67 protein-coding genes, 7 tRNA genes and 2 pseudogenes (1 of these 76 running past the window's edge) are annotated in these 56492 nt (G+C 39.0%); 17 read left to right on the top strand and 59 right to left on the bottom strand.

Going from position 1 to position 56492, the window contains the following annotated elements:
• A protein-coding gene (locus N5O98_RS00625; RefSeq protein WP_004300259.1) for an NAD-dependent epimerase/dehydratase family protein crosses the window boundary here: on the bottom strand, positions 1-620 show its 5' portion. 172 nt of this gene lie to the left of the window's left edge; 620 of the gene's 792 nt are visible here — the first part of the coding sequence; its start codon is at positions 618-620; the stop codon falls past the left edge of the window.
• A 101-nt stretch (positions 621-721) separates the two neighbouring features.
• Here N5O98_RS00625 and N5O98_RS00620 point away from each other — a divergent pair, with 101 nt between their 5' ends.
• Complete coding sequence (locus N5O98_RS00620; RefSeq protein WP_004300254.1) at positions 722-1843, top strand: AbiH family protein; 1122 nt, start codon at positions 722-724, stop codon at positions 1841-1843.
• A 30-nt stretch (positions 1844-1873) separates the two neighbouring features.
• On the opposite strand, the gene N5O98_RS00615 is transcribed toward N5O98_RS00620, so the two are convergent.
• Positions 1874-2416: an ASCH domain-containing protein gene (locus N5O98_RS00615; RefSeq protein WP_004300253.1), complete on the bottom strand. Its 543-nt coding sequence runs from the start codon at positions 2414-2416 to the stop codon at positions 1874-1876.
• A 138-nt stretch (positions 2417-2554) separates the two neighbouring features.
• On the opposite strand from N5O98_RS00615, the gene N5O98_RS00610 reads away from it, so the two are divergent.
• A complete protein-coding gene (locus N5O98_RS00610) occupies positions 2555-2752 on the top strand; it encodes a hypothetical protein (RefSeq protein WP_004300249.1) in 198 nt (65 codons plus the stop codon).
• Positions 2753-2819: 67 nt separating this feature from the next.
• Here N5O98_RS00610 and N5O98_RS00605 read toward each other — a convergent pair whose 3' ends face one another.
• The 7 genes and pseudogenes from N5O98_RS00605 to N5O98_RS00575 form a co-directional block, all read right to left on the bottom strand.
• Complete coding sequence (locus N5O98_RS00605) at positions 2820-3734, bottom strand: hypothetical protein (protein WP_004300248.1); 915 nt, start codon at positions 3732-3734, stop codon at positions 2820-2822.
• Positions 3735-3747: 13 nt separating this feature from the next.
• A complete protein-coding gene (locus tag N5O98_RS00600; RefSeq protein WP_118313729.1) occupies positions 3748-4704 on the bottom strand; it encodes a tyrosine-type recombinase/integrase in 957 nt (318 codons plus the stop codon).
• 18 nt (positions 4705-4722) lie between these two features.
• Positions 4723-5379, bottom strand: a pseudogene (locus tag N5O98_RS00595) (N-6 DNA methylase); the annotation flags it as partial.
• Positions 5376-5969: a hypothetical protein gene (locus N5O98_RS00590; protein ID WP_004300242.1), complete on the bottom strand. Its 594-nt coding sequence runs from the start codon at positions 5967-5969 to the stop codon at positions 5376-5378. The gene N5O98_RS00590 and the pseudogene N5O98_RS00595, both read right to left, overlap by 4 nt.
• Positions 5962-6519, bottom strand: coding sequence for an N-6 DNA methylase (locus N5O98_RS00585; protein WP_004300240.1), 558 nt, complete (start codon positions 6517-6519; stop codon positions 5962-5964). Before N5O98_RS00585 ends, N5O98_RS00590 begins: the two co-directional genes overlap by 8 nt.
• 20 nt (positions 6520-6539) lie before the next feature.
• Complete coding sequence (locus tag N5O98_RS00580; RefSeq protein ID WP_052587992.1) at positions 6540-6788, bottom strand: hypothetical protein; 249 nt, start codon at positions 6786-6788, stop codon at positions 6540-6542.
• A gap of 2 nt (positions 6789-6790) precedes the next feature.
• Positions 6791-7039, bottom strand: a complete 249-nt coding sequence (locus N5O98_RS00575; RefSeq protein ID WP_052587991.1) for a hypothetical protein — start codon at positions 7037-7039, stop codon at positions 6791-6793.
• Between the two features lie 125 nt (positions 7040-7164).
• On the opposite strand from N5O98_RS00575, the gene N5O98_RS00570 reads away from it, so the two are divergent.
• Positions 7165-7443 carry a hypothetical protein gene (locus tag N5O98_RS00570; protein ID WP_118313728.1) on the top strand — a complete coding sequence of 93 codons (279 nt, stop codon included), beginning with the start codon at positions 7165-7167 and terminating at the stop codon, positions 7441-7443.
• A 77-nt stretch (positions 7444-7520) separates the two neighbouring features.
• Here N5O98_RS00570 and N5O98_RS00565 read toward each other — a convergent pair whose 3' ends face one another.
• The 35 genes from N5O98_RS00565 to N5O98_RS00400 form a co-directional block, all read right to left on the bottom strand.
• Complete coding sequence (locus N5O98_RS00565; RefSeq protein ID WP_004300229.1) at positions 7521-8129, bottom strand: hypothetical protein; 609 nt, start codon at positions 8127-8129, stop codon at positions 7521-7523.
• An 11-nt stretch (positions 8130-8140) separates the two neighbouring features.
• Entirely contained in the window at positions 8141-8647 is a 507-nt protein-coding gene (locus N5O98_RS00560) for a hypothetical protein (protein WP_118313727.1), read from the bottom strand.
• A gap of 23 nt (positions 8648-8670) precedes the next feature.
• On the bottom strand, positions 8671-8916 hold the full coding sequence (locus N5O98_RS00555) for a hypothetical protein (protein ID WP_004300227.1): 246 nt from the start codon (positions 8914-8916) through the stop codon (positions 8671-8673).
• A gap of 88 nt (positions 8917-9004) precedes the next feature.
• Positions 9005-9727, bottom strand: coding sequence for a phosphoadenosine phosphosulfate reductase domain-containing protein (locus N5O98_RS00550; RefSeq protein WP_004300226.1), 723 nt, complete (start codon positions 9725-9727; stop codon positions 9005-9007).
• Positions 9728-9748: 21 nt separating this feature from the next.
• Complete coding sequence (locus N5O98_RS27545) at positions 9749-10075, bottom strand: hypothetical protein (protein WP_008775932.1); 327 nt, start codon at positions 10073-10075, stop codon at positions 9749-9751.
• Positions 10072-10536, bottom strand: coding sequence for a hypothetical protein (locus N5O98_RS00545; protein ID WP_004300224.1), 465 nt, complete (start codon positions 10534-10536; stop codon positions 10072-10074). The genes N5O98_RS27545 and N5O98_RS00545 overlap by 4 nt, the downstream gene beginning before the upstream one ends.
• 28 nt (positions 10537-10564) lie before the next feature.
• Positions 10565-11212, bottom strand: a complete 648-nt coding sequence (locus tag N5O98_RS00540; protein WP_004300223.1) for a DUF3560 domain-containing protein — start codon at positions 11210-11212, stop codon at positions 10565-10567.
• Between the two features lie 48 nt (positions 11213-11260).
• A complete protein-coding gene (locus N5O98_RS00535; protein ID WP_004300222.1) occupies positions 11261-11836 on the bottom strand; it encodes a hypothetical protein in 576 nt (191 codons plus the stop codon).
• A 111-nt stretch (positions 11837-11947) separates the two neighbouring features.
• A complete protein-coding gene (locus N5O98_RS00530; RefSeq protein ID WP_004300221.1) occupies positions 11948-12700 on the bottom strand; it encodes a hypothetical protein in 753 nt (250 codons plus the stop codon).
• The gene (locus tag N5O98_RS00525; protein WP_004300220.1) at positions 12669-13325 is read right to left on the bottom strand and encodes a ParB N-terminal domain-containing protein; all 657 of its coding nucleotides are present in this window, start codon (positions 13323-13325) and stop codon (positions 12669-12671) included. Before N5O98_RS00525 ends, N5O98_RS00530 begins: the two co-directional genes overlap by 32 nt.
• Before the next feature lie 60 nt (positions 13326-13385).
• Positions 13386-13679 (bottom strand): hypothetical protein, encoded by a 294-nt coding sequence (locus tag N5O98_RS00520; protein WP_004318818.1) that lies wholly within the window; start codon positions 13677-13679, stop codon positions 13386-13388.
• A 110-nt stretch (positions 13680-13789) separates the two neighbouring features.
• Positions 13790-14227 (bottom strand): hypothetical protein, encoded by a 438-nt coding sequence (locus N5O98_RS00515; RefSeq protein ID WP_117610700.1) that lies wholly within the window; start codon positions 14225-14227, stop codon positions 13790-13792.
• Positions 14224-14985: an HNH endonuclease signature motif containing protein gene (locus tag N5O98_RS00510; RefSeq protein WP_117610725.1), complete on the bottom strand. Its 762-nt coding sequence runs from the start codon at positions 14983-14985 to the stop codon at positions 14224-14226. Before N5O98_RS00510 ends, N5O98_RS00515 begins: the two co-directional genes overlap by 4 nt.
• Positions 14986-15012: 27 nt before the next feature.
• A complete protein-coding gene (locus N5O98_RS00505; protein ID WP_117610701.1) occupies positions 15013-16731 on the bottom strand; it encodes a ParB/RepB/Spo0J family partition protein in 1719 nt (572 codons plus the stop codon).
• 101 nt (positions 16732-16832) lie between these two features.
• Positions 16833-17021, bottom strand: coding sequence for a hypothetical protein (locus N5O98_RS00500; RefSeq protein WP_117610702.1), 189 nt, complete (start codon positions 17019-17021; stop codon positions 16833-16835).
• Between the two features lie 5 nt (positions 17022-17026).
• Positions 17027-17770 (bottom strand): AAA family ATPase, encoded by a 744-nt coding sequence (locus N5O98_RS00495; protein WP_117610703.1) that lies wholly within the window; start codon positions 17768-17770, stop codon positions 17027-17029.
• A complete protein-coding gene (locus N5O98_RS00490) occupies positions 17679-18542 on the bottom strand; it encodes a hypothetical protein (RefSeq protein ID WP_117610704.1) in 864 nt (287 codons plus the stop codon). The genes N5O98_RS00495 and N5O98_RS00490 overlap by 92 nt, the downstream gene beginning before the upstream one ends.
• Positions 18539-18988: a VRR-NUC domain-containing protein gene (locus N5O98_RS00485; RefSeq protein WP_117610705.1), complete on the bottom strand. Its 450-nt coding sequence runs from the start codon at positions 18986-18988 to the stop codon at positions 18539-18541. The genes N5O98_RS00490 and N5O98_RS00485 overlap by 4 nt, the downstream gene beginning before the upstream one ends.
• A gap of 177 nt (positions 18989-19165) precedes the next feature.
• A complete protein-coding gene (locus N5O98_RS00480) occupies positions 19166-20902 on the bottom strand; it encodes a DEAD/DEAH box helicase (RefSeq protein WP_118313725.1) in 1737 nt (578 codons plus the stop codon).
• A complete protein-coding gene (locus N5O98_RS00475) occupies positions 20899-21507 on the bottom strand; it encodes a hypothetical protein (protein WP_004311529.1) in 609 nt (202 codons plus the stop codon). Before N5O98_RS00475 ends, N5O98_RS00480 begins: the two co-directional genes overlap by 4 nt.
• Positions 21508-21531: 24 nt before the next feature.
• Positions 21532-21951, bottom strand: coding sequence for a hypothetical protein (locus N5O98_RS00470; RefSeq protein ID WP_004311528.1), 420 nt, complete (start codon positions 21949-21951; stop codon positions 21532-21534).
• Between the two features lie 2 nt (positions 21952-21953).
• Entirely contained in the window at positions 21954-22427 is a 474-nt protein-coding gene (locus tag N5O98_RS00465; protein WP_008775943.1) for a single-stranded DNA-binding protein, read from the bottom strand.
• A complete protein-coding gene (locus N5O98_RS00460; protein WP_032851137.1) occupies positions 22424-23332 on the bottom strand; it encodes a hypothetical protein in 909 nt (302 codons plus the stop codon). The genes N5O98_RS00465 and N5O98_RS00460 overlap by 4 nt, the downstream gene beginning before the upstream one ends.
• Positions 23329-23925 carry an ERF family protein gene (locus tag N5O98_RS00455; protein ID WP_009039406.1) on the bottom strand — a complete coding sequence of 199 codons (597 nt, stop codon included), beginning with the start codon at positions 23923-23925 and terminating at the stop codon, positions 23329-23331. Before N5O98_RS00455 ends, N5O98_RS00460 begins: the two co-directional genes overlap by 4 nt.
• A gap of 229 nt (positions 23926-24154) precedes the next feature.
• Positions 24155-24237, bottom strand: a tRNA-OTHER gene (locus N5O98_RS00450).
• 100 nt (positions 24238-24337) lie between these two features.
• Positions 24338-24404 (bottom strand) — tRNA-OTHER (locus N5O98_RS00445).
• 231 nt (positions 24405-24635) lie between these two features.
• Positions 24636-24733 (bottom strand) — tRNA-OTHER (locus tag N5O98_RS00440).
• Between the two features lie 92 nt (positions 24734-24825).
• Positions 24826-24896: transfer RNA gene (locus tag N5O98_RS00435), tRNA-OTHER, on the bottom strand.
• Positions 24897-24952: 56 nt separating this feature from the next.
• Positions 24953-25144 (bottom strand): hypothetical protein, encoded by a 192-nt coding sequence (locus N5O98_RS00430; RefSeq protein ID WP_117610711.1) that lies wholly within the window; start codon positions 25142-25144, stop codon positions 24953-24955.
• Entirely contained in the window at positions 25141-25395 is a 255-nt protein-coding gene (locus tag N5O98_RS00425) for a hypothetical protein (RefSeq protein WP_118299476.1), read from the bottom strand. Before N5O98_RS00425 ends, N5O98_RS00430 begins: the two co-directional genes overlap by 4 nt.
• Positions 25396-25412: 17 nt before the next feature.
• Entirely contained in the window at positions 25413-25619 is a 207-nt protein-coding gene (locus N5O98_RS00420; protein WP_073348407.1) for a hypothetical protein, read from the bottom strand.
• Between the two features lie 115 nt (positions 25620-25734).
• Positions 25735-25932: a hypothetical protein gene (locus tag N5O98_RS00415; RefSeq protein ID WP_118313724.1), complete on the bottom strand. Its 198-nt coding sequence runs from the start codon at positions 25930-25932 to the stop codon at positions 25735-25737.
• Between the two features lie 572 nt (positions 25933-26504).
• Positions 26505-26575: transfer RNA gene (locus N5O98_RS00410), tRNA-OTHER, on the bottom strand.
• A 274-nt stretch (positions 26576-26849) separates the two neighbouring features.
• Positions 26850-27086 carry a hypothetical protein gene (locus N5O98_RS00405; protein ID WP_004300198.1) on the bottom strand — a complete coding sequence of 79 codons (237 nt, stop codon included), beginning with the start codon at positions 27084-27086 and terminating at the stop codon, positions 26850-26852.
• 15 nt (positions 27087-27101) lie between these two features.
• Entirely contained in the window at positions 27102-27410 is a 309-nt protein-coding gene (locus N5O98_RS00400) for a hypothetical protein (RefSeq protein ID WP_024987878.1), read from the bottom strand.
• A 166-nt stretch (positions 27411-27576) separates the two neighbouring features.
• Here N5O98_RS00400 and N5O98_RS00395 point away from each other — a divergent pair, with 166 nt between their 5' ends.
• The 3 genes from N5O98_RS00395 to N5O98_RS00385 are packed head-to-tail and all read left to right on the top strand — an operon-like array spanning position 27577 to position 28855.
• Entirely contained in the window at positions 27577-27969 is a 393-nt protein-coding gene (locus N5O98_RS00395) for a helix-turn-helix domain-containing protein (RefSeq protein ID WP_229102182.1), read from the top strand.
• 12 nt (positions 27970-27981) lie between these two features.
• Positions 27982-28368, top strand: coding sequence for a hypothetical protein (locus tag N5O98_RS00390; RefSeq protein ID WP_004318836.1), 387 nt, complete (start codon positions 27982-27984; stop codon positions 28366-28368).
• 19 nt (positions 28369-28387) lie between these two features.
• Positions 28388-28855, top strand: a complete 468-nt coding sequence (locus N5O98_RS00385) for a hypothetical protein (RefSeq protein WP_004318837.1) — start codon at positions 28388-28390, stop codon at positions 28853-28855.
• On the opposite strand, the gene N5O98_RS00380 is transcribed toward N5O98_RS00385, so the two are convergent.
• On the bottom strand, positions 28852-29190 hold the full coding sequence (locus N5O98_RS00380) for a hypothetical protein (protein WP_004300192.1): 339 nt from the start codon (positions 29188-29190) through the stop codon (positions 28852-28854). The genes N5O98_RS00385 and N5O98_RS00380 overlap by 4 nt on opposite strands.
• Before the next feature lie 317 nt (positions 29191-29507).
• Here N5O98_RS00380 and N5O98_RS00375 point away from each other — a divergent pair, with 317 nt between their 5' ends.
• Positions 29508-29720, top strand: a complete 213-nt coding sequence (locus N5O98_RS00375; protein ID WP_004310918.1) for a hypothetical protein — start codon at positions 29508-29510, stop codon at positions 29718-29720.
• 22 nt (positions 29721-29742) lie between these two features.
• On the opposite strand, the gene N5O98_RS00370 is transcribed toward N5O98_RS00375, so the two are convergent.
• From N5O98_RS00370 to gnd, 4 genes are read right to left on the bottom strand one after another with little or no spacing between them, the layout of a single operon-like run.
• A complete protein-coding gene (locus tag N5O98_RS00370; protein ID WP_004326923.1) occupies positions 29743-30693 on the bottom strand; it encodes a Dyp-type peroxidase in 951 nt (316 codons plus the stop codon).
• A gap of 46 nt (positions 30694-30739) precedes the next feature.
• Positions 30740-31471: a 6-phosphogluconolactonase gene (gene pgl, locus N5O98_RS00365; RefSeq protein ID WP_004326922.1), complete on the bottom strand. Its 732-nt coding sequence runs from the start codon at positions 31469-31471 to the stop codon at positions 30740-30742.
• Positions 31468-32964 (bottom strand): glucose-6-phosphate dehydrogenase, encoded by a 1497-nt coding sequence (gene zwf, locus N5O98_RS00360; protein ID WP_004310726.1) that lies wholly within the window; start codon positions 32962-32964, stop codon positions 31468-31470. Before zwf ends, pgl begins: the two co-directional genes overlap by 4 nt.
• A 34-nt stretch (positions 32965-32998) precedes the next feature.
• Positions 32999-34474 carry a decarboxylating NADP(+)-dependent phosphogluconate dehydrogenase gene (gene gnd / locus N5O98_RS00355; RefSeq protein ID WP_032846467.1) on the bottom strand — a complete coding sequence of 492 codons (1476 nt, stop codon included), beginning with the start codon at positions 34472-34474 and terminating at the stop codon, positions 32999-33001.
• 109 nt (positions 34475-34583) lie between these two features.
• Here gnd and N5O98_RS00350 point away from each other — a divergent pair, with 109 nt between their 5' ends.
• The 5 genes from N5O98_RS00350 to N5O98_RS00330 all read left to right on the top strand — a co-directional run bounded on the left by N5O98_RS00350 (position 34584) and on the right by N5O98_RS00330 (position 41407).
• Positions 34584-35753, top strand: coding sequence for a dicarboxylate/amino acid:cation symporter (locus N5O98_RS00350; RefSeq protein ID WP_004297835.1), 1170 nt, complete (start codon positions 34584-34586; stop codon positions 35751-35753).
• Between the two features lie 93 nt (positions 35754-35846).
• Positions 35847-36917 carry a GDP-mannose 4,6-dehydratase gene (gene gmd, locus N5O98_RS00345; RefSeq protein WP_022199336.1) on the top strand — a complete coding sequence of 357 codons (1071 nt, stop codon included), beginning with the start codon at positions 35847-35849 and terminating at the stop codon, positions 36915-36917.
• A gap of 100 nt (positions 36918-37017) precedes the next feature.
• Positions 37018-38088: a GDP-L-fucose synthase family protein gene (locus tag N5O98_RS00340; protein WP_022199335.1), complete on the top strand. Its 1071-nt coding sequence runs from the start codon at positions 37018-37020 to the stop codon at positions 38086-38088.
• 462 nt (positions 38089-38550) lie between these two features.
• A complete protein-coding gene (locus N5O98_RS00335) occupies positions 38551-40209 on the top strand; it encodes an AMP-binding protein (RefSeq protein ID WP_118160974.1) in 1659 nt (552 codons plus the stop codon).
• A 49-nt stretch (positions 40210-40258) separates the two neighbouring features.
• Positions 40259-41407, top strand: a complete 1149-nt coding sequence (locus N5O98_RS00330; protein WP_004310732.1) for an LA_2272 family surface repeat-containing protein — start codon at positions 40259-40261, stop codon at positions 41405-41407.
• Positions 41408-41626: 219 nt separating this feature from the next.
• Here the strand turns inward: N5O98_RS00330 and N5O98_RS00325 are convergent, their stop codons facing one another.
• The 3 genes from N5O98_RS00325 to N5O98_RS00315 form a co-directional block, all read right to left on the bottom strand.
• Entirely contained in the window at positions 41627-43621 is a 1995-nt protein-coding gene (locus N5O98_RS00325; protein WP_004297844.1) for a fructose-bisphosphatase class III, read from the bottom strand.
• A 199-nt stretch (positions 43622-43820) separates the two neighbouring features.
• A complete protein-coding gene (locus N5O98_RS00320) occupies positions 43821-45485 on the bottom strand; it encodes a putative transporter (RefSeq protein WP_004310734.1) in 1665 nt (554 codons plus the stop codon).
• Positions 45486-45821: 336 nt separating this feature from the next.
• A complete protein-coding gene (locus tag N5O98_RS00315) occupies positions 45822-46268 on the bottom strand; it encodes a hypothetical protein (protein WP_004310735.1) in 447 nt (148 codons plus the stop codon).
• Positions 46269-46482: 214 nt separating this feature from the next.
• Between N5O98_RS00315 and N5O98_RS00310 the strand changes: the two genes are divergently transcribed.
• From N5O98_RS00310 to N5O98_RS00290, 5 genes are all read left to right on the top strand, one after another.
• The gene (locus N5O98_RS00310; RefSeq protein WP_032856079.1) at positions 46483-48057 is read left to right on the top strand and encodes an AAA family ATPase; all 1575 of its coding nucleotides are present in this window, start codon (positions 46483-46485) and stop codon (positions 48055-48057) included.
• Positions 48032-49459 (top strand): VWA domain-containing protein, encoded by a 1428-nt coding sequence (locus tag N5O98_RS00305; RefSeq protein ID WP_182423442.1) that lies wholly within the window; start codon positions 48032-48034, stop codon positions 49457-49459. Before N5O98_RS00310 ends, N5O98_RS00305 begins: the two co-directional genes overlap by 26 nt.
• Positions 49460-49887: 428 nt before the next feature.
• Positions 49888-49974: transfer RNA gene (locus N5O98_RS00300), tRNA-Ser, on the top strand.
• Positions 49975-50039: 65 nt separating this feature from the next.
• A tRNA-Glu gene (locus tag N5O98_RS00295) sits at positions 50040-50111 on the top strand.
• 202 nt (positions 50112-50313) lie between these two features.
• Positions 50314-51513 (top strand): tyrosine-type recombinase/integrase, encoded by a 1200-nt coding sequence (locus N5O98_RS00290; protein WP_165450468.1) that lies wholly within the window; start codon positions 50314-50316, stop codon positions 51511-51513.
• Positions 51514-51567: 54 nt separating this feature from the next.
• Here the strand turns inward: N5O98_RS00290 and N5O98_RS00285 are convergent, their stop codons facing one another.
• From N5O98_RS00285 to N5O98_RS00255, 7 genes and pseudogenes are all read right to left on the bottom strand, one after another.
• Complete coding sequence (locus N5O98_RS00285) at positions 51568-52176, bottom strand: hypothetical protein (RefSeq protein ID WP_149921525.1); 609 nt, start codon at positions 52174-52176, stop codon at positions 51568-51570.
• A gap of 344 nt (positions 52177-52520) precedes the next feature.
• A complete protein-coding gene (locus N5O98_RS00280) occupies positions 52521-53357 on the bottom strand; it encodes a hypothetical protein (RefSeq protein ID WP_151922164.1) in 837 nt (278 codons plus the stop codon).
• A gap of 206 nt (positions 53358-53563) precedes the next feature.
• The gene (locus N5O98_RS00275) at positions 53564-53920 is read right to left on the bottom strand and encodes a hypothetical protein (protein WP_269495392.1); all 357 of its coding nucleotides are present in this window, start codon (positions 53918-53920) and stop codon (positions 53564-53566) included.
• Between the two features lie 29 nt (positions 53921-53949).
• Complete coding sequence (locus N5O98_RS00270; RefSeq protein ID WP_195365769.1) at positions 53950-54444, bottom strand: N-acetylmuramoyl-L-alanine amidase; 495 nt, start codon at positions 54442-54444, stop codon at positions 53950-53952.
• A complete protein-coding gene (locus N5O98_RS00265) occupies positions 54437-54847 on the bottom strand; it encodes a hypothetical protein (protein WP_032856082.1) in 411 nt (136 codons plus the stop codon). Before N5O98_RS00265 ends, N5O98_RS00270 begins: the two co-directional genes overlap by 8 nt.
• A 39-nt stretch (positions 54848-54886) precedes the next feature.
• Positions 54887-55144 (bottom strand): hypothetical protein, encoded by a 258-nt coding sequence (locus tag N5O98_RS00260; RefSeq protein WP_004310744.1) that lies wholly within the window; start codon positions 55142-55144, stop codon positions 54887-54889.
• Positions 55145-55165: 21 nt separating this feature from the next.
• Positions 55166-56492: pseudogene (locus tag N5O98_RS00255) on the bottom strand (hypothetical protein); the annotation flags it as partial.

Here is a 56492-nt window from a genome sequence, read left to right as displayed (position 1 = left end):
ACTAAAGAAGCAAAATACATAGTAGTCACAGGTTGAACGTTACAAATATTGATAAGTTGCCGGTTACAACCCACCGAATAGATAAGCCCCTCAATGACATCATCTATGTAAGTGAAGCACCGGATATTCTGACCACAGTTGTATAATGACACGTTTTCCTTTTCCATCAGGAACCAGAGAAGAGTTCTTTTTCGCGGATTAGGTCCATATACATTATGCAGCCGGCACCCGGTCGCAGCCTTACAATAGATAGATGCATACTGTTCATCAAAGTACTTACTTATACCATAGAGACTTGTTGTGTTCTCCGGGTTCGCGGTCGATGAACTGGCATATACTAATTTTACATGGTATTGGTTACATGCATCGGCTATGCACATAAAGGTATCAATATTATCTTTCCGGATCTGTTCCAGATTTCCATTGAATACACTTGTTTGTGCTGCCAGGTGAAATACACAGTCGATATCACCGTACTTTAGAAGTTCACATACTTTTGAAGCTTCAGTACCGTTCTTTCGATCGATACCTATCACTTCAACATTTCTTTTCGCTAATTCTTGGCAGAGGGCTTTACCTATGAAGCCTTCACTGCCAGTTACAATCATTTTTCTCATCATCACAAAAAAATAAAGGTGTATCGGATAACCAATACACCAAAGGTTCAACAATTATATAAATTTCAGTTCTTATTATCATAATCTTTCCTTACTTTTGCAGTATGAATAAAGATAGAAAAAGAGTTCTGATAATAGGTAACGGATTTGACCTTTGTTTAGGCAGAAAGACTTCATACAAGGACTTTTGCCAATCTGAATTTTGTCCCAAAGACTACCCATCTCCTTTAATCAAACATTTAAATGACAAATGGAACGATAATTTAGATGCGGTCAAGTGGTATGATTTGGAGAATGAACTAAGTTATTATTATACTAAAATTAAGAATAATAATGGGCATCCATTCGATTTATATAATAGCACAGAAAGAAAAATATTAGAAATGATACATGCCTATCATGGTATTTCTGAATATAATGATTTAATACAAACAAATGCTGAGACTGTTAATAGACTATTAAAGATAGGCGTATTATCCAAACCTGGACTTTCTTACATAATCTGTTTATCACATGAAGATGTGCTAAATTCTCCAATTGAACGAGATAAAAAAGCCGTACAGTTGATTAAAGTTGGGTTAATGCAATACCTAATAAAAATTCAAAAAGAAGCTATTAATGAAAACTCCATAGCTGCTACAGTAGCAAGAACATTTATCAAAAGCAATGTAAATGATGAAATTGTCATATACTCTTTTAATTATACAAGTTTTGGAGCAATAGCTCCCAACTCTAGTTTTGCTATGGAATTTAATGATGCAGTTAAGTATGTACATGGCTTATGTTTAGACGGGAATATCATTTTAGGAACAAGAGATGAAAACATAGACAAAAACTATGATTTTATACAGAAATCATTTGATTCCCAATATAATCCCCCAGCTATGGTATATGATTTAATGGATGCTGATGATATTACAATATTTGGGCATTCATTAGGCATAAATGACAGCCAATATTTTAAAGCCTTTTTTGAAAGACAATCTTCATCCACTAATCCCCAAAAGAAGAATATTACAATATTCACTAAAGACGCAAAATCGGAAATTGAGATAAAACGCTCACTACAAGAAATGACAAATTGGAATTTGACATCTTTATATGGATTGAATAATCTCCAAATAATTAAAACAGATGAATGTGTCAATAATCCAACCTTATTAAGAAAATACATCAAAATGTATGTTGACAATGAAGAAGATATTGACAGTATAATTCATATCTAACTATTATGTTACTATTATTCTGTACTATTGTTATTTACTCCATTTACTACCACAGTATACACATCGGTCATACTCTCCATAGCTAACGACTTGATTCCTTTCATTTACGACCAAATTACACAAGCAAATATCGTCCTCTGAATTGATATTGGGATACTCCCAAAATGACAATTTCCCTTTAGCCGGTATCGGCTCTGGAAATAATATAGGATTAGCTAGTACCCAGTTATAAATAGGATTTTCATAATAGCCTTTACTATCATCTGTTTTCTCTGCCCATTTAGAAGGATGATTGATAGAGCATCCAATTATTTCTACACTTCCAATGATAGCAGAATTGACAATGCCCTCTGCACATATTATTTTTCGTTGAAACTCAATAGGCAGACTATCCCATTGAGCTTTTGTAAATACACTATTGGGATTTCTCATTTCTACAGGTTTCCCACTTGCATGGATTAACACTCTATGCCCTATGTATTTCCATGGACACGCCCAAGTACGGTTCTCAATATCCTTGATACCATGCACTATTAAAGAAGCCCATGGTTGTTTTATTGTTATTGCTTTCATTGATAATTTTAAAGTTTGAGTTTTCTATATAATTATTATCTTTGCAGTTGTTAGTAATAACTAACTGAGAAATTCTGACCATAACATAGTTTGTTAGGTAGAATCTATCTAGTATTAACCTATAAATAATGTATATTTATGAACAATAAGTATTATTTATTTATCGCTGCTTGTAAGGGAGCTGCTTTACTTGGAGAGTTTATCTACCTACATGGAAGAGGAGAATTCTCTGGTGCTCGCGGTGCGTACAATTACTGTAAACGCACAGGAGATAAAGCAGGTGAGTTAGCTATATATAATTGTGTAGTTAACCGTAAAGGGCAGAAGGTTTACTGACCTATGGACCGGGAAAATTTTCCCGGTCCTTTTTATTCTTAATATTATCATAACTTTCGTATTGTTATTAATCAAAATATCCACTACATTTAAACCCTTTTCGAGGGATAAAATCTTTAAATTCACAGCTTCTAAACACCCACTTCTTATCAGCCCATCCGGCTAAATCCTTTTGCCATTGAGGAATAATTTGACGAGGATTATTTAAGTCCCTGTAAGGCTGGCAATGCGGCAAGAACCGACTGCCTTTATTCTTCCAATGATTGACACGCTCAAACGATTCTTTAAAGTCACTAAGCAGGATACAATAAAAGAAGTATTCGCCTTTGTAACCGTACTTATCAATCAAAGCCGTAGCACGCTCACATTCTGCTATTTGTCCCGGTGTATCACAACCGAATCTTATGCGCTTCATCCACTTTACTTTTGCAAGCAACCGGGCTATATCATCCGTAACCAACCGGGCATCTAATCCTTGATTGAAGTCTACACGTACTCCCATGGAGATAATCTTTTCAATCTGCTGCAAACCGTAGTTGGATGCAAGTATGTTGTTATCCATGAGAATCACATTTTTTCGCCCAGCAGATACTTCCGCAATATCCATGTAAGGAGTGATGTTTCCTTCTTTGGCAGGTACAACACACCATTTACAACGATTAGGACAGCCCCTTGTCAAAAAGCCATAAGCCAAATTTTTATCAACATTATACAGATCGTAATCAGGAATCATTCTATCAATTTCCGGTAGAAGAACCTTTTTTATGTCATACCCTGTACCGCCTTTCTCAACTTGATCGGCATTGATGTAATAGCCGTAATCCGGCGTAAAGCTAAATACTTTTGCAATGTAAACCTTATCATAAGAACAAAGGGGATTATACCATTCTACATTATCACCTCTTGCCTTGTGATAGCTACTTATCTTCATCAAAGCTAGATTAGGATAATTGCTATCGACTGCTAGTATTCCGATATTCATCACTTATTTGGGGCTATTTAAAAATTCTCCTTAATCCTGAATTAACAGCATCGGTTTTAGCTTCCTCTGATGGATGAACATAAATATTCAAAGTGGTACCTACATCTGAATGACCAAGAATAGTAGATACAGTTTTGACATCAATTTTATTCTCTATAAGAGTCGTGGCAAAAGTGTGCCTTAATCCATGATACTTGATACAGTGGTCTAGTTTTACCTTTTCAAGAATAAATTTCTCATAATAATTCCGCAAGGTCCGAGGTTCTGTATATTGCTCACCACAAGTACACACATAATAATCGGGATTACACACAGCAGAAAACTTCTTCACCAAAGGGAAAATGTTTTTTAAGATAGGAATATACCTATCAGAATTTGAAGTTTTCGGGGGCCCAATCTCAATATGGGTTTTTGCTTTATTAAATGTACCATCCTCGCCTGGCATATATATGCGTTCTAAGGTTTTACAAATATGAATAGTCTTTTTATCTAAATCTATATCCTTCCATTGTAAGGCACATACTTCCCCTATACGCATACCGGAACATATCGTTAGCAAAATTCCAAGATTACGTGGAGATGGATTCGCTAACACATAATCGACGATTTTCTTATATTCAGCAGGAGAATAACGTTCCAGCTTTTGAGCAGCTATCTTATTTTTACTTGGCCATACCATCTTCCATGTAATGTTATGTACCTCAAGGTCTAACTCTTCGTCAGCAAACCGAATTAGCATTTTTAGAACTATCAGAATATCATTGCAGTACTTCACAGATAACCCCGAATTATCCATAAGATCGTTCATGAATGGCACAATAACCTTTTTGCTCAATTCCCCAACTTCCATACATCCTAACATTGGAGAAAGCTTTTTCACGTATATCTGCTGGTACGATGCCAGTGAACTAGTCTTGACTTGCCTTTTCTTTACAGAAATCCAAGCCTTATACACATCATCCAATTTCATATCTTATAAATTTGTTATTTAAATCAGTTTCAATTCTCGCAAATAAACATCAATCTCCTTATCCAATTCGGCACGTTTGGCTTCCAGCTCTTTTATTTCATCCATAACAGCCTTAATGTCAATAGGTTCTTCTTCCTCAAATACATCTATGTATCTCGGTATGTTAAGATTAAAATCATTAGCCATAACCTCTTGCAATGTGGCACAATGACTGTATTTCTTAATTTCCTTACGCTCTTGGAACGTCTGTACAATCTTGTCTATTTGTTCATCACTCAAAGAGTTCTTGTTTTTAAGCTTTTCAAAATCTTTGCTTGCATCAATAAAAAGGATGTTCTCATCTTCTTTACGACATTTCTTTATTACCAAGATACAAGTAGGAATACTAGTACCATAGAATATATTGGCCGGTAGCCCAATGACAGCATCAATGCAGTTTTTATCTTCAATAAGAAACCTGCGAATAACACCTTCGGCAGCACCACGAAATAAAACTCCATGAGGAAGAACTATAGCCGCAATCCCTGTTACATCCAGTTTATGGACTATATCCAAGACAAAAGCATAATCAGCTTTAGATTTAGGGGCTAATTTCCCAACTTCACTAAATCGTTCATCATCCATAAAAGAGACATCTGCACTCCATTTGGCGGAAAAGGGCGGATTTGCTATTACTGTTTCCATTTTGATTTATTTTTTTGATAATACACTTTCATATACTCACGTATTTCACTTTTGTGAGCTAATTGATATTTTCTATTTTTCTCTAATATCTTTTCCTTATTAACCTTATATCTACGCTTGTAACTAGCCCTCTCCAATTCTCTATAATGTTCAATATTGGCATTTCGCAATTCTTTCCTACGGGCAAGTAATTTGTCTCTGTTACGAATCCGATATGCCTTATTATTCTTCAGTATTTTTTCCCGATTTTCAATATAATAACATGAATTACAAATTTTCGTACTTAAATAGAATTTGCTTTCAGGTACATACTCCCCACATTTATTACATAATAAAATATTTTCAGGAGTATTTCTAATTGCTAAATCAGCTTCCCCAAAACGGTTGTTTCTTTTTATAAAGGAAACCTCATCGTAAATCAGACGATCAACCAAATCCCGCCAATTTTCAATAGAAAAACGTTCGTCAGCTATAACGGAATGAGAGATATCCATGTAATTAATATCAATGCCAGGAAACAAGAAATTGATTCTTTTCCTAGTGTATTGGTACAGATTCTTTATAAAATTATCGTCAATCATAACTAATCTTTTCTATAATGGAAAAATCGAATGGAATATCTTTCACGTTCAGCAAGCGATATTCACTTTTTATTGATTTTACAAGTACATCACCATGATACACAGTTGCATTAATACCACGTATCGATAAATTAAGCAAGAGTAACGGAATAGACCTATCAGACAACTCCCAGCATTCAACGGGGTGTTCAGACGGTTTGAAATCAGTTCCTAAAGTTTTAACTCTATGCCACCAGTTAGAAATAATAAGGGAACCATTCCCGGCAGTAGGTTCGTAAATCACCCCTTTGGAAACCCCTGTCAATCTTGATAGTAGTATTCCTACTACATTAGGAGTAAAATCCTGCTTGTTTTGGTTTCTTTGAGCCAATTCACCCTCATATATATCTTGAAACCAATCTCTTGAAAGATCATGAGTATTGAGTTGTAATAACTCTCGATATATATGATGCAATCTTTCGTCATTATCAAAGATTATTTTAAAAATCGCATTAGGAAGTGATAATATATCCTCTATTTGAAACAACTTCTTTAATTCTACTTCACTCATATTTACTCTGTATTTGAATATTAATCTCTTGCTTCAGCCATTCTTCGGCCTTTAGCCGTTGCCGAATAGATATTCGGCTTACCACCGCTGAAACATTTAGTTTTTATCCATTCATATCTTTCAGCTTCCCGGAGATAGAATAATATTCCGTATTCAGATGTATTTTTCAACCAATCTAATTTCTTGATTTGCTCAAATGTCATAGGACCGCCATATACAAGCAATGATGTTAACATCTGAGCTCTTTCTTTCAATGAATATTCACTCATAATCAATACGGGTTTATGCAATTCTCCATAGCGTTCCGCCACTCATCCTCCGTTATCGGGATCATGTCATCATAAAGGTTGAACCCTATGATGTAGCACCCGCTCTTATAGTTGTTCTCGATACATTCATAATGGAAAGTCCGGGATTTCTTGTCAAACATGCTTTTAGGAGTCAGCCGGAACACCTTCCTTCCATGTCTGTACCACCTGTGGGGTACCTTCTTGCTGAAATGCTTTACAAAAACGCTCATTTCTTTTTATGATTTTAATTAATATTTATCCATTTACATATCATTTACATACTGTAAATCAATCATCTCATTGTTTTATAAATAACTATTGCCTATCTTTGTTGTCTAATTTTAAAAATAAAAATATGTTAGTAATTAAATCTACAAAAGAAGGCTATGAGCTTAATCAAGGGATTTCACTGAGATTGTTTGAGCCATCCGGAAACACTGTTGTAAAAGTAGTATGTGAAACTCCTTATTACGGGGAACCGAACCATTTAGAAAACGCTATTTGTAATCACATAAATAGCTTAATGCCTGATGGCTATACAGTAAAAACCAATCATGTGACTCTTGAATCAAGTACTGGAAGTGATATGAAAGGCAAATATGTCGAATCTCTAATGTTTCAGATTTATATCTAATCTCAGTAAAGTCCTGACTACCTATTCAGGACTTTTTCATTTATCGCTTTACTCATTTCTATCTTCGGTATTGAGAGTTAATACTTCTTCCCGTGCATCTTTTCACGAAGTTCGTTATACTTCATTTTCTGCTCGATGTGCCAAAGCAGGTCTATATCTAAGTGCTTGGCAAGCCCGAAGATTGATAGTATCATATCATTCACGGTTGTAGGAAAATCAAATATTCCGTCATACCTAACAGGAAGTGTAGAGATGGAATAGATTGATTCGGTGAAAGTTTCGTCTTTACAAGCTTCTGCCATATCTTCAATACAGTCATCAATATCTCCGTTGGCAAGTTCAAGGCTTATTCCTCGAAGTCCTGCAAGCTCAAGCAAGCGGATTACAGCATCGACTAACTCTTCCTCAATTGAGCCTTTTATAGTTTCATTGTATGCGACTTCGTAACCACGCTCTTTGGGAATGTCAGAATCCAATCCTTGACAAATGCGGCTGTTAGCAATCTTCTTATTATACCGATCAACATTAGCACGCCTTCCTTTTCTATCTGCTTCCACAGCTTCCATCAATTCAGAAATCACAAGGCAAAGAAAATGATTGTTACTTAGCTCTTGATCGTGAAACCCATGTTCACAAGCTGTTTTATATGCTTTGTCTCTTAATTCATTTAAATTCATTTTACTCATCCTTGTAATGCTTAAATATATCTATCCAATTCCTTTTCTAATAATTCTCCATCTATTTCAGGAAACAGCTTCAGAACTAAATCCAATGATTTGCAATAATTGTTATTGTATTCTTCAGTATCCATTAATCGAAGTACCATAGAACAAAAGATACTTTTTGTGTCTTTTAATTCGCCTTTCATCAACAATTTTGATAGTTCGATAATTTGACCAGTAGGATTATGAAAACTTCCGTTTATATATTGAAAAATTAGTCTTCCTTCAAATTGGCATATTTCACAATCTAGTTCACAATCAATGTACTCTATCTTACCATTTATGAATTCACAATAAACACATTCACTATTAGAAGCAAATAAAACTGCAAAATCATAGATATCATCACTATTACCTACAATTATTGAAGTAGATTCAAGAGTTTCCGAAACACCATTATTCCACTTTGCATCTTCAATAAGTTCCCTCACATATTCTTGAACTCTTGTAATGTTCTGCTCTATTAAATCTTTTTTACTCATAATTTCAATTCAATTAAGTTCGATTATTTTTTTGCAATATTCTCCCAAAAAGCAACGCCTTCAGGAGTACCATTAAAAGGGAATGAGATAGCTAGAAATCGATGAAAACAGCAATCAACATCTAACAAATTGTTCACCCGCTCTTCATTTGTCATTGAGAAGTCAGGACACTCAATATTAAATGTATCATTTGCTCTTTCTGTGTTATATTTCCATTGATTGAAAATACCTAGTCTTTCTAATTTTTCTATTTTTTCATTCCTCTTCATGTTGATTGACTTTTAATGCTTTACGTCTATAAAGGTAATCGTTATTGACAAGTTTAGCAAACAGAAACTTCGCCATTTTAACGCCATTTTAATCAGTTTTTTTCTTCAACAATTCACGTCTAAATCTTTCCTCTAAATCAAAAATGGTTTCTCCACTATTACGACGATAGGGCCTATCGGTATTTAACTGAAGTTCTTTCAGCTTTTTCCAATACCATGGAAGGTACAAATACATATTCTTCAACTCCTTCAAGTTCTTATTTCCACAACACCAGCAACTCACACGATCAAGTAGCTCATATAGCCTTACTCCATCCTCATGCCAAACAAAGCCTTTTGTGTAACAATACTGGAGTGCATCTGCTTCAGTAATGCCCCAATCACGAAGTGGTAAAACCCGATTTGGTCGTTTTTCCTTTTCAAAACGATGGGTCTCATCGGCAGCAATACCGACATAATCAATTCCGTCTTTTGTGTGAGCTTTCAATGCACGAAGTTTTTCACTCGTTCCCCACCGGCATGTTCCCCCACACCAACTATATCCTTTTTTATGGATAATATTGGTCCCTCTTTTCTTAACCGGCCTTTCAAACATTGTCCAAAGAAAAGGTTGCTCCGGATGCAGTTCTGTATATTTAATGCCAAGTTTTTTAAGAATTGGAAGAACAGCATCACGAGTGTTATAGATTGCCTGAAATTCCATACCTGTATCATAGAAAACGACTTCATCCAACTGATATCCTTTATCTATTAGCATGAAAAGCATTGCCAAGGAATCCTTTCCAAAGCTAACTGAAGCATAATATTTCATACAAAAAATTTAATGGACAAGTCACTTTTTCTTCTTTGCCCTCTGATTATTAATCTGTGACATACACATACGGCACCAGGAAGTCAACAAATGATATTCCTTACCTTTTCTCACCACTATACGATTGTAGAACCGGTTCAAGTAGAAGTAATTTCCGCAATGGGTACATCTTTTCATTTCACGTCCTGAATCATCTATAATCCGATTACGCGGCTTACGACGAATTAGAGTACAACTTTTACACTTCTCATCAGTTTCGCGGTGCCGCCGGCAATGTGATAAGGATTTTGCTCCACATTTAGCAAACACCTTACAATCTCTACGAGGTATTGATTGACACACATTCATGGCTTCCTCGCATTCAAGAATTTATTTACTACACGAGAAAGTACATCCTCATTCTCCGGCATCAGCCATTCTTTTGCAACGTTCCAAGCAATACTCATAGCAGGATTGAAGTTATCCTTCCTGACTGTGTGATGAGACAAACGTCCTTCAGTGGGCTTCAAACCCTTATCATGTAAGATACACAGTCCATTCTCGAAAAAAGCACAATACTCCTTACCAGCAACGGGCTGAATCATCGGAATAGCAATATTAATAACCCCTAAGAATATACCAGCAGCCCAGTTCGTCAGCGCTAACCTGTCGGCATAACCTGCATCAATAATTCGTTCAATATCATCAGGAGTACCTAAACATGGCGTATGACATTGTTGTTTACAAACACTGCATGAGCATTGTACAGGTACACGACCTGAAGCCCTCATTACCCTTTGTAATGAGGTTTCTTTTGATAATTCTCTCATAGTAAATTATTTGAGATACTACAGATTATTAAACATCGCCCCACAGCTTTACTGCAAGGTCATAATTTTTTTTAGCCTCTTTTACTGCTTTATTGGCATAAGCCATAGCGTATGTATGCTCGCGTCGGTACTTACCGGACTTCAATCCTTCGTGATATTCTTTTGCTTGTTCCAACTTATGTTCGTAGAAATCTATACTTTCCGGCATGGACAAGTTTATCGTATTAGCCCTTTTTTCCCAATACTTCGCAACTCTTTCATGTTCGGCAGCCTTATCGCTAAACTCAACGCTTTTCCCCATGTTATTCCAGGCATCATCTATCATTTTGCGATGTCCTCGTTCGCTGTGGTGTCCAACTTTGATAGGCTCACCCAAAGAAAGGAAATCACGATGCTTATTTGATTTCTGAAAATACTCATTACTTTTTTGTACTGCCGATGACGCCCATTCATGCCTGCGTTCCGCTCTTTGCTTAGCCCATTCTTGAACATTAAAGCCGTCAGCTCTAACGATGGAATAATAGTAAAACCCATCTTTTTCGAAGATTAGGTTAAATACTATACTTTCGTTCTCCTTACCATACTTGGTGGTAACTTCAATAGTTTCACCTTTTTCGTGCTTCTCATCACACTTTGCCAAAAATACATTTGGCGCAAATTTGTAATACGTGTTCATTTTTTTAATTAAATTGGTTTGACTTATATGAAAAATGAGAAACCACAGCTACTTAGCCGTGGTTTCATCATTAAATAACTTTGGTTGACTGGGTTGAACCAAATCATCGAATAAACCAGGAACACGAGGTTGTAACGCCTTGTATTCTTCCTGAAAGAATTCTTCTTTGGTTCTCCCATGTTTTTTACCCTTTCGTGTATGTACATCGAAAGTGTAATCTGGAATAGGAATAGGGTAACGCCTGACATCATTTATCCACTTTTCTATATCAATATCCTTTCTATCATAGATGAAGTTTTGCAAATGATCCGCATCACGATTCTTTCTACATTCACAAAGGAGAATAACAGCTTTACTGACAAATATCCTCCCTTTGGGTTCAGTAGCAGTCTTGTTTACCAGCTCATGCCCCTGCCACAATGCTTCTATCTCTTTAGTAATGATTCCATAGCAATCTTCAGCACTAATGGTAAACAGACGCTTCCACACATAGTCGCGGTACCCACTCGCCCAAAGTTCCAATGCAAAAAAGCCGGCTACCCCGGTGTCGGCTCGCCTAATGGCTTTCTGCATTGCAGAACTCACCTCAAAGAAATCATATCCGCAAACTGTTCTTATAATCATAATTCTAATTTAATGGTTTGACTTTTAGTTTATTACGTCAGTAAAGTTAGCTAAAAAAGGCGAATATGACAAACAGAATGGACGCCATTTAAACGCCTTTTTTACAGACTATTAGAATTTGAATTTGCATGATATATTATATTGAACGAGCTGCTTTGTTTTGTCTTTCCCATTAGTGGTTGCACTCTTTAGCAAAATACTATCACCAAAATTCTTTTTGATAAAGAGGATAGATTTACGTTCCTCTTCCTGATTCCTTATAGAAGCAAGCCCACCAGCGTTTACAAAAGTGTTCTTTTGCTCAAAATTATACCGCAAATCGGTTAAAACCTTACGTTCTTTGTACTTCATGTAACAAGAAATCCAAAAATCTTCCTTCAAACGTATTTCCTCATTCCACCAAGTGTTTTTGTTATAGATTACTCCATAACTGCAACCGGTTATCATTTTCGAAAGAGAAAGAAAAGCGGATTCATCATACATTACCGGCGATATCCGAGCGGTGAAGCCAAACAGATGTACATCCATCATACTGGCCATCTCAAATAATGACTGAATGATATTAGTTATCTTATCTTTATCCTTTATCCGGCTAGGTTCTCCTTTTTCCACATAAATAGGTTTGCAGGCATGGACATCATCATCAAGCATGAAAAGTTCTCCAAAATGCTTTGCCATCCAATTACGTTTCGGGATGAGGCCCATAACGTCGTCAGGATGAGTTACAATTTCACATTCCGGGTTAAATTGCTGATATAAGTCAGCTTGACTTTCAGCAACGCAAATGATAGGATCGTTCACCAACTTTTTAGCGAACACCCGGTCATGGCGTTTATGACTTGGTATTACTATTTTGCAGGGCATGGCGAACGTCTTTTATATCAATTACATTGGATTTACTTATTTTCCCGGTTTTGTACGACTTCATGTGCTGCATGTCCAGCCTCTCACGAAGCCAGTTGCTATCTACCTCATTACTTGAGGTGATGATAAACAACTCATGTTTTTCGTCATACTTTGGAATGAGAGGATAAATGGCTGTATCATCCGTGATGGCATCGAAGCGCTCTTTAAATTCATCCTCTTTCTTCTCCGGGGCAAATTCGATGCCCCAGTCTTGGAGTTCCGCCTTATTCCACTCGTTTTCCATAACGTCCAAATCATTCTCACCAAAATTGACATTATCTTTAGTGGCATATTCCCTCAACTTCTTAACGGGGGTATCAGGTGCCAGAATTTTACAAGGCAGTTCTTTATAACCTAACTCCTTGCAAGCTCGCAAACGTAAATTACCACAAACAACAATATATCTGCCATCATTGTAGGGAAAAACTATAAGTTCTCGAAGCTCAAGCATCTCTGGCGAATCCTGAATGCTTTTCTTCATCGCTTCAAAGCGGTAATCACGAAAAAAACGTGGATTTTTCGGCAATCCCGTGAGCTGCCCCTTATTAAAATCAAGTAGGCAGACTTGAATAATCTCTGTCATAACTAACTATATTAAAATCAACAACACAAAATCAACAACACAAACAGTCAGTAACAACACCTAATCATTTTTTCTATCATCGAACTCTATCTTATCTTTGATAAGCTGTTCAATGTCCTCACAACCAAATCTTTTTAAATAGGCAACAAGGTAAATTATCATCTCGGCTGCCAATTCTTCATCTTCCGAATATTTAGGAAGATTATCACTCCTATATTTAGAAGCAATATCGAATTTTCTCCAAACGGCTTCAATTCTTATGCTAAACGCTTTTCTTGAGCTATGCTCATTCATCTTAAAGCGCTTCCTCATGATATTCAAGCATCTCTGGGCAAACCTATTCAATGTTATCATATCGATCGGGTTAAATTGTTAGACTATGAATAATCTCACACGATTCTATTAGGTTGGTCTCTGATGCGAAACCAATGAACATATTCTTTATCTATCAGCATACTAATTATTTATTTTGAGGGGTCTGTTGTATCTAAATATTTCCTGTACTCTAATTCTGTCTTAGCAAGATTGATTACGGTATTAACCCCTTGGAAAACTTGTTTTGCTTGGCTCACTTTACTAGGATCTTCTTTCACATCCTTTATTTGTTGAAGAACCAAATTTCTCAAATCTTGTAAAATGGTAGGGTTCACTGTAGACACCTTATTCAACCGTTCATTTGCCAACACGACAACTGTATTTGTTATTGGTCGGAAACGGTTCAACTTGGAAGCCAAATCAAACATACTAAACACTAACACTTTGCCATTATTCAAGTATATCTCAACTTCGGTACCATCATCACCGGTACCGTCACAGTAATTGAGAATTACTACTTCTTCATTCTGATAAAGGAACGGTTTATTAACCATTTCTTTCAATCTATCTATTGCTCCATCAATCATGATTCATTTTTTGTTGCTTTATTAATCTGTCTACTCAAAGCTCCTTTTAGCTTGATGAGATACTGAACATCTTCCGGGTACCGGGCATACATTGAATTTTGGGTTTTCATTTGTTCAGAACGACTAATCATGTATAAGTTATCTATACAAATATTCTGCTTATTTCCATCTTTGAACTGAATATTGTACCCAGGAGGTATTTCACCATTATGCTCAATCCATACAAGCCGGTGTTTAAGCTCAAAGACATTCGGTTCAGCAGTTTTCACTTCAATGTAACCATCACGGGTTATACGTTCATATCCAACTTCTTTATGGTTCTTTGGGATACATCCCTTTTTGAAACGTGTAGCTTTCGTTTTTTCAATTTGAGCATCAGACATGTATTCCGTTTGCTTGCGTCCTTTATTCATTGGTTGGTGCCCTTTGGGGAAGAAACCCTTTGAGGAATGTTCAAATAAGAACTTTGCAGATTTTCTCAATTTTAGTTTGAAAGCCATACCAGCAACCGCACTTTCAGTTGAACCAAGCATCGAAGCTATTTCAAGATTGGTATGATCGGGATAAAGAGCTATTAGCTTTTGTCTTTTAACCGGACTCCAAACCCTCACGTCTGGCGAACGTTTTAATTTACGTATTAAGGCTTTTGCCTTCACAGCCTCAGGTGTTTTGTCCAGGCGACCAGCAAGCTCTTTTAAATTAGCAGTTGGATACTCGCTATCAAGTATAGCGAGTTGCTCATTAGTCCAAGTTCTCATAAGCATATCAAGAAAGAGAGGAAACCGTTAGGCTTCCTCTATATTATCGTTATTTAGCTCTTTCAGTCTTTCTTTGAGCTTCTTTTCTTTCTTATCATATGAATCCGCAAGTTTCTTAGAGAGCGCTTTGAAATCATCCGGATATTGTTCTGCAAAAAGGATTTTCTGACACTTTTGCAAATAGGAGTAGAAATTCACATTATTCGATGATAAGCATTCAGCAATAAAGGCTCTATACCATTGGTGTCGGTCAGCTTGGTTGTTCTTGACATAATTTACAAAATCACTCTCACCATTCCATTTTTTTAAATTCAGTTTTTCAAGATAAGTACTGCTACAACCGCTAAGAACCAGCACATCAAAAACAAGTTGTTCATTTTCAGAGAATTCTTTTGTTCTCTGATAATATGTTTTCTCTTGCGCCCACTTGCGCATTTCTTCAGCAGACTTCTCCTTGACTATATCCTTCGCTCTTTTTAATTGGGCGTTTATTTTTTCCCTTTCTATCTCTTTTAGATCGGCAACGGCGGAAGTAGAGGAAGCCGTTTCTTTTCTAACATAATAGAAACTAACGTTAAATTCGGGAGAATAATGTCCAAAAAATGAAAGACAACGATAAACTTCTCCATCTTCAAGCATTTTCAAAGTGCGTTCATCATCTTCTGAATACCAGCACTTACATCTAAAGATTTCATCAGGATCAACTATTTCAAATCCAAGTTGTTTAACAGCTTCCAAAGTTTTTTCATAGAAAACCTTTCTATCTTCTCCCCAATATGTATCGGGACGTCTAGCGATAATTACTGTTTTTCCAAATGAAAGAGGTTCGCCAACTTTAACAAGATGTTCATATTCTAGTTGAATTTTCCGCGTCACATAAGCAATCTGTTTTTTCTCATAGCAAGCAGCATTGATACATCTAGCATCCTTACTATTCATTTCATAGAACAAACAACCATGATTACACGTATTATTCTCACATTGAGAACATGATTTAATATCGGTATTTTCCCAATTATCGGAATCATCTTTAATCCAAGGTGCGTTACCAAGCTCCATGAAAGAATTACTCACAAATTCTCGAATCATAGCAGTAGTACATTGTTCTTCCTCCTCCTCATGAAACTCTTTTTGAGTATCTTCATCCAATTTAGAAAGAATCATAGCACCGGACAATGGTATATCTCCATTTCTTACCCGCTCTTTTAGTTCAGGAATAAGAGAATTCAATTTAATACGGTCAAAAACAAACCGGGTAGACTTTCCTATTTTAAGAGCGATATCTTCCAAAGTTCGTCCTTTTTCAGCCAACTGCGCAAAGGCAAAAGCTTCTTCGATGGGATCAACATCTTTTCTTTGAAGATTCTCGGTAATCATCGCTTCAAAAGCCTCATCATCTGTCATTTCTCTGACAATGCAGGATATTGTCTGAAATTTTTCCGACTTTTTTCGATGGGCTTTGATTTTTGCAACATTCGCTTCATCTTCCTTTGCTTTCAAAAGTGACACAGCCCGGAAACGACGCTCACCGCAAACAATTTCGTATGTGTAAGGTAGTGGGGTAACATCTCCGGTTTCTAGGTTAGTCATCTCCTCGGATTTAGCAACTCTGACAGTGATAGGTTGCAATAAACCTTGCTTTTCAATGTTGCTTGCAAGCTCTTGAAGAGCTGCTTCATCAAACGTCTTTCTCGGATTCAAAGGAGAAGGACTGATAAGGTCAATTCTAATGTTTTGTACTTCCATAATTTAATTATATTGGTTTGACTTTTAGTTTATTACATCAGTAAAGTTATCATAAAATGACAAGTTTAGCAAACAGAAACTTCGCCATTTTAACGCCATTTTTATTGAGGTTTATTACGTATTTGAATAAATCCTCTTCTTTCAGTTTCCCGAAGAAGTTCCATATCTTCTTCTCGTATTTCAGCAGGAGTTTCACCGTTCACACTTCGATAAGTTCCAATGCCGAAACGCTCTCTGATACGAACAATTTTATCCGGATCTTTAGTAACCCAGTAAATTACAACTTTCATAGTAGCTATATTCTACGGCTCTCACCACATAGAGGGAGAACATTAAACGTTTTAAAGCGATCCACTAATCTTGGCCCGAAACGTTTCTTAAATTCGGCTATGCCAAGATTCGATGTTATATGATACTTCTTGCCGTATTGTTGAAAAATCTCATACCGGGCATAAAGAAATTCATCAATAACCGAATCGAGGCTGGTACCATACGATTTTTGATTTTCCGTTTCCAGACCGATATCATTCAAGCAGATATTAAAGGGATTTGGTTTAAACCCTTTAGATTGATTCTCATTGTAAGTGTACAAGTCAATATGCCCGTGAATTTTATAATAATTCATCATTTGAGTAACAGACAAGTTTTCAAAAGCATTGGGGTTACAAGTGAGTTTCAAATAATCTGCAAAAATCTGCATCAACATTGTTTTCCCGGTACCTGGTTCACCAACGAGCAAAAGATTCTTATGAACTTTGTAATTCTCTTCCGGAAACACATTTTGAGCATACCGGCATCCGTTGAAGTAGTACAGAAGAAACTGAATTAGTTTAGAGTTGTTTTCATCAATATCAAATTTTCTAAACTCCCGTTCTGTATAATCTGTACCAAGGTTAGATATTAAATTCCAATGGCTGTAATACTCTTGCGTGTCAGTTAAGTCATATTCAGAAACGTCCTGAATACTTTCCTTGTGCCTTTGTATCAGATTCTCTATCTGTTGGAGCGTCAGCTTGCGCTTTCCGGCTTCCTTCTCCATCAAATTTTGAAGTTTGCTTGATAAATTCTTTTCCTCTTCCGTCATGGTCTAATTCATTTTTTCGATTTTCACGAATACGATCCAGTATCCAAAGGTTTGCTTTGGAATCCCACCGCTCTATTTTCACTCCATTGGCATTCTTCCACCCTATCGAGTCAAAGTGATTGAAGAATATTTCTGCTTGCTCTTGCCAATCATCTAACCGTTCCGGAGCATTTTGCTTGATGAAGTGTTGAATAACCTCATCAAGCGTAGGAGCAATAAATTCTTTTGCGACTCTTTTAGGTTTCTCCGGTTTAGAGGATGGGAAAAGCTCGCCAGAGCTACTTTCTTTCTTACCCCCTTTAGGGGGTTCTTTCTTTGTCTTTGTCTCTGTCTTATATTCTTCTTTAGGGGGTATGGGGGAACTTTCTTGAAAAGGTGTACCTAAAGGGTACCCTAAAGGTATCCCTAAAGGATGCCGTAAAGGTGGTATATTTTGCATACCTTTTTGTACACCTTTGATAGAATACGTTGATTTATTGCCTCTTCCATTGCCTTGTTTACATTCAATAAGACCTGCTTGAACTAATCTATTTCGGGCGGACTTGAATACTTTTACAGACACTCCCACGTCAGATGACACCTTTGTATCACTACGTGTCCAGTTATCCTCCCAGCCTAAACGATTCGCAATTTTTAGCAAGTAAAAATAAAGCCTCGTTTCACAGCAGGAAAATTGCCAGCTTTCGTCAAGTTCCCAAAACCTATTGATAAGTTCAATATAAGTCATATCAATTTATAATAATTCCGTAAGACATTGTTTATATAAGGCTGAGGATCAGCTTTCAGATAATAGCAAATGCTATTAATGAACTCAATCAACCCATGACAAACGACATATACACTACCATATTTCTCTACCAATGCCTGCCACTCTTTTTGCTCATCAGACTGCGTTCCAGCACGTTTACCTTTTACATGTGGAGTTTTCATCTCTATGCAAAGACTGCTCTTACCACCGCGAGGAAAAAGCAGAATCAAGTCAGCAACACCAGCGATGGCACCTTCATATTTGCGCATAGCACCGCTTTTCTTTGTTCTGACGCCGCCGTTTGGTATAGCAAAGAGTAAAGGGCCTACATTGGGAAACGTTTCTCTGAACCAAGTTACACAAATGTGTTGTATCTTAGTTTCAGAATATTTCACCTCCAATTTACGAATATCTTCTTCAGTCATTTTTCTGCTTGTTTTTTGAAATCGTAGCACATTCATTTAGAAGGTCAACGATTTGTTTACACCTGTTCCTGCAACCGACAAAGGATATTAAGGTTTCCCATTCAGGACCGAACAACATTTCTTTCTTGTATTCCTGAATATGAGTTTTCTGCCCATTTATAACTAATCTAAACAGCTTCATAATTTATCCCTAAACAAGTCCATTGCAAGATTCACCATATTCTCTTCTACTTGATCGTCCGTACCGGTAACACCGTTGGCAATGTTCTTCTTTGTTTGAATCACATCATACATATACTTGTCGATAGTATCCTTACCTAAGAAGTAATAGCAGTTAACGTTGTTCTTCTGACCGTTACGGTGCGCCCGATCTTCTGCCTGTTCGCAATCACTGAACGTCCATGGGAATTCAATAAATGCTACTCGACTGGCAGCCGTCAAAGTAAGCCCGGTACCGCCCGATTTGAAGTTCAGAATAATCAGTTTACAATCCGGATTATTTTGGAAAGAGTCAACGGCATATTGCTTTTGGTTGACATTATCGGAACCTGTTACAGTTACAGCTTTAGGAAATTCCTTTTTCAGTTCTGCTACAACTTCTTTCAAGTAACCGAAAAGTATCAGCTTCTCACCACCGTCGATAACATCATGGACAAATTCACAAACAGCCTTGATTTTACCTCTGGCGGATATCTGTTTTAAAAGCTGCATCTGCACCATGACGGCACCATTCATTGATTTCTGCACTTGTTCGTCCGAAGCATTCTTGTACTTCTTCAAGTATTTTACCATATCAGCCTCGGCAGCCTTATACTCTTTGGTGGTAGTGATATCAACTGTCAAGTATTGACGAGTCTTGTCCGGAAGTTGTGTAAGCACCTTTGACTTCTCACGACGAAAGAAGCAAGTATTCCATAGTCGCCAATTCAGCTCTTTAACGTTGGATGCCTGTTTGGGACCATCACAATATCTTTCAACATACCGGCTATAACCTCCAAAGTCCTCTAATCGACCTAATATTTTTAGCTGTTGTAGCAAGTCTGTATTATTGTTAACAACAGGAGTACCGGTCAATGCGAATATATAACGTTTACCTTTGCAGATACCTTCAACATATTTGCTCTGTTGAGTTTTACTTGATTTGCATTTATGAGATTCGTCAATGATAACAGACCTAAACAGAGAGACACGCTGATCGAAAGCAATACTTTTCATTGTAAGCTTGGATTCCTTATTTACAGCTTTTACAAAAAATTTATTAAGCGATTCATAATTAGTAATGAACACCTCACAAAGTGGGTTGCCATCAGACTTTTTACACTCATAAAATGATTGCCAGGACTGTCGGTTTCTGTCATCAAGGATAATCGAATTCATACCTGCGAACTTCTTAAACTCACGCTGCCAGTTTACTTTCAACGCAGCAGGGCAAATTACAAGTACTGGAAAAGACTCACCATAAATGGGCGCTTCCTTATGTGCTTTAACAACTGCACATATGGCTTGCAATGTTTTACCTAATCCGGGCTGGTCACCGAAAAAACAGCGTTTGTGCTCTATTGCATACTGTACTCCTTCAAGTTGATACTCGTAAGGTTGAAGTAACATATAGTGTTCACCGACAAAAGGTTTCATCGGAGGAATATCATAATTAATATCTTCAGTTACCTCACGTTCCTTGACAGTAGAACAATAACGCATCTGAACAGCCCATTGCGCAAAAGCTCTCACATACCAATTCGCATCACGTCCAATAGGATAACGCGTATCATTGATACTAACAAGCCACGCCCGGTCTGTTCCGTCATAGCGTGGCTTACTTGGTATCATCTTTATGACCTCGACCAACTTTGGGTGATACTCGAACTGAATCCGGTACAGATTGGGCGTCTTAGTCACATAAATTGGTTTCATGAAGCAGGTTCTAATACTAATTCATGATGTTCAACTGTTGAACATATCCCGTTATCTTCACCATCTTCATTCATTGCATCAGCAGCTTCATCAACCTTGTCAAACGGATCCTCACCATCTTTAAATTCAAATTCCCTTTGAATCTCCGAACATTTATTCTCTGTAACATAAAGCTCTGCTTCATACAAGAAATTATAAACCGCATCACGAAACTCCTCACAATGCACATACGATTCATTGTCCGGATCGAAACCGATACCAGGAGAACAAAGATTAAGGACTTTGCTCGTCATAAGGGTTCGCTTACCTGTCAACACACAAACCTCAAAAGAAGAATCACCACCAATGCTAACGCCGGTTACATTGAACTTTTTGAAGAACTCATCTTCAAGACATGACTCTGGACGTTCCCAATTAATGTACTGGGATTCTTTCTGTTCTGTAATATCGACAATGTAGGGTATGAGCTTGTTTAGCGAATCCTTCAAATCCGGATGAACAGGATTAATCCCCTTGAAAACAATATCGTTTCCTTCCTTGTCTGCATAGACCACTTCAAGACATCCCTTTTTGGTCAATTTTGCTTTTGAAATATTCAAATCCATTTTAATTAAACTTTGAGTTAATACTTACCTATGCAGGTATTCATTAATAAAATCTTTATAGTACTGGTCAACAGGCAATGGCAAATTGATTCCTAATTCGGTGGCAGCATCAGCCTGAACCTTATCCATGAAAGTTTTCATTTGGATCGTATTCAATTTAGAAGTACTTCCAACAACCGAAACAATATTTCCATTCATACATATTTGCCGTGGAAGAAACTTCCGGCAATAGTAATCATGTACATCCAACTTATCCGTGCCTGTCTCCCTCTCAATACAGGCAAACCACAGCCACATGAGCGCGTTCTGCGACAGGGTACGTGGTTCTACCTTTCTCTTGATGCTTACAGTGTAAGTTCCATTCTTGAGCGTGGAACAGAGGTAGTCAAACGACTTATCCATTGTGACTACCCCATTTTGTTTTGTTAGAATAGCTTCTGCCATATTTAGAATGGTAAATCATCAGGCGGTGATACCTGTTGATATGGCTGTTGCTGATATGCAGGCTGCTGTACTTGTTGTTGCTGTCTCTGTGTAGGCTGTTGCGTTGGTAACGGTGGTGGTACAGGAGCAGCCTGTTGTTGAACTTTCGGTGTAAGCATCTCGATACTATCAACAAAGACTTCAGTTATGTAACGTTTAACTCCTTTGCTATCGTCATAGTTACGAGTGCGTAACTTACCTTCTATATACAACTTATCTCCTTTATGGACGTACTTCTCAACTATTTCAGCAGTCTTATTCCAAAAAATAAGATTATGCCATTCTGTACGTTCCGGCACCTGGGTTCCATTTTGTAAGGTGTACGCCTTATCTGTTGTGGCAAAAGATAAAGAAGCTACTTTCGCTCCACCGTCCAATGTTCTCACATCCGGGTCTTTACCGGCACGCCCTATAAGAATTACTTTATTAACACTCATTTTCCTTCCTCCCTTATAGTTACACGAATACTATCCGCTTTAGTTGATGTTTTTAAATATTGAGAATATAGTTCCGGGTGATCTTCCTGAAACTTCTTTGCATCAAAACTCTTACCCGTTGAAGAGGGAGTATAGCTAACACGCAACCGACCGGCGTCCCATGATTTAACACCGTTCTCACGCATGGCACTTTTAAGCTGTTCCTTATAACCTTTCTGCACTTCAGCGATATAACTCGCCTGTTCCTCTATATCAATAATAGTATTTACTAATTGCATAGGAATAAGCTGCTTCTCATCGGCTGGAACAGGAGCATTAGGTAAGAACTGTTCACCTTTAATCTCACACTCCAGTAATCTCTTAACCTCTGCATCCGGCTTACGCTCAATCTCGACTAATTCCGACTTATTTCCACGTAACCAAATGCCAAACAGTTTATCAACTTTAATTAGTGGATTTTGAAGTTCAAACAAATAGGCATAGATTGATAGCTGCCAACTCAAATACTCACGGTCAAGGCTTGCAGTAGTCTTGATGTCGCCAAGACTGATTTTTTCGTCCTTTTCCCAAACACAATCAATATTCGATGCAAAATATTCATTGTCTGAAACAGTGTACTCATTGGCAAAAGCCTTATATCCGGCATTTACTCTTTCCCTGATATAATTAATAGCTTCAATACTCTCGGGTGGTAATCCTGTAACATCAGCAAACTGGCATTGTCCATGAATACGACTGCCTTTTTCAGCAGCTTTTTTCAATATGTATTCTGGAATATCCCTATACTTATTGGGAAATAGTTGCCGGCTTATCATTCCGGTAATACCTTTCAGTTGCTTTTCACCAAGAAAATATGTGTGATTCTCTTCTGAGAAAACCACACTCGATTTAACCAACTCTATCATGATGCAGGATAAATTTTGCCCATTTCCATACAAGCATTTACAAACTCTTTATCATTTTGCATAGCCGGATTAGCATACCATACTTTTTCAAGTTCAGCTCTGCTTTTGACAGCAAGCATGTCAGCAATAGCCTTTTTCAGTTGGGCACCAGTATAAACTGGATTCTTCATACTAGCCGGTGTTTTTGCAGGCTGTTGTGCGTCTTCTTTATCGTGAGTGTTAGTTGCATCACTGTCTTTTGTATCATCAATGCAAAATAGACCGTTAAGAGCATACTTTCTTGCATAAGAAGATGAGGCTCCGGTAATTTGGCTGCCATCCATTCCCTTCTTTGTTTCCTCTTCTCTCGCAAAAGCAGTCACTATTTCTTTTTCCCCTTTTTCGTTGGTTAAAGTGGCAGTTGCTTTTACATAAATTCTATTGCCTACTGGCACCATCTCATCACTGAGAGTTAACGAACACTTTGTTTCAGTCAGAATAGGTTTCACTGACTCAAGAATATCCTCACAACTACGGTATTTGTAACTACCGAACTTATTAAATTGCCCTTTCGGGGCTTTCAGCTTTTGCTGAATGGTTACTAATTCTTTCATAATTCTGAATTAATGGTTTGACTTTTAGTTTATTACATCAGTAAAGGTAATCGTTATTGACAAGTTTAGCAAACAGAAACTTCGCCTTTTTAACGCCATTTTCAGGTAGTAAAAACTGCCTGTACAATATCGTACAGGCAAAAAAATAAGAATAATCCAATGTACCTTATGGAACGGCTACGCTTGAAGGGTGTACGGCTCCCTGATTTATACATAATGTAAATGCTAGTGGACGGAACCGGAGTCGAACCGGTCTCACGGAATATTGGTGCACCTCACCGCAGTTTCAACCAACGATATACATATCCGCCCGATTAATTAAAAAGGTGCACTATCTTCACAGACCGTACACCCCAATCACAAACACAAAACAAAACTCATGAACTACTATAATTTAATAGGATCAAAAGGGTGAATGGCGTGGGGCTCGAACCCACATCACGCATATCTGCGTATGCTGCCAATTACACCAGCCATCCGTTTCAAGTGAACTATTCTCACGAACCATTCACCTAGAACACAAACACAAAATAAAACACGACATTAACTATTAATTAAATAGCACTCTCACGAGCTTCTTGCTTCCGGATAGCCGTTCAAAGCACACCGGAATAGTATAGAACAATTAAAACTCAAATAACAGGGGCTTTAACCCTACAGCGTCCTTTTCGCTGGCAACATTAGTTAAACATAAAAAGAAAAATTCTCTGTGAAGGAACCCGGACTCGAACCGGGATGATAGATTACCTATGTATGACTTTCTTCAATCTATCTGCATACTTGCGTTTACCAATTCCGCCATTCCTTCAGGTCGTAGCCAGACGCTTCCGGCTACATTGATTGTATATATAATGCAAATATATTTTCACCCTCACGGGTTACTTAACTCTGATTGAGTTGAGCCGGGAAACGGATTCGAACCGCTGACCTCATGTGGAAACATGCGCTCTAACCAACTGGGCTATCCCGGCAGATGCCCGGAGAACCGGGCTAATTGGCAAATACTAAAATTAAGCAATGTTGACCTTCACAGGCTATTTTTATTTTGTTTCTTATCTTCATAGATAAATCTAGTAACCAATAGTACAACGACTACGAAGAATATGATATATGACCAAGCGATATCACTTCTTGTAGCTTCGATTCCCCCACCTATATACATAGCTACCAATAAGGCAACCACTGTAAAAATGTTATGAACGATTTTCAATGTTTTCATTTCTTCCGTTTTTTACGTTTGACTTTCTTAGCGCATCGGCAATGAAGTAATACCTGAGCAGCATTACAGTGCCATTTACCATTTTGAGCATTTACAGGCTTATCACTTTCAATCTTACCCGCTTCTATAAGATTCATCAATTTCTTTTCCCCACCTACATAATATGCAGACTTATCTTTTCCGAATGTCTCTGTAGAAAACAGACGGAGAATATTATCTAGCAATATTTCAGCCATTTCACCTCTAATCATCTCAACAAACAAGGTAGTTACGCAATTCTAGTTACTATAAACTGCATATTTTTTACGTCTGACTTTGTTTTCCAAACCATTCCTTCAGCTTTTTCTTTATAAAGCCGAGCATTTAAAGTGTAAGTAACAGACGTTTTTTGAATGATAGGAAATACTTCTATTGCACCAACGTCCATGTTTCGCAAAACATTGATTATACTGCGTCTTTCTATTTCTTTTTCCATACTGATTAATTTTAAAATAAAAGCTCCCCCGAACCAATTCGATCGGCAGCATCACGCTTTATTCGGAGGATTTACTTAACTTTGGGGTGTAAAATCAAAAATTAAGTGAAGAAATTCATTCATTATCTCTCTTTTTATCTCGATTAAACCCGACTTTACAATCTGCATAATCCCCAAAAGCTTTCTGTATCATAGCAGGAAGCTTTTCGGCTACTATTTTAGCTGATTTTATCGGCATATTCTCTACATGCAATGAGAATGTGGCATCTTCCAAATTCTCATTCCTATCGTTTTTAATTGTTACTTGAATCATGTGATTATTAATTAGTTAATAATTTTCCCGTTCCAAGATTATTCGCTAATAAAAAAGGAACGGGGGATTTTCTTATTTTTGAAGTGTCAAATCAAAAAACAAGAAAAATATGAATAATGAAGAAAAAGTAGTTTCATACTACAAAGAAACTTTAGAGAAAAAAATCGAATGGACTTTCAGACTCCAAAGCACTCTGTTGACTGTTGCATCTGCTACTTTTGCTGTACTTGTTTCTTTAAGCAATCTTTCAACCAACAACGCTTGCAGTCGAATTTTACTATTGGTGGTAATATGTTCAAACGCACTATCCATCCTTTTTTCGTGTATAACCATATACGAGAATCGAGCAATGAGCAACGTGATGATACGCAACGCTCAAAAACGGGTAGAAGAATATATCCTCTATAGCTTATACAATTCCAAAATGACCGTAACGCCAGCCGTACCACGCAATAAAATCTTCGCAATTTGTGAGTCAATTTCCTACATTTCATTTCTATTCTTTATTATTAGTTTAACAGCCTATGCAATTTATAAGATATACACGCAGTTGTAACGTCAATTAAACACTGAAGTGATGAACGGATTCGAACCGCCGACCTCATGTAGAAACATGCGCTCTAACCAACTAAGCTACATCACCTTTATATACATAAAGCAAATACCTCGATTTGCCGACAAACGTCTAACTGATTTAGTTTTACAACGATACGGCTTGACCATTAACCACAGCATTATATCGTTGAGAAGCCCGCCTACGTCAGTAATCCCTTTCGGCATGTGTCAGCTTCCAAAACACCATTTTACCAATATGTCAAAGAACTCTTCTCTGTTGTTCCCAGTCTCCCTTCAAGGGCAGGCTCAAAGACCGGACTGGGTACCGGATAACCGGCGGTTTGGTTTGACTTTAGTGAGGGTTAGAGAATACTTTGGTTGTTCTTCAAAACTATGTCCATTAAGTTTCGTTGCGATTCAATAAATTTCTTCAAATCATCACATTGGGAAACTTTCTCTCTATAAAATCCACGTTCTGATTCTAAATCTCGTTTGAGTTTTTCATTCTCACCTCTCAAAGAGCTGATCAACGCGTCTCGTTCTTCAATCACAGCTTCATATTTGTCTCGCTGTATTTCTAGTTCGGTTCTTTTATCCATTGTTGTATAATTTGATTAATCTCCAACGTAATGTGCACCGTAATGAGTACTATTTGAGTTGTAGTAAGCAGAAGCGGGAATACTGAGGTTATTGTATCCCTCATGTCTTGTAGCTTTAGCCGCTTTGTTCATTACCTCGTTTCTTTCTGATAAGAATTTATCCGTTCTTGCTTTCATGGCTTCCTGTGAGAAATTTTCTTGAAGTTTAGCAAGTCTCCAAGTAGCTTTCAGAACCTCTCCAAAAGTTTTTCCCTGCTTCTTGCCTGAATACTTATAGGTTCTATGAGCATTTCTCATTATTTCGGATAAATCAAATCGTTTCATGTCTGTCACATTTATAGAGTTTCACATTTGTTTTATCAATCAATTTTTGTATGTTTGTATGATTGATTGATTTATGATGCAAATATATTGCTATTTGACGATATTGCAAATCGAAATAACATTTTTATATCGCCATATGACAATATTTAACTTTTTAAGCAAGCTTATGGATACGTTAATAGACCGAATTAAAATGATTATTGAAGCAAAAGGATATTCCCCAAGAGCCTTTGCGATAGCAATAGGATTCAATTATTCAACTCTGAATAATTATTTAACAGGAAGAAGAAGCACAATAGATTCAGAACTCATCGAGAAAGCACTCACGTCATTTGACGACATTTCCGCAGAGTGGTTATTACGAGGCAAAGGTGACATACTCATTCAAAAAGAAGAAACAGAACCAGGAATGGACAAATTGAAAAGTATTGTATATACCATAGCCAATCTACAAGATGAGATTAACGAAAAAACAGTGCTTACCCAACGGCTTTTGGAAGAAAACCAAAAATTAAAGGGTGAACTGGCTATGTTGAAAAATGAACGAAATGTAGGATAAACTTATATACGTATGAAAAAAAGATTTTTAATACTATCCTTCTTATTTGTGCTTATATTTAATTCATGCTCTGATGACAGTATTAATTTAGCAGGAACAACATGGACTTCTGCAAAAGACTGGTACGGAAAAACTCGATTGTCTTTTGAAGAAGGCACTCCTTATTTAAGATCTTTTTTTGCTATATCTTTTGACTTGAAATCTTTCACAATATATAATGTTGCAGATGATAATGAGGATTTAGAATATGAATGGAAAGAAACGGTATCAGGTAAATACTCTATAAACGACAATATTGTGAATCTAATAGTAGAAAAAGACAATTTAACAATTCCCTGCGAAATAGAAAAAGATATAATGTATTACAGTAATACTAGAATGAAACTATATAAACAATAGAATAAATATTTTTTCAAATATGCGCCCAATTAGAACTGTACCCCCAAAAGATGAAAGAGAATATCCTTTAGTTATAACAGCTGAAGAAAAGGATAAAGTATTAAATTATATTTTGGTTGTAGCAAACGGGAAAAGAACAGCTAAACTAAATTATAAAGATATACCAGACCTTAGGATCAGTAAAGAACAATATGAAATAGTTTTAGAGGAGTTCAAAAATAGGAGATTTATTGACTATAAAGGATATGGTATTGAATATCTTACGTTGAATTTTGAAATATTCAATTTTGCAGAAAAAGGGGGATTCACTGTTGAAAGAGACTTATATATATTAAGTTTTGATACATTTCAAATGCAGCTAGAACGATTAGAAAAGGAGTTAAGCCCTGATACAGCAGCGAAAGTTGATGATGTTGTCGGAAAAGCCAAAAATATAACTGAACTACTGATAGGGCTCTCTGCTCTAGCTGAAAAAATGAATCTCTAAGATTTATTATCAGGATCAGTTAATAGGAACTCCAATATAGAAGCTGCACGAAGCAGTCTTGAAGCATATAGAGTTGCATCTGCATCCGGGTTGTATTGATAACGCCTAGTCTGAAACTTTTTAAAAGTAACAAAGCCACTAGACATATCATTAGCAAGTGTTTTCAAGCTTGATATAGTTTCTTTTACATTTTGGTCATAAGACATTTTTATACGCATACGAGCGGAATCATCCACTTTTGCACAACACTGGGGATAAAAGGCTGTTGCATTATCTTCTTTAGAAGATTGTTTTTTACTTATCCTTCTTAGGACATTTTTTAATAACGATTTCATAAACGCACTATTTTAGTTTGACAATGCGCAAATATAATATTTAAAGTAATATAAAATATGAAATATAGAAATCTTGATAGTACATAAAACATCAAATGGTCGAATTATGGTCGAACCATAAAAAAAAGCAGGACTATATAATTGATATACAGAATATACAACTAGATTTCCAAAAATGTGTCTAGTTTAGTTTTTGTGTTAATAGCTCCCTCGTCGGCGGACGAACTAGGGAGCTATTTTTTTTATTTATTACAGGAATATAATTGCACAAAATATACATATTTTCCATAACTTTGCAGCGACAAAGGATCACACAAATGGAATATAGCGTAGAAGAACTAAAAAGTGCATTAATAGAGAAATGCGAGAGTGAAGGTATCCTGTATGCAACGGTTGCAATGGACCGTCGTACTAAAGAAATGATTCTTCCTGATACTTTACAAGGAGCTCTGAAACATCCGGAATTCTTCGTATGTACCTGCAAGAAAGTAAAAGACCAATATGTAGTGGAGGAGATTACTAAAGTGTAATACTCCCCCAGTCTTTTATTTTTTATTCGCCCAGTTCACCTAGCAAATCGTAGGAAGGAGCAAAGAAAAGTGTTCCCGTAACTGCTGTACTAAAGTCCAGTAAACGGTCGGTATTGCCTACCGGATTGCCAATAAACATACTTTCCAACATCTGCCGGGTAGTAGTGAACGTACTTGCATAGCCGATGAAGTAAGTACCATATTCTCCCTTAGACGTATTGGCGAACGGCATATTGGCACGCACTATTTTCAGGTCATCACCAATATTAGTGACGGCATTATGCGCATTTTGAGGTTTCTCCTCGTCAGACAGTTCGACATCGTTAAACTTACGACGCCCGATCACTTTCTCCTGTTCTTCCACAGGTAAGGAGTTCCACGCAACCATATCGTGAATATACTTCTGCACAAAGACATAGCTGCCTCCTGCAAAATCAGCATCTTCCTCTCCTACAACTGCAAAATGATAGGGATTTTCATCAACCGCCGGATTCTCCGTTCCATCCACAAAGCCGATAATGGCCTTGCCATCCATATATCTGAAACCGTGAGTTTCGTCGACAGGTTCAACCACGCCTTGAAGTTTCTCATCGATGATAGATGCAAACTCAAAACATAATCCCATCTGTTTTGCACGGATATGAAACAATAAGTCGCCCGGAGTAGAAACTGCCGTATGCTTCTCGCCTTTTATCTCTTCGAAAGTTTTCAGTTCTTTGGGTTTTCCCTGTTCCGGGAAAAGACGGTTCCAGGCATCGGCTCCAAATCCCATGGTACAACTGAACATCATATCAGGAAAACGGTTACGCATACTGCGAATCAGGGCCGAGAAATTGGCACACACATCTTTTACTTTGTCAAGAGTTTCAGGCGAATCTTTTAAAGTATAAACAATAAAAATAACATTTTCGCCTTGTTTCCCCGCTACGTCTTGTGGGATATTACCATCAAATGAATGTTGATAAGGATTCATATTTTTCTTTTTTTTCTATTAGTTTCGTCAATGAAATAGTTCTGTTCTAACTCATCTTTTTATTAGGATCTTCAATATATGCGGCAGCCCCTTTATCCATAAACAGTTCTACATTTTGCGCATGATGAGCCACATAGGCTGCGGGACCAGTGTCTCCCGAATTACAGATTTCTTCTACTACATCGGCTTTATTTTTTCCGGTAATCAGGAAAATGACATAGCGGGCATTCTGAATGGGGTATCCCGTCATTGCGATACGCTTCTGCCCGTTACGGGGATGTGCACTGACCACATAAATAGAGTTTGAAGTCAGCAAATCTTCTTGCCCGGGAAAGATCGAAGAAGTGTGTCCGTCATCTCCGGCTCCCAACAGTATAATATCGAATTCGGGCCAACCACGCTTAAACGGCACTTGCTGCCGGACTAACTCCGAATAACGAACCGCCTCTTTCGCAGGCTTTGCCTCTCCACGGATACGGAATACATTCTCATAGAGAATAGGAGTGATACCCAAAAGAAGGTTGCGCATCATTCCGTAATTACTGTCCGAATCATCGGGAGGCACACAACGTTCATCCACCCAATAAATCCGCATACGGTCCCAAGGGGTAATTTCCATATATTCATTCGCCCATAAATCGAACATCAGAGCAGGGGTATTACCACCACTAACTGCGATATTGAACACTCTGTCCGGCTCTTCATTCATGATTTCCACCAGGCGGAGTATCAATGCTCGTGAAGTTTCAATTGATGAGGAAAAAACTGATAGTTTCATAATTCACAATATTGATCTGTATTTGTCAAATTCTTACAAGGATTCGTCCAGTCAGCCCCATGTTCGTGCATCATTGCTTCACTTTCCAAAGGTCCCCACGTACCTGCGGGATAACCGTAAAGAGGCGCATCGGGGTTATCTTTCCAATAGCGGAGCACCGGATCGAAGAATTTCCATGAGGCTTCTACTGCATCACTTCGAGTAAATAAAGTCGGATCGCCCTGGATACAATCATCTATCAGACGGGCATAAGCGTCACCACTAGGCACACCGCCCAACTGTGCATAACTGAAATCCATCGTCACCTGGCGGACTTCGAAACCTGCACCGGGGACTTTCATTCCGATTTTGAGCACAATTCCTTCATTCGGTTGCAAACGAAGGATCAATTTATTAGCCCGTGGACAGTTGCCACTAGCACAATGAAACATCTGGTGAGGTGTTTCCCGGAAATGCACAACGATTTCCGTTACTTTCGTCGGCATTTGTTTACCTGTACGAATGTAGAACGGAACGCCACTCCAGCGCCAGTTACTAATGCCCAGTTTCATGGCAATATAAGTTTCCGTGCGCGAATCGGGAGCCACTCCTTTTTCTTCACGGTATCCTTTTTTACTACCGGAGGCTGTATATTGTCCGCGAACAATATGTTCATTCAAATCGATATCATTCAATGGAGTAAGAGATTCGTAGACCTTCACCACTTCATTACGGAAATTGTCTGCATTGAAAACAGCAGGCGGTTCCATAGCCGTAAGGGCCACGAGCTGTATCAGATGATTCTGCACCATATCCCGTAGCGCACCTGCCGTTTCATAGAACCCGCCTCGTTGCTCGATACCCAGATTTTCTACGGCTGTAATTTCTACGTAGTCAATATAGTTACGATTCCAGAGAGGTTCGAAGATACCGTTGGCAAAACGGAAAGCCAGTACATTCTGGGCCGTTTCCTTACCGAGAAAATGGTCGATACGGTAAATTTGATGCTCATTGAAAACAGAGGCATACGTTTTATTCAGTTCAAGTGCCGACTCGAGATCATAGCCGAAAGGTTTCTCAACGATGATGCGCGAGTGGGGAGTGTTAAGTCCGGCAGCTTTCAAATAGAGGGGCACTACTCCGTAAAGTGATGGCGGAGTGGCAAGATAGAACAGCAGATTGTCCGGATCTACCTCATTAGTCAATTCAACCAGACGTTGGCGGAGTTGCGGGTAACCTTCTTCTTTTGCCGGGTCCATCGGTAAATAGTAGAGATGGGAGACAAATGAAGCCATAAGAGCTGTGTCCTGTTCTTCAGACTTGACAAACTGTTGTAGTTCTTCTAATATATAGGAACGGTAGTTATCGTCAGAATAGACCGTACGCCCGATACCCAATATGGAAAACTCTCCGGTCAACCGTTTTTCACGGTAGAGGGAGTAAAGGGCAGGCATCAGCTTACGCTTGGTCAAATCACCTGACGCACCGAAAATTATCATTGCAAATTTATCCACTTTATTAATTTCTAAATATGAATTATAGGTTTACTCAAACATTATAGGTGCCCGATTTCGTATCTCCTCCGTGGCCTGTCCAGTTCTCGTGAAAGAACTGTCCGCGCAACTCATCCTTACGCTCAAAAGTGTGCGCACCGAAATAATCACGTTGTGCCTGTACAAGGTTGGCGGGCAGATCGGCAGAAGTGAGCGAATAGAAATAGTTGAGGGCAGAGGAGAAAGCAGGAACGGGAAGTTCTTCTTTCATGGATTCCGCCACCAGGCTCTTCCATCCGGGAAGCAATGTCTTCATTTCTTCTTTAAAATAAGGAGCCAACAACAAGTGTTTAGGCTTGTCGGTGGCTTCGAAGGCAGCTGCAATATCGTTCAGGAATATACTGCGGATGATGCATCCCCCACGCCACATACGCGCAATGGAAGCCAGGTCGAGATGCCAGCCGAAAGCGTCGGAAGCACGTTGCAACACGGCGAATCCCTGGGCATAAGAGACGAGTTTGGAAGCATAAAGAGCAGAAAAGATATTCTTTACGAGTTCCGCCTTATTATATATAGGTTGTGTATGTTGACACTGGAATTGCTTGGAAGCCAGGTGACGCAAGTCTTTCTGTGAAGAAAGGCTTCGTTCGAATACCGCTGTGGCAATTAGCCCTAACGGCATACCGAGTTCCATCGCATTGATAACCGACCATTTTCCGGTTCCTTTCTGTCCGGCTGCATCCAGGATTTTATCAATGAGATAACCTCCGGATTTGTCTTTATGCCGCAGAATGTTGGCGGTGATTTCGATCAGATAACTGCGAAGTTTGCCTTCGTTCCAACGGGCAAAGACATCAGCCATTTCCTCATTGGTCAGATCAAGCAGCTTTTTCATCACCCAATAGGCTTCGGCAATCAGCTGCATATCACCATATTCGATACCGTTGTGAATCATCTTCACAAAATGACCGGAGCCGGCAGGACCCACCCATTGACAACAAGGAGTGCCGTCCGGTGCTTTTGCCGCAATACTTTGAAGAATCGGTTTCACTTCCGGCCATGCTTTTTCCGAACCACCGGGCATGATAGAAGCTCCATTCAAGGCTCCCTCTTCACCACCGGACACACCGCTACCGACGAAAAGAAATCCCTTTGATTCCGCCAGTTGGACACGACGGTTCGTATCTTCGTAATTAGAATTACCGCCATCAATAAGGATATCTCCCGGTGAAAGCAACGGGAAAAGCTGATCCATCAGTTCGTCAACCGGACTTCCGGCACGAACCATCATCATAATCTTACGGGGAATAGCTATCGAATCTACAAATGCCTTTATATCTGTGAATCCTTCGATGTTTTTACCTTTTGCACGACCATTCAGGAAGCGTTCTACCACCCCCTCCTCTACTCCGGGAACAGTACGGTTATAAACCGACACGTGCCATCCCTTACTCTCCATGTTTAAAGCAAGATTCTCGCCCATCACAGCCAAGCCGATAAGTCCGATATCTGTTTTATTCTGATTTGCCATAACTTGTATATTTTGAATATTCTTTATCTTAGTAACATTTGAAATGCACATTTGTTCGCAATATTTTAGATTAAAATATTATTTTTGTGGTCTACAAATAAAATCAAGGATGAAGAAGATCAAAATCGGTTTGTTGGCACGCATCGTTATCGCCATCATTTTGGGTATTGCCATCGGCACAGTTTTCCCGGCTCCGCTAGTGCGAATATTTGTTACGTTCAATGGCATTTTCAGTGAATTTCTTAATTTCTCTATCCCATTAATTATCGTCGGACTGGTTACTGTGGCTATTGCCGACATCGGAAAAGGCGCAGGAAAAATGCTACTCGTGACAGCTTTGATCGCCTACTTCGCTACTCTTTTTTCAGGCTTTCTCTCCTACTTCACAGGAGTCACAGTATTTCCTTCGCTCATCGAACCGGGTGCACCACTTGAAGAAGTAAGCGAAGCGCAGGGAATCCTCCCCTACTTCTCCGTCTCCATTCCGCCACTGATGAACGTAATGACAGCTCTGGTTTTAGCTTTCACACTGGGGTTAGGACTGGCGTCACTCAACAGCGACGCATTGAAAAATGTGGCACGTGATTTTCAGGAAATTATCGTACGAATGATAAGTGCCGTCATTCTACCGTTGCTACCGCTTTATATCTTCGGCATATTCCTCAACATGACACATTCGGGACAAGTATATTCTATCCTGATGGTGTTTATTAAAATTATCGGAGTCATCTTCGTTCTTCATATTTTCCTGTTGGTTTTTCAGTATTCCATTGCGGCATTGTTTGTGCATAGAAATCCATTCAAATTGCTTAGCAAAATGCTGCCCGCTTACTTCACGGCATTGGGTACACAATCATCTGCAGCCACCATTCCCGTGACACTGGAACAGACCAAAAAGAACGGAGTATCTGCTGAAGTAGCCGGATTTGTGATTCCGCTATGTGCCACCATCCATCTATCGGGCAGTACACTGAAAATTGTAGCCTGCGCACTGGCATTGATGATGATGCAGGGAATGCCGTTCGACTTCCCCCTGTTTGCCGGGTTTATCTTTATGCTGGGTATCACTATGGTAGCTGCTCCGGGAGTTCCGGGTGGAGCAATCATGGCTTCCCTGGGGATTCTGCAATCCATGCTCGGTTTCGACGAATCGGCACAAGCTTTGATGATTGCGCTTTACATCGCCATGGATAGTTTCGGTACTGCCTGCAATGTAACGGGAGACGGAGCTATCGCTTTGATTATCGACAAAATAATGGGAAAAAACCGTGCTGAATGACTGTGCTGAAAAATAATTGGAAAGTCACTTGGCTGGGTCACAAAAAATGCCGACATTTGCACCCACATTTTCAATTATATAAATAATTAGCGTATGAAAAAAGCCCTAATTTCAGGCATCACCGGGCAAGATGGTTCTTATCTTGCCGAATTTCTATTGCAAAAAGGTTACGAAGTACACGGTATACTCCGTCGTTCTTCTTCGTTCAATACAGGACGTATTGAACATTTGTATTTTGACGAGTGGGTGCGCGACATGAAACAGAAACGTACGATTAATCTGCATTATGGGGATATGACAGATTCTAGTTCGTTAATTCGTATTATTCAACAGGTGCAACCGGATGAAATCTACAATCTCGCAGCTCAAAGCCACGTGAAGGTTTCGTTCGACGTTCCGGAATACACTGCCGAAGCAGATGCTATCGGCACGTTGCGTATGCTCGAAGCTGTACGCATCCTGGGACTGGAAAAGAAAACCCGCATCTATCAGGCTTCTACTTCCGAATTGTTCGGTAAGGTGCAGGAAGTTCCACAAAAAGAGACAACTCCATTCTATCCCCGTTCTCCGTATGGGGTAGCCAAACAATATGGTTTCTGGATTACTAAAAACTACCGCGAAAGCTATGGTATGTTTGCTGTAAACGGTATTTTGTTCAATCACGAGAGCGAACGCCGTGGTGAGACGTTCGTTACACGTAAAATTTCGCTTGCTGCCGCACGTATCGCACAGGGCGAACAGGACAAACTGTACCTGGGTAATCTGGATGCACGTCGCGACTGGGGATATGCCAAGGATTACATCGAATGTATGTGGCTGATCCTGCAACATGACGTTCCCGAAGATTTCGTAATTGCTACTGGAGAAATGCACACGGTGCGCGAATTCGCAACGTTAGCATTCAAGGAAGCAGGTATCGAACTTCGTTGGGAAGGCGAAGGCGTAAATGAAAAAGGTATTGACGTAGCTACCGGAAAATCTCTGGTAGAAGTTGATCCTAAATATTTCCGTCCGTCAGAGGTGGAACAACTGTTGGGCGACCCGACAAAAGCAAAAACACTGTTGGGCTGGGATCCACGTAAAACATCATTCGAAGAACTGGTAAGTATCATGGTTCGCCACGATATGGAAAAGGTGAAGCGAATGATTGCTACCAAACATTAAATGAATTTCATTTCACCACAGAGGACGCAGAGGACACGGAGGATTTTATTTTTTCCTCTGTGCCCTCCGTGTCCTCTGTGGTGAACTAATAAAAGATAGAATGGAAAAGAATGCAAAGATATATATAGCAGGACACCGCGGACTTGTGGGATCTGCTATCTGGAAGAATTTGCAGGATAAAGGATATACCAATCTGATAGGCCGCACGCACAAAGAGCTTGACCTGCTGGATGGCATGGCAGTCCGTAAATTCTTCGATGAAGAACAGCCGGAATATGTATTCCTTGCCGCCGCCTTTGTGGGTGGTATCATGGCGAACAGCATCTACCGTGCCGACTTTATATACAAGAATCTGCAGATTCAACAGAACATTATCGGAGAGAGTTTCCGTCACAACGTGAAAAAGTTGCTCTTCCTCGGCAGTACGTGTATTTATCCACGCGATGCCGAACAGCCGATGAAGGAAGACGTATTGCTTACTTCACCGTTGGAATATACCAACGAGCCGTATGCAATCGCCAAAATTGCCGGACTGAAAATGTGCGAAAGTTTCAACCTGCAATATGGAACGAACTACATCGCCGTGATGCCGACAAACCTTTACGGACCGAATGATAATTTCGATTTGGAACGCAGCCATGTACTGCCTGCCATGATCCGGAAGATTCATCTGGCACACTGTCTGAAAGAAGGGAACTGGGAAGCTGTACGTAAGGATATGAACCTGCGTCCAGTAGAAGGTGTCAACGGCAACAGTCCGAAAGAAGAAATCCTGGCTATTCTGCAAAAATACGGAATCAGCGAAACGGAAGTCACTCTTTGGGGTACAGGTACTCCACTCCGCGAGTTCCTTTGGAGCGAAGAAATGGCGGATGCCAGCGTCTTCGTAATGGAGCACGTAGACTTCAAAGATACCTATAAAGAAGGTAGCAAAGATATCCGCAACTGCCACATCAACATCGGAACCGGTAAGGAAATCACCATCCGTCAGCTGGCCGAGCGTATTGTGGAGACTGTAGGTTATCAAGGAAAACTGACCTTCGACAGCAGCAAACCGGACGGCACTATGCGCAAGCTGACCGATCCTTCGAAACTGCACTCTTTGGGGTGGCACCATAAAATTGAAATCGAGGAAGGCATACAAAGAATGTACGAATGGTACTTGAAATAAGAAATGAAGTTACTGTAAATATGCTATTAGCTGAATTATTTTTGCTAATAGCATATTTTTTTTAGCTATAATGATAATTAAATTAGCTATAAGCGTAATCTGTTTTGCTATAATGATAATCTGTTTTGCTATAATGATAATCTGTTTTGCTATAATGATAATTTGTTTAGCTATAATGATATTCATTTAGCTCATAACTTAATCTGTTTATGCCATGAGCTAATCTATTTTATCACAAGCTAATCCTTTTTGTTATAAGCCTTCATCCAACTAAGCATCATTTATTCAACCATAAGCATCATTTATTCAATTATAAGCATCATCCATTGCACCAATAACGCATCGTCCACAAATTCCTTCCCACTACTCTCCCTCCATTTCCAAAAAATCTTCACTCTTAATTCTTCATTCTTAATATAATTGCTATATTTGCACAATTTAATACCAAATGTGCAAAAAACAATGGAACAAAGTTTTATAGCCTATATTGAGAATAGTATCAAGAATAATTGGGACCTGGATGCCCTGACCGATTATAAAGGTGCAACTTTACAGTATAAAGACGTAGCTCGCAAAATCGAGAAACTCCATATCATCTTCGAAGAAAGCGGAATCCGCAAGGGAGACAAGATTGCCGTTTGTGGAAGAAACAGCTCTCACTGGGGAGTTACTTTCCTTGCCACACTAACGTATGGAGCCGTTATTGTACCTATTCTCCATGAATTTAAAGCAGACAATGTGCATAATATCGTCAACCACTCCGAAGCCAAGTTACTGCTTGTTGGAGATATGGTATGGGAAAACCTGAACGAGTCGGCAATGCCGCTATTGGAAGGTATCCTGATGATGAACGACTTCACCCTGCTAGTGTCACGCAGCGAACGACTGACTTATGCACGCGAACATCTGAACGAAATGTTCGGCAAAAAATATCCGAAGAATTTCCGTAAAGAACATGTCGCATATCATAAAGACGAACCGGAAGAACTGGCAGTTATCAATTATACTTCGGGAACAACGAGTTATTCCAAAGGAGTAATGCTCCCCTACCGCAGCCTGTGGTCAAATACCAAATTTGCTTTTGAAGTGTTGGAACTGGAAGCCGGAGATAAAATCGTTTCCATGCTTCCTATGGCACACATGTACGGATTGGCTTTTGAATTCCTTTATGAGTTCTCCGTAGGTTGTCACATCTACTTCCTCACCCGTATGCCAAGCCCTAAGATTATCTTCCAGGCTTTTGAAGAAGTGAAGCCCAGTCTAATCGTTGCCGTACCGCTTATCATCGAAAAGATAATCAAGAAAAGCGTACTTCCGAAGTTGGAAACTCCGGCGATGAAGATATTACTGAAAGTGCCTATTATCAATGATAAGATTAAGGCAACAGTGCGCGAAGAAATGATTAAAGCATTTGGCGGAAACTTCAAAGCTGTTATTGTAGGAGGTGCTGCTTTCAATCAGGAAGTGGAACAGTTCTTGAAAATGATTGATTTCCCTTATACGGTTGGATATGGAATGACGGAATGTGGTCCGATTATCTGCTACGAAGATTGGAGAAAGTTCAAACCGGGTTCTTGCGGAAAGGCTGTACCACGGATGGATGTACGGGTATTGTCATCTGATCCTGAAAATATCGTTGGTGAAATCGTATGTAAGGGCCCGAATGTGATGTTGGGCTATTACAAAAACGAAGAAGCCACTCAAGAAGTCATTGACAAGGACGGTTGGTTACACACCGGCGACTTGGCTTTGATGGATGAAGAAGGTAATGTTACGATCAAAGGACGCAGCAAGAACCTGTTATTGAGCGCCAGCGGACAGAATATCTATCCGGAAGAAATTGAAGATAAGTTGAACAACCTGCCATACGTGGCTGAAAGTATTATCGTTCAGCAAAACGAGAAACTTGTCGGACTTGTTTATCCTGATTTTGACGACGCTTTCGCTCATGGCCTGAAGAATGAAGACATCGAGCAAGTAATGGAAGAAAACCGTATGACTTTAAATACTATGCTACCGGCTTACAGCCAGATATCCAAGATGAAAATCTATCCGGAAGAATTCGAAAAGACACCGAAGAAGAGCATCAAACGTTACTTATATCAGGAAGCAAAAGGCTAATATAAAGTTAGCTGCATAAGATATTACTTAAACCGAAAAAGAGAAAGGAATGAAGATAAAGAAAACAATACTTACGGCAGCTATACTAATGGCTGCCGTTTCTTTACCGGCACAGAACAAGAGTGCAGGTATCAATATATCCATCTGGAAAGATATATGTACACAACCTCATGACAGTACACAGACGACATACATAAACATCGGCCTCCTGTCTACAATGAACCGTCTGAACGGTGTGGGTATCAATGCGTTGGGAAGTGTGGTTCATGGCGACATGAACGGAATACAAATCACCGGATTAGCCAACTTAGCAGGGGGTACTATGCGGGGCGTTCAGCTGGCCGGTATCAGTAATATCAGTGGCGATAACACCGTAGGACTTTCTGCTGCCGGATTGGTAAATATCACCGGCGACAGAGCACAGGGAGTAGTCATATCCGGGTTAACGAGCATCGGAGGAGACAACAACTCGGGGTTAATGATTAGTGGTTTCATGAATGTGACAGGCAACATGGCTTCGGGGCTACACTTTTCCGGAGCGGCAAATATTACAGGGCAGAGCTTCGGCGGTTTGATGGCTTCCGGACTTTTGAATGTGGTAGGCGAACACATGAACGGCTTGCAGATAGCAGGAATTGCCAATATAACCGCATCGAAACTGAATGGGATGCAAATAGCATTATGTAATTATGCAACGCAGGCCCGCGGACTTCAAATTGGCCTTGTCAATTATTACAAGGAAGACATGAAGGGATTCCAACTCGGATTGGTTAATGCGAATCCTGATACAAGAGTACAAATGATGGTGTATGGTGGAAATGCTACGCCTGCCAATATAGGTGTACGATTCAAGAACCAATTGTTTTATACCATTCTGGGAGTCGGTTCCATGTATCAAGGATTGAATGATAAGTTTTCGGCAAGTGCATCCTATCGTGCCGGTTTATCCTTCCCTCTTTACAAAGGCTTATCCATCAGCGGAGACCTTGGCTACCAGCATATCGAGGCTTTCGATAACAAAGACGAGGTGATTCCGAAACGTTTATATGCATTGCAGGCACGTGCCAATCTGGAATATCAATTTACCAGGAAGTTCGGTATCTTTGCAACAGGCGGTTATGGGCTAACCAGATTCTATAATAAATCGAGTAATTACGATAAGGGAGCTATTATCGAAGCAGGCATTGTTCTTTTCTAAACAGGAGTCGGGCAAGATACACTGCTGAAAAGATTAAAACACTAATATCAAGGCATTGCTTTACTAATTATAATTCGTTCCACCTGGATGTTTGTTTCGTTCTACCAAGGTTTTCCTTTCGTCCCACCCAGGTCGCTGTTTAGTCCCACCTAGGTGGAACGAATCACTCGATGCACTAAAAGTTATTGAATTTTATATTGCAAAGAAATAGCATTCATATCACACTTTTTCTTTTATCAGACCAGTACGATAAGCAACAAGCAGTTTCTTCAAATCCTGTATTTGAGTCACTAGTTCTTTTCCCTTATCGGTATCTTTCACCATCATTCGTTGCGAATTAAATTCGAGAACGAAGTTGGTCGATTTGATATCAAGCCCCTCTTCAATGGCTTTCTGACGAGACTGGAATGGTTCGTGCTGTACGAGTTGCATACCATGAGAATGATAAACAAGCGTATACCCCGCAATTCCCGTTTCCGGCTGATAAGCTTTTGAAAAACCGCCATCAATAACGAAAAGCTTGCCATTGGCTTTCATAGGTTGTTCCCCCTGAATCGTTTTCACAGGCACATGACCGTTGATAATATGCGAATGAGGCCCTGAAGCTCCAAACTCTGTCAAAATCTGGTCACAAATATCTTCCCGGTTACGCAATGTGTAATAATAGCCTTTCTTTTCTTTATGCAACTCTTTATCTTCTACAAAATAACGCTCAAAAGTCGCCATCTTATCTTTATCAAACAAAGGAGCTTCCGGGCCACACCACATATACCAGATATAATCCATAGCAAATTCCTTATCCTCCTCTCCTTCTTCATCGAAATAAGCGGTACGGATCAATTGATCGGCTTTATCCAGCAATTTATGTCCCCAGTATTCCTTACCACGTATTTTGACATGTTTAAAGCTGCCATCCTCATTCAGAGGAACAGAAGCATGATAAAGAAGATTCGAGTTTGAAACCAGATACATGCCGCCATAGGTAAACAGACAACGCATGTGCTTCTTCAATTTCTCACTATTCATAAATGAATAATGAATCTTTTCTACCAATTCGCGTTCTTCTTCAGTCAGTCGGTAAGGATCTGCCGGATCTACAGTCGGGAAATTGGTATCACGCAAAGCATATTCTTTTCCTTCATATACAAAGACGCCGCGTTCAAAATCAATCTTCTCCAGAAGTTTACGATTAGCCATTCCGAATTCCGGACGGCGGTCGATGATTTCAGCTTCCAGCTTAAACTGGATAATGGTAATGGCTTTATGCATTTGAGTAATCAGACGCAAAGTCTTCTCATTATAATGAGCATCGGCAAAGTTCATTTTCGGCATGAAAATCGTGCAAGGATCATCGGCATACGTATCCATTGCAAAAGTAGCCAATGGAAGCAGATTGATTCCGTATCCGTCTTCAAGTGTACCCAGATTACCATAGCGCATGGACATACGTATCACATTGGCAATACAACTATCATTACCGGAAGCTGCTCCCATCCAGAGAATATCATGATTTCCCCACTGAATATCGAAATTGTGGTAATTACACAATGTATCCATAATGATATGCGCACCGGGACCACGGTCGTAAATATCACCTACGATATGAAGAGAATCAATAGTCAAGCGCTGAATCAGATTACACATAGCGATAATGAAATCGTCGGCACGCTTCGTAGTGATTATTGTGCTGATAATTACATTAATATAAGCATGCTTATTCGGTTCGATAGACGATTCGTGCAATAACTCCTGAATGATATAAGAGAATTCGGCAGGCAGTGATTTACGAACCTTCGAACGAGTATATTTGGAAGACACGTTCTGACAGACTTTCACCAGTTGGTTCAGCGTAATCAGATACCAATCATCCAGATCCTTTTCACGGGCCTTCACCAATTGCAGTTTCTCTTCGGGATAGTAAATCAAAGTACAGATTTCTTTCTTTTCAGCTTCACGAAGAGTGTTGCCGAATATTTCATTTACTTTACGTTTTACCGCACCGGAAGCATTTTTCAGTACATGCTGAAAAGCTTCATATTCTCCATGAATATCAGTCAGGAAATGTTCCGTCCCTTTAGGTAGATTTAAGATAGCCTCTAAGTTGATTATTTCCGTACTGGCATCGGCAATGGTAGGAAAACTTCGGGAAAGCAGTTGCAGGTAACGGAGATCACTCACAATGCTTTCAGGAGTTATGTTACTTTGAGCAGTCATTTTATTTACTATTTTACTATTTACAATTTATTAATTGGCAACTTATTATTAGTTGACAACTTACCATTTAGTAACTCAAAAAAGGAATTTATTAATTCCTCTCCTTTTTCTTGTTACAAATTTATCTATTTTATACGATTCCTGATTAAGAAATGACTACTTTTTATTTACAAATCCATCATTTCTCAATTTTCAATTCTCAATTTAACAAGAACATTAACAGCACTTGAGCGATAATCACCCGCAGGAACATACACAGCGGATAAACAGTCGCGTAGGCTACGGATGGGTTGTCGCCGGGAATTGTATCGTTTACATAGTTCAGTGCCATCGGATTTGCCATACTTCCGCACAACATACCGGATACAGAACCGAAATCGATCTTCATCATCTTGAAAGCCACAAACCCCACTAGTACGGTTGGAACAATAGTCAATCCGGCTCCCAAACCAATCCACAACAAACCTTCCGGACGGAATACGGTGTCGAAAAAGTGAGCTCCGGCATCCAGTCCCAGGCAAGCAAGGTACATGGAAAGCCCCAAAGCACGCAACATCAGGTTCGCACTGCGGGTGGTATAGGTAATCATGTGTATCCGCGGTCCAAAAGTTCCCAGAAGAATACCAACGATAATCGGTCCACCCGCTAATCCCAGCTTCACAGGAGTACTGACACCCGGAAAAGAGAAAGGAATAGCTCCCAACGCCAAACCGAGTACGATGCCGATAAACACAACAACCAGATTGGGTTCTTTCAAACTTTTTACAGCATTTCCAAGTACTTTCTCCACATTCTGAATAGCAGCAGCCTCTCCCACTACCGTCAGGCGGTCTCCTAATTGAAGTACCAATCCCGGAGTAGCAAGCAACTGCACACCCGACCGGTAAACACGGCTGATGTTAATCCCATAATGGTTTCTCAACCGGAGTGAGCCGAGTTTCTTACCATTCAATTCGGGACGGGTAACGACAATACGCTGCGAAATCAATTCACTATCAATCGCATTCCAGTCAATGTCCTCTTTATTCCAATCCGTATTTTCCTGTTCACCAAAAAGCACGGTCAAGGCCAAAGCATCTTTCTCCGCAGTTACCACCAGCAAACGGTCACCTTCCTTCAATATCTTGTCAGAAGTCGGAATACTTACATGTCCGTCACGCCATAAGCGGGAGATGACAAACTTCGGGTAACTCATGCGAGCTATATCCTTGATGCTTTTATTGAAAATAGCAGGATTGTGTACTTGAAACGCTGCAATGTAGGTTTTGTTCGCATCGTCTTTCTCTTTTATCTCCAAATCTTCTTTGCGAACCAGCACTTTGCGAATTAATAAAACGGCAAGGATTACACCAACCACCCCCATCGGATAGGCTACCGCACATCCTAAAGCAGGAGTACTGCTGTCCATTCCCATCTGTTTCAATGTTTGTTGTGCGGCTCCCAACGCCGGAGTATTCGTAGTTGCTCCACAAAGGATACCGACCATATCAGGAAGAGAGACACCTGTCGCATAACTGGCCACCACCGTCAACAACGTTCCCAACAGCACAACTCCCAATGCCAGCATATTCAATGTCACCCCTCCTTTGCGGAAAGAGCTAAAGAAACCGGGACCGACTTGCAAACCGAGAGAATAAACGAAAATGACCAGTCCGAAACTTTCTGCGTAGTTCAACATCTGCGGATCGACCGAAAGCCCGAGATGGCCGGCGAGGATGCCTGCAAAAAAAACAAAAGTGACTCCCAGGGAAACTCCCCAGAAATGCACTCTTCCCAAGCCCAGACCAATGGCAGAAATCAATGAAAGTACCACAACAGCCTGTAAGGCAGAATGTTCGAGAAATAGACTATATAACCACTCCATGTATATAAAAACTAATAGGGCGCAAAGATAAAAACTATTTAGTCCGGTTCAAAACTTTTAAGCTTTCATTTCGCGCCCTATTTATACCCTGAATCATATATCCTGAAATCTTATTGATTACCCTTTCACTTCGTTACCTATTATTTTGTTCCTAATACCTGCTATATTTCTATCTTTACAATCTTATCCTTTCTCTTTTTACCCACATCTTGTTATCCTTCCAACGATGCTTTTTTACCTGTTTCTTCCTTTACGCTTACCTATTTCTTTATCTTTTCCTAATTTCTTAACCTTTTCTTATTTCTTCCTGTTTCACGTTTCTTCTTGTTTCACGTCTCATCTTTTCCCTTGAAACTCTACAAAATTATTTCGTCCGTCCAAATAACCGCTTAGCCTGTTTCCACCGATGTACACATCATCCAGGTATGAAACATCATTCGGTCCGTATGACATACGAATGGAAGTCTGCGCATAATTCTCCCAGCTCCAACGGAAATTATATTCATACTGTTCTACTGCTCCGTTAGGATATTCCACCCGTATATAGTCAATTCCTGTACGATCTAAAAAGAAATCCAGTTCCTGACGGCAATAGTTACCGTCCATGTCCCGGTAGAAACTAACCCAGGTACGGCTACATAAATCAGCCGAACGATTATAGTACCCTGCACCATTATTATCATCATCATAGAAACTGTCTATTTCCACTTCGCAAGAGGTAAAACTTACCATCAATATAGCCATCAAAGCCAAACCGAAGTATTTAAATGTGTTCGTTTTCATATTCCTTTATTTTTAACGGTTCTCTAATTATTATCTATCATTTATCTTTCGATAGAACAAAAGTAGGGAATGAATTTTCCTCATGAAACTGAAAACTCCTACTTATCGGGAGGAAATTGCCTAAATCTAGGGGTAAATCCTCCCAATGAAGTCTATTTCAAAGAATTCTTGTATCTTTGCCTCCTGCTAACAACACATGAAAATCATCTGTCGCATGAAGTCAATCAAATCCCATATCACCCAACTGCTGAAATCCCTCAATGAGGGAGTATTCGAAAAAGAACATACCATCGCACTCTCCCTATTATCTGCCATGGCAGGTGAAAGTATCTTTCTATTGGGCCCTCCGGGAGTAGCCAAGAGCTTAGTGGCGCGCAGGCTTAAGCTGGCTTTTAAAGATGCGGATGCTTTTGAATATCTGATGTCCCGTTTCAGTACACCGGATGAAATATTCGGCCCCGTCTCCATCTCAAAATTGAAAGATGAAGATACATACGAACGTATTACAAAAGGATACTTGCCGACAGCATCGATTGTCTTCCTGGATGAAATTTGGAAAGCCGGTCCTGCTATCCAAAATTCTCTTTTGACGGTAATCAATGAAAAGATATATCGCAACGGGCAGTTTACGGTGCGTGTTCCTCTGAAAGCGCTGATTGCCGCGTCCAACGAACTACCCGCAAAAGGTGAAGGACTGGAAGCCCTATACGACCGTTTCCTGATCCGCCAGTTTGTCGGATGCATTGAACAGGAATATGCTTTCGACCAGATGATTTCTTCTACACGGGAAGTAGAACCTGAAATCCCGGCAAAACTCCAGGTAGACGATGAATTATACAATCAAATACAAGCTGAAAGTGAGAAAGTAGGTATCCACTATACCATCTTCGAGCTGATTCACAATATCAAACGAGAAATCGAACAATATAATACAGGGCGGGATGAAAACACCCCTCCGATCTATATATCCGACCGCCGTTGGAAAAAAATAGTAGGTCTGCTCCGCACCTCGGCCTATCTGAACGAATCTCCGGGAATTCACTTCTCCGACTGCTTGCTGATGAGTGCCTGTCTGTGGGATGAAGTTTCGCAGCTCCCCATCATCGAAAACATAGTGGAACAGTCGATTGCACGGGGAATCAATACATATTTATTGGGAGAAAAACGACTGGAACAGAAACTGGATACGCTGAAAGAAAACATGAAGTCCGAACACAGCCTACGGGAACTTAGCGATCCGGGAATCCAGGTAGTAGATACCTTCTATCATCGCATAGAAGGTTACCACATTGCCGGAAATTTACTCATCTTTGCTTCGGACTACCAGTCTTTGAGGAAAGACAGTAACCGATTGTTTTATATTCAGCAGGATAAATTCCGTCCGGTCAACAAAATCCTGAAAGCTTATGATTTTGTAAAGAACAGAAATATCGCACAAAAGAATATTTATTCCCTCCGAAAAGGGAAACGATCCGTTTTCGTCAACAATCAAGAGTATCCACTACTATGTTATGATAATTGCGAACCTTTGCCAACACAGCAGGGCGACAGCACTCCGTTCGAATTTACATTGCAGGAAGTGATAGATTTACTTCACCAAATGGAGGTAGAATATAAAACAATCTCCGAGCGGGAAACAGCATATACAAAGGAACATCTTTTCTTAAGCTCATCGCAAAAAAGCAAGATTAAGCGAATCTTAGGGGAGACTGCACATATCATAGAGAATTACCGGAACGAACTTCGTATCATCGCTCATGCCCATGAACAAGAGAACAGAGAGTATTAGGCTCAAACACCTGCAAGACATTTATTACGAAAAATTGCAGGGAATAGCCTATGATGTGTATGACGAACAACTACACAATCTGATTATCCGCCCCGAAGAACTGGATGCGGACATTCACCTGTATTTTCGTCACACACAACCCTCCCTGCAAGATTTCTACTCCCGTTATGCATCGCAATGGGAATACTTTCATGAAATGAATGAAGCATCGGACGCAAAGTTTCTTCAATTCCTGAAAAACAGCGCATACCCCTTCTCCATGAAATATCACCTGGTAGACCTCAACGTAAAATACTACCTCCAACGTTTTGATGCAATCAGCCCGCGTTCCAAAGAATGGAAAGCGCTACGGACTCTCTTTTTCGACAAGTGGCATACGCTGCTCTCGAACAATGAGTTCAACTATCAGATGAAACATATCGAGCAACTCTGTGAGGATTTCTACCGTATTCAACTGGCATTAGCCAAAAATCTTCCGGTACGCGGTAGCTCACGCCTCGTCTGGCTACTTCGCAATCATAAACAGATAGCGGAACAGATTTTAGAATACGAAGAAACGATCAAACGAAATCCCGTTATCCGCGAACTGGTAGAAATCTTAGGCAAGAAACATCAAAGTAGCCGGAAACGTTTCAAAATGACCGCAGGTATTCACCGGGAACAAATTATATCTCATGCCACCCGAAGCGATATTGCAGGCATTTGTGAAGGAAACGATTTGAATAGTCTTCTCCCTCTGGAATATTGTTATCTGGCGGAAAAGAGCCTGCAACCCATATTTTTCGAGCGTTTCATAGAGAAGAGACTACAAGTCATCGATTATCAATCGCACGAGAAGCAAACCATCAATGATAAGAAAACAGTAGGAAATGAAGTTTCCGAAGAAGCTGAAGGCCCTTTCATCGTTTGCCTGGACACTTCCGGTTCTATGGCAGGCGAACGGGAAAGAATCGCGAAATCTACTCTACTTGCCATTGCCGAATTGACAGAAGTACAACATCGGAAATGTTACGTCATCCTTTTTTCCGATGATATCGAGTGTATTGAAATAACCGATTTAGGGAGTAGTTTCGATCGCCTTGTCGATTTTCTAAGCCAATCTTTTCATGGTGGCACAGATATGGAACCAGTCATCACACATGCTTTGCGAAAGATCAGCGAAGAAGGATATATGGAAGCAGACATCATCACCGTATCGGATTTTGAGATGCGTCCAGTCGATAAACCGCTATCCCAGTCCATAGAACATGCAAAAGCAAAACAGACAAAGATGTATGCCATTTCTTTAGGAGGCAAAAGTGCCGAGACCAGTTATCTGAAATTATGTGATAAATATTGGGAATATAGTGTTCAAAATGCTGAAAGTCTTAATAAAAATAGAATTGAAGAATCAAATATTTAATCAATGTTATAAAACATCTCTTTTTTCTTGTTTTATTTGCAAATTCGACAGAAGTCCGTATATTTGTACTGTGTTTTTCATAGTATTAGATTTAAGGTTAACAAAAGATTGGCTGTCTGGGATAGATAGCCTTTTTTTATGTCCTTTTCCAAGGTTAAATATACCGTCACTATCCCATCCGGATGTTTACCCTATCCCATGAAGATACCGTCACTATAATGAACAGATAGCGTCAATATGTTTCAAGTCGTCCGCCCATCGATAAAAATTAAAAGCTTTCGAAAAAAAAATCTTCCGTTTAACATTTGAAACATAGCAGGTTATCTCATTTCACAAAAAACAGGTAAAAAAAATCTTGCTAAAAGATTTGCGTAGTCCAAAAGTTCCCCCTATATTTGCACCGCATTTGAGAGAGAATGCGGGTTCAAGGAAGTTTGGGTGAGTGGCTGAAACCACCAGTTTGCTAAACTGACGTACTCGTAAGGGTACCGGGGGTTCGAATCCCCCAGCTTCCGCAAAATCTCAAAATAAAAAGAGCTAAGTTTTATAGACTTGGCTCTTTTTAAATCTATCAAACTCCGGTGGGTTCGTCTAACGGTTAGGACACATGCCTCTCACGCATGTAATACGAGTTCGATTCTCGTACCCACTACTATCTGATTATCAGCCTCTTACTAACAAGTAAGGGGCTTTTTCATTGCCCTATATCTATATCAAAGTATCGTTTTTAGGCGTTATTAACGGGTATTTTCAAAAGAAAAAATGCAAATTTAATGCAAATTTTCATCTTGCATTATTATCGCGCTATCCCGTTTATACGCTGTTTGCGTATATATACTAAAAATGATAATAATATGGCAACAGTTAGTTTTTACTTAGACACCCGCAGAGAAAAGAAAGACGGTACATTTCCGGTTAAGCTACAAGTCAGACACAAAGGACAGATAATGTTATGCACTGATTTTTGCGCTACGCCGGAAACATGGACGGGCACAGAGTATAATAAGAACGCAAAGAATCATAAAACTAAGAACGTAGCGATTCGGAATCTCATTAATCGTGTTGAAATGTTACTTGTTATACTTGACGATAATCAGAAGTTAAGAGGAATGAGCGATAAAGCGTTAAAAGACTACATTATAAAATCTATCAAAAACGAATCGACCTGTAAAACTTTCGTAAGCTACATAGACGAGTTTGTAGCAACAAAATCAAAGGAAAATACAATCGTTTTATATAAAGCGACAAAAAATAAGATTCTCACCTATGATCCAACCTGTACATTTGAAACAATGACAAAGAAATGGCTAGAATCGTTCAATAAATGGCTAAAAGATACCGGAATAAAAACAAACTCGATTTCAATCCATTTAAGGAATATTAGGGCGATTTTCAATCACGCGATAGATAATGATGAAACGGAACTATATCCATTTAGAAAGTTCACAATAGAAAGGGAGGAAACTAGAAAACGATCGTTAAAACCGGATCAACTTATTACCCTAAAAGATTTCAACGGAGAAGAATATCAAAAAGAGTATCAAGACATATTCATGCTTATGTTTTATCTAATCGGAATAAACGCAATAGACTTATTTAACCTCAAACAAATAGTTGACGGACGCATAGAATATAAACGAGAAAAAACCGGAAAGCTATACTCTATCAAAGTAGAACCGGAAGCAATGGAGATAATAAACAGGTATAAAGGAAATAAATTTCTACTAAACACGCTCGAAACCAACGATTACAATTATAGAAAGTATATGGCAGCAATGAATAGAGGTTTGCAAAAACTGGGAAATTTCAAACGAAAAGGATTAGGCGGGAAAAAGATTAGAGATATTTTATTTCCCGGCATCACCTCGTATTGGGCGCGCCATACATGGGCTACAATAGCGCATAAAATAGGAATATCGAAAGATGTAATATCTTTAGCTTTGGGGCACGAGTTCGGATGCAAAACAACCGGAATTTATATAGATTACGATTTAGAGCAAATAGATAAAGCGAATAGAAAAGTAATAGACTATATTAATTCGTTATCGCTTTAACCAGGTTAAACACTTATAGCCCCACAATCAGCACTGTTGCGGGGCTTTCTCGTATTACTTCTTTAAGAAGTTTTTATAAATACAAAGAATATCCTCTATTTCTGAATTGGATAAATCATCCCTCTGAAAAGGAGCGGGTAACATATTTTTCAAAACTCGAATACCTTTAATTTTCCCTAATACTTCATTTGCTCCTTTCTTGGTTCCACTATGTAAATAGATCGCATCTGGAAATATCCCTAAAAATGCACCTATCCGATGCGAGGTATCATATATGCAAAGCTCTCCTATATTGTCTACCTTACAATCTTGTATGATTTTAAATAGCTCATAAAAACTACGAACTTCTTTAATTTCATCTTTCATTAAAAGAATTCTATCGCAAAACTTCGATAAATGATCGGTATTAATACGTCGCTGATGGCTATGTTTATGCCCTCTCGTATCTCTAGCGTTAGCTGCCAATCTTATCGCATCATCTATCGTTGTAGATTTTTCCGTATCATTCAAAACAGAATCACAAGAGACGTGTTTTTTATAATGATTAATAATAACGATATATTTATCATCCCTACTCATGGAGTCGGTTATAAATAAATCATCGAAATAATCAGAATACTTACAGCATCTTCCTTTAGGTTTTCTTACAGTAATACATGCCATATTCATAAATTTAAAATCTATGCAAAAATACCCACTCCTTGCAAATAAATTAGTTAAACAGGATATGCTTAATAACATACATCCAAAAGCCCCAACGACACTTAGTCTAGGCTCATTCCTTTTGGAGTAAATAACGTATTGTCTCTCACTTTCGGAAATTAACAACTTTTCCCGTAGAGAGATGATATAACAGACATTCACGTCTGCATACAAATTATTTTTCAATTTGAATATTATTCTACCAATTATAAGAGAACATAAAGATTAATGACTCTAGCATTTTACTAGAGCATGAGAATTGCTATTAGGAAATCTATTGTATACTAAATTTAATTTGAAACTAATTATAATGGTTTATCCTCTTTTATTCTATTCTTCGTAATCCAAACCAAATATTCAACACCTAAATTAGTTATATATATATTATTATCTTGCTTAATAATTAACATACTACTATACAAAAAAGACAAATAGTCCCCTAGTTCCCAACTGTTTAATATTTCAGAAAATTGCAGTCTAACTTTACTATAATATTGAGATACATCTTCTTCTGAAATTCCATCAGAAGAATTTAACAACCTCAATAAACGTATCTGGCTGCCGAAAATAGCTATATTAATTTTCTCGAAAGTTAAAAGCAATTGGCTTCCTGCTAAATGCCTTAACAATACTTTAGTAGTTTCCCCTGTTATATCAAATCCTTTTTCTACAAGTTCTTTTTTAATGTTATTTTCTATGTCTGCGATAACTACAGAGTTGCCTATTCTGTCAATTAATTCTTGAACAGTATCATTGTTTACAGGTTGTAAAACATTTGGCTTATCAGAATAATAATCTCCAAAAATATTTGTGCTTTGTTGTTTTTGAGTCTGCGTATTTGTTATTGATATTATATGAGAAATTAATTCAGTATTCCTCTGCTCCAATTTTTTATTCTCCTTTTCTTTATTTTTTATTTCTCTTTTAATTGATACAATTTTACCGATTGAGAAATTGTCAAATGATTCTGCAAGAACAAGAATTAGTAATATAGATAATAGAAAAAATATCCCATTCTTAAATTCTCCATATGGTTCAACACAAAAAAAATTAAAAAAAATCATACTAGCAATACCTAAACAAAAAAGTATGATTAAAATTCGTACAAACCAGTTTTTGGGATTGTTTTCCATATTTTCCATTGTATTATATTAGCTATAGATTTTATATAAAATAAGTAACTAGAATTGAACACAGGTTACAATTTCACCACAAAAGTAATTATTTATTCAAAAAAAACAATAGCTGTTAAAAAAAAGATGAATTTAAACTTAGAACTCACAACTAAATAATATGCCTCATATCAAAAAATTAAAGACCTTTTACCTGTTCGTTAACAAGTAATCTTCTACTTCTTTTTCAAACAATAAGTCAACCATCCAATCACACAAGTAATAACCAGCACGAACGCCCATCCGCCTAGCTCCATCTTTAAACTTTGCCATCTGTTCAACTTCTTTTCGACCGGATAAGGCACACGAATAGAATCGTTTTTAAGAATCGTATCGGTACGATTCGTTGTTAAGTAGCGATACAGATACTTATATCTATACAGATAAACTGTATCGCCCTTTATGAGCGTATAAATACTATCTCGTTGATAGATGCTATCATAACGGGTACTATCACGTGTTTTGTATTCAGTGCGAACGGATTCAACCGGGATATATTGAGTCCGGCATGACACGAAACATATTGCTAACATCAGCAATATGATAATATAAACTAGCCGCCTCATGGTCGAACTACTGTATTACGCAAGAAATTAGGGAACTCGGAGCGTACATCAAAACAGGGGCACGCCTTTATATATTCTTTCGGCTCTACCTCTCCGCTTCCATCCAGATCGGGCGAAGTGTCACGATGTCCGAGAACCTCGATTATCTCATATTCTTTGCAGAGTTTAGCAACCAACTCGCGCAAAGCTGCTTTTTGAGCGATCGTTCTTGTGTCTGTGGGCTTTCCGTTTGCATCCAAGCCGCCGATGTAGCAAATACCAATACTATGTTTATTATATGAAGATTCGCTAAAACCCTTCGTATTACAATGCGCCCCGTCAACTGCTAAAGATCGCCCTTTTTCTACCGTTCCATCAATCCGGATAACATAATTATATCCGATCTGGTTAAATCCGCGCGCCCGGTGCATACGATCAATATCTTTTGCGGTTAAATCCTGCCCGGCACGCGTAGCCGAACAATGGATGATAATCGAGTCTATTTTATTCATTGCTTTCTTCTTTATTTTGATTGTTAATAGTTATTGGTCTACGCGGCGGAGTTCTCCGGCTGCACTCGCTGTCTGGTCTATCACATCGGTTGTGTTCCGCATCCTTAAAAGCTAATTCAAGCTCGTAGTATTTACGCATCCAATTTTGCGCCTCTGCCTGTGCGGTTCTCCATTCTCGATAAATCGTATCTACTTTCTCGTCTCGTTGTTTTAATCGTTCGTCGTACCGTTCAATCTGCTTGTTTAGATTGTCAATGATAGAAAGTAAATTTTGAAGTTCCATAGAATCCGCCGTAGCCTTTTCTTTTCTAGCGTTCGTTTTTCGATTCGCTAGAAAAGTAACAGTAAATCGGATCGCCTCTAATCCTCCTAACGCTCCTATGATTTTTAACCATTCGTCCATATTTTTATTTTATGTATTTCATATCGCTTTGGGTAGCTCTTATTCTACCGATAAAGCCTCATTAACCGCTACCTGAACAAAAGCGACGAACCCCGTACTCACATATTTTTTAATACTTTCCGCCTGTTCGGGAGATACTTCTACTTCACCGTTCTTGTAGATGTTTTGAGCTAATTCCAACTCACCCAAATCGGCGGTTTTCTGATAAATCGCATTGCCTAACATTTTTGCAATATCGACGGTACTGTTATTCCCTTCGATGTCTTTTACTTGAATTTCTCTAAAGTCTATTTTCATAATTATGTAATTTAAATATTATTACCAAGTTGCACTAAATAAAATTCCATTTTTAAATTGCAATACTTTAGTTCGTGTACTCCCATTATGCCATACTTGGGCGATTTCAATATATTCATCAATCCCTCTTCTGCCATCAACTACAATACCACCATCAATAGCAAGTGCTATATTATCTCGTCCTCCGGTTACGCTAATAGATACGCCCCTGTTTATATCATAAGGTCTTGATCGGTGATCGTAGAATCTTCCTAAATAATCGACTCCTAATGTACTAAATGAACCGACAATCACTTGTCTATTGGGACTATTAAAACCAATCATATTGTCGTAAAGAAACATTTCGTTACCAGAATTTGTGCCACTAACAGAACCCGTTCCGATATGGGTATTAGATATTTGGAACCCTGCGATTGTTCCTTCTACAGCTTCTATTCGTTTTACAACGAGTTTGTTTGCATCAATAAAGTCAGTTACGATCTTACCGTTTTTTATGAAAATCTCTCCGCCTACGGTCACCGCCCCCGTTGCGGGGAGTGACAATTTACCATCTGCTGTTAATTCAAGCCCGGTTACATTATGCTTAATTGAGCCGCCTTTTATTAACCAACCCTGCGTTTTTGATAGATTACCGACGAATAAACCCGATGTTCCTAATATATCAATCGTCGCATTTTGAGCTACTAACAACTGCGTAGCGACATTTATAAATTCGTTAAACAAAGTCCATTTCGTTACATCGAAAGAAGAACCGGAATTATGATCCGCACGACACGAATAAGTATTACCGTTGTAGATGATAGTATCTCGATACTGCGTGTTGTTAACATAGTTAGTATTTGCTTTCCACTCGCCGCGCGGACGGATTAGAGCACCGGGAAGCCCGGTTGCTCCAGTTGCACCCGTATCTCCCTTATCACCCTTGTCACCTTTGTCACCCTTAACCTTCGTCCATGTATAAGCGAAAAACGTATTACTGTCTGCCGCCGTAAAGTCAGTATATTGTCCGATATATGCGCCCGGCGTCTCACCGTTGTTAGCGGTAAACGTCGTACCGTTGTCCGAGTACTTGATGTGTAAGTAGGAAGTTTGTCCATTGGCTCCGGTTGGTCCGGCAATACCTTGTTCCCCTTTAGGACCTTGCGAACCTTTCAACTGTACCCACTTATATGAAGTGTATCCGGTTGGAGCAGTCGCGCTTGTTGTTACCGCTGTACCGATATAAGTATTCGGAGTGTCAGACATCGGATTACCGTTCGCATTAGCGGAGTACTTTACGTGAAAATACTGTGATGTGCCGGGAATACCTTGCGATCCGGTCGGTCCTGTATCACCTTTGTCGCCTTTT

It is taken from the genome of Bacteroides sp. LFL-34, from assembly GCF_027257075.1.
GTDB classification, from domain to species: domain Bacteria; phylum Bacteroidota; class Bacteroidia; order Bacteroidales; family Bacteroidaceae; genus Bacteroides; species Bacteroides ovatus.
The sequence above is the reverse complement of the archived record's forward strand: the minus strand, read 5'-3'. Positions and strand labels throughout refer to the sequence as shown.

Bases quoted from the DNA above. Each gene is read 5' to 3' on its own strand.
- gmd (WP_022199336.1), top strand. From the start codon at position 35,847: ATGAAAAAAGCCCTAATTTCAGGCATCACCGGGCAAGATGGTTCTTAT.
- N5O98_RS00320 (WP_004310734.1), bottom strand. From the start codon at position 45,485: ATGGAGTGGTTATATAGTCTATTTCTCGAACATTCTGCCTTACAGGCT.
- N5O98_RS00605 (WP_004300248.1), bottom strand. From the start codon at position 3,734: ATGAATATCGGAATACTAGCAGTCGATAGCAATTATCCTAATCTAGCT.
- N5O98_RS00400 (WP_024987878.1), bottom strand. From the start codon at position 27,410: ATGAAACGATTTGATTTATCCGAAATAATGAGAAATGCTCATAGAACC.
- N5O98_RS00385 (WP_004318837.1), top strand. From the start codon at position 28,388: ATGCGCCCAATTAGAACTGTACCCCCAAAAGATGAAAGAGAATATCCT.
- N5O98_RS00315 (WP_004310735.1), bottom strand. From the start codon at position 46,268: ATGAAAACGAACACATTTAAATACTTCGGTTTGGCTTTGATGGCTATA.
- N5O98_RS00520 (WP_004318818.1), bottom strand. From the start codon at position 13,679: ATGATAACATTGAATAGGTTTGCCCAGAGATGCTTGAATATCATGAGG.
- N5O98_RS00275 (WP_269495392.1), bottom strand. From the start codon at position 53,920: ATGTTAGCAATATGTTTCGTGTCATGCCGGACTCAATATATCCCGGTT.
- N5O98_RS00490 (WP_117610704.1), bottom strand. From the start codon at position 18,542: ATGACTTATATTGAACTTATCAATAGGTTTTGGGAACTTGACGAAAGC.
- N5O98_RS00350 (WP_004297835.1), top strand. From the start codon at position 34,584: ATGAAGAAGATCAAAATCGGTTTGTTGGCACGCATCGTTATCGCCATC.
- pgl (WP_004326922.1), bottom strand. From the start codon at position 31,471: ATGAAACTATCAGTTTTTTCCTCATCAATTGAAACTTCACGAGCATTG.
- N5O98_RS00310 (WP_032856079.1), top strand. From the start codon at position 46,483: ATGAAGTCAATCAAATCCCATATCACCCAACTGCTGAAATCCCTCAAT.
- N5O98_RS00285 (WP_149921525.1), bottom strand. From the start codon at position 52,176: ATGGCATGTATTACTGTAAGAAAACCTAAAGGAAGATGCTGTAAGTAT.
- N5O98_RS00340 (WP_022199335.1), top strand. From the start codon at position 37,018: ATGGAAAAGAATGCAAAGATATATATAGCAGGACACCGCGGACTTGTG.
- N5O98_RS00405 (WP_004300198.1), bottom strand. From the start codon at position 27,086: ATGGATAAAAGAACCGAACTAGAAATACAGCGAGACAAATATGAAGCT.
- N5O98_RS00585 (WP_004300240.1), bottom strand. From the start codon at position 6,519: ATGAGTGAAGTAGAATTAAAGAAGTTGTTTCAAATAGAGGATATATTA.
- N5O98_RS00390 (WP_004318836.1), top strand. From the start codon at position 27,982: ATGAAAAAAAGATTTTTAATACTATCCTTCTTATTTGTGCTTATATTT.
- N5O98_RS00460 (WP_032851137.1), bottom strand. From the start codon at position 23,332: ATGATAGAGTTGGTTAAATCGAGTGTGGTTTTCTCAGAAGAGAATCAC.
- N5O98_RS00375 (WP_004310918.1), top strand. From the start codon at position 29,508: ATGGAATATAGCGTAGAAGAACTAAAAAGTGCATTAATAGAGAAATGC.
- gnd (WP_032846467.1), bottom strand. From the start codon at position 34,474: ATGGCAAATCAGAATAAAACAGATATCGGACTTATCGGCTTGGCTGTG.
- N5O98_RS00425 (WP_118299476.1), bottom strand. From the start codon at position 25,395: ATGATTAGAGGTGAAATGGCTGAAATATTGCTAGATAATATTCTCCGT.
- N5O98_RS00480 (WP_118313725.1), bottom strand. From the start codon at position 20,902: ATGAAACCAATTTATGTGACTAAGACGCCCAATCTGTACCGGATTCAG.
- N5O98_RS00500 (WP_117610702.1), bottom strand. From the start codon at position 17,021: ATGAAAGTTGTAATTTACTGGGTTACTAAAGATCCGGATAAAATTGTT.
- N5O98_RS00415 (WP_118313724.1), bottom strand. From the start codon at position 25,932: ATGATTCAAGTAACAATTAAAAACGATAGGAATGAGAATTTGGAAGAT.
- N5O98_RS00560 (WP_118313727.1), bottom strand. From the start codon at position 8,647: ATGAGTAAAAAAGATTTAATAGAGCAGAACATTACAAGAGTTCAAGAA.
- N5O98_RS00270 (WP_195365769.1), bottom strand. From the start codon at position 54,444: ATGAATAAAATAGACTCGATTATCATCCATTGTTCGGCTACGCGTGCC.
- N5O98_RS00570 (WP_118313728.1), top strand. From the start codon at position 7,165: ATGTTAGTAATTAAATCTACAAAAGAAGGCTATGAGCTTAATCAAGGG.
- N5O98_RS00430 (WP_117610711.1), bottom strand. From the start codon at position 25,144: ATGAAAACATTGAAAATCGTTCATAACATTTTTACAGTGGTTGCCTTA.
- N5O98_RS00335 (WP_118160974.1), top strand. From the start codon at position 38,551: ATGGAACAAAGTTTTATAGCCTATATTGAGAATAGTATCAAGAATAAT.
- N5O98_RS00305 (WP_182423442.1), top strand. From the start codon at position 48,032: ATGAACAAGAGAACAGAGAGTATTAGGCTCAAACACCTGCAAGACATT.
- N5O98_RS00555 (WP_004300227.1), bottom strand. From the start codon at position 8,916: ATGAAGAGGAATGAAAAAATAGAAAAATTAGAAAGACTAGGTATTTTC.
- N5O98_RS00535 (WP_004300222.1), bottom strand. From the start codon at position 11,836: ATGATTATAAGAACAGTTTGCGGATATGATTTCTTTGAGGTGAGTTCT.
- N5O98_RS27545 (WP_008775932.1), bottom strand. From the start codon at position 10,075: ATGAATGTGTGTCAATCAATACCTCGTAGAGATTGTAAGGTGTTTGCT.
- N5O98_RS00455 (WP_009039406.1), bottom strand. From the start codon at position 23,925: ATGAAAGAATTAGTAACCATTCAGCAAAAGCTGAAAGCCCCGAAAGGG.
- N5O98_RS00580 (WP_052587992.1), bottom strand. From the start codon at position 6,788: ATGAGTGAATATTCATTGAAAGAAAGAGCTCAGATGTTAACATCATTG.
- N5O98_RS00260 (WP_004310744.1), bottom strand. From the start codon at position 55,144: ATGAAAATAGACTTTAGAGAAATTCAAGTAAAAGACATCGAAGGGAAT.
- N5O98_RS00265 (WP_032856082.1), bottom strand. From the start codon at position 54,847: ATGGACGAATGGTTAAAAATCATAGGAGCGTTAGGAGGATTAGAGGCG.
- N5O98_RS00465 (WP_008775943.1), bottom strand. From the start codon at position 22,427: ATGAGTGTTAATAAAGTAATTCTTATAGGGCGTGCCGGTAAAGACCCG.
- N5O98_RS00565 (WP_004300229.1), bottom strand. From the start codon at position 8,129: ATGAGTAAAATGAATTTAAATGAATTAAGAGACAAAGCATATAAAACA.
- N5O98_RS00540 (WP_004300223.1), bottom strand. From the start codon at position 11,212: ATGAACACGTATTACAAATTTGCGCCAAATGTATTTTTGGCAAAGTGT.
- N5O98_RS00600 (WP_118313729.1), bottom strand. From the start codon at position 4,704: ATGAAATTGGATGATGTGTATAAGGCTTGGATTTCTGTAAAGAAAAGG.
- N5O98_RS00470 (WP_004311528.1), bottom strand. From the start codon at position 21,951: ATGGCAGAAGCTATTCTAACAAAACAAAATGGGGTAGTCACAATGGAT.
- N5O98_RS00290 (WP_165450468.1), top strand. From the start codon at position 50,314: ATGGCAACAGTTAGTTTTTACTTAGACACCCGCAGAGAAAAGAAAGAC.
- N5O98_RS00395 (WP_229102182.1), top strand. From the start codon at position 27,577: ATGGATACGTTAATAGACCGAATTAAAATGATTATTGAAGCAAAAGGA.
- N5O98_RS00505 (WP_117610701.1), bottom strand. From the start codon at position 16,731: ATGGAAGTACAAAACATTAGAATTGACCTTATCAGTCCTTCTCCTTTG.
- N5O98_RS00590 (WP_004300242.1), bottom strand. From the start codon at position 5,969: ATGATTGACGATAATTTTATAAAGAATCTGTACCAATACACTAGGAAA.
- N5O98_RS00515 (WP_117610700.1), bottom strand. From the start codon at position 14,227: ATGATTGATGGAGCAATAGATAGATTGAAAGAAATGGTTAATAAACCG.
- N5O98_RS00550 (WP_004300226.1), bottom strand. From the start codon at position 9,727: ATGAAATATTATGCTTCAGTTAGCTTTGGAAAGGATTCCTTGGCAATG.
- N5O98_RS00575 (WP_052587991.1), bottom strand. From the start codon at position 7,039: ATGAGCGTTTTTGTAAAGCATTTCAGCAAGAAGGTACCCCACAGGTGG.
- N5O98_RS00615 (WP_004300253.1), bottom strand. From the start codon at position 2,416: ATGAAAGCAATAACAATAAAACAACCATGGGCTTCTTTAATAGTGCAT.
- N5O98_RS00420 (WP_073348407.1), bottom strand. From the start codon at position 25,619: ATGGAAAAAGAAATAGAAAGACGCAGTATAATCAATGTTTTGCGAAAC.
- N5O98_RS00325 (WP_004297844.1), bottom strand. From the start codon at position 43,621: ATGACTGCTCAAAGTAACATAACTCCTGAAAGCATTGTGAGTGATCTC.
- N5O98_RS00380 (WP_004300192.1), bottom strand. From the start codon at position 29,190: ATGAAATCGTTATTAAAAAATGTCCTAAGAAGGATAAGTAAAAAACAA.
- N5O98_RS00330 (WP_004310732.1), top strand. From the start codon at position 40,259: ATGAAGATAAAGAAAACAATACTTACGGCAGCTATACTAATGGCTGCC.
- N5O98_RS00525 (WP_004300220.1), bottom strand. From the start codon at position 13,325: ATGACAGAGATTATTCAAGTCTGCCTACTTGATTTTAATAAGGGGCAG.
- N5O98_RS00610 (WP_004300249.1), top strand. From the start codon at position 2,555: ATGAACAATAAGTATTATTTATTTATCGCTGCTTGTAAGGGAGCTGCT.
- N5O98_RS00485 (WP_117610705.1), bottom strand. From the start codon at position 18,988: ATGACTGAAGAAGATATTCGTAAATTGGAGGTGAAATATTCTGAAACT.
- N5O98_RS00530 (WP_004300221.1), bottom strand. From the start codon at position 12,700: ATGCCCTGCAAAATAGTAATACCAAGTCATAAACGCCATGACCGGGTG.
- N5O98_RS00475 (WP_004311529.1), bottom strand. From the start codon at position 21,507: ATGGATTTGAATATTTCAAAAGCAAAATTGACCAAAAAGGGATGTCTT.
- N5O98_RS00370 (WP_004326923.1), bottom strand. From the start codon at position 30,693: ATGAATCCTTATCAACATTCATTTGATGGTAATATCCCACAAGACGTA.
- N5O98_RS00510 (WP_117610725.1), bottom strand. From the start codon at position 14,985: ATGAGAACTTGGACTAATGAGCAACTCGCTATACTTGATAGCGAGTAT.
- N5O98_RS00620 (WP_004300254.1), top strand. From the start codon at position 722: ATGAATAAAGATAGAAAAAGAGTTCTGATAATAGGTAACGGATTTGAC.
- N5O98_RS00545 (WP_004300224.1), bottom strand. From the start codon at position 10,536: ATGAGAGAATTATCAAAAGAAACCTCATTACAAAGGGTAATGAGGGCT.
- N5O98_RS00495 (WP_117610703.1), bottom strand. From the start codon at position 17,770: ATGGAGAAGGAAGCCGGAAAGCGCAAGCTGACGCTCCAACAGATAGAG.
- N5O98_RS00280 (WP_151922164.1), bottom strand. From the start codon at position 53,357: ATGGAAAATATGGAAAACAATCCCAAAAACTGGTTTGTACGAATTTTA.